Origin of the sequence: Nocardia sp. NPDC004068 (assembly GCF_042874315.1) — a bacterium.
In the GTDB taxonomy this organism is placed as follows: domain Bacteria; phylum Actinomycetota; class Actinomycetes; order Mycobacteriales; family Mycobacteriaceae; genus Nocardia.
The window spans coordinates 170,327-225,276 of the sequence record NZ_JBIAMW010000011.1; the positions used below are offsets into that span (position 1 = coordinate 170,327).

The window sequence follows — 54,950 nt, forward strand, 5'->3', positions numbered from 1 at the left end:
GGTGCCAGCATCCCTCGCACGATCTCCCGAATCCGCCACTCCGCCACCGCGTCCAGATCGAACTCGACCCCCGGCTCCCCGTCCCCCGGCCCGAGCCGTAACGGTGTCATCACCCAGCCACCTCCCGACTCCTGGCAAACCCACGACACCGCCCGTTTACCCACCCGCGTCCGAAAGAAAACCGGTCGGTGGTCCGGGGCACCCGGCGGAACCGGTCCTCAATCCAGCTGTAGCCGCGGCGAATACATCTCCAGCCAGGTGTGCAGATCGATCGCGCGGTCGAGCCCCATCCGCACCTGGGGTTCCATCCGGCTCGGATCCTCCGCGACCGCCTGCTGCAACCAGTTCCGATCGAGAATGCCGAACAGCTCCGAATCGTGGTCCGCCAGGAGCTCCTTCCCGAGTTGCTGGAGGTTCGCCGCATACCCGGGATCCTGCGTCGAAGGGTACGGGCTCTTGACCCGATCCACCACCGATTGCGGCAACACATGTTTCGTGGCGTGCCGCAGCAGACTCTTCTCCCGCCCGTCGAAGGTCTTCAGCGACCACGGCGTGTTGTAGACGTACTCGACCAGCCGGTGATCGCAGAACGGTACCCGCACCTCGAGCCCCACCGCCATGGACATCCGATCCTTGCGGTCGAGCAGCTGCCGCACGAACCGCGTCAGATGCAGATGACACACCGTGCGCATCCGCCGTTCGATCTCCGACGCGCCGTCGAGCTGATCCACCTCCGCACACGCGGTCGCGTACTCGGCGTCGACGTAGTCGGTGAGCTCCAACCGGTCGCGCAGCCCCGGCTCGAGCATCTCCCACCGCGCCTCGTTGCGCAGGGCATTGCCGAAGGCCATCCACGGAAAGGTGTTCGCCCGCACCGCCTCCGGATCGTGGAACCAGCGGTACCCGCCGAACACCTCGTCGGCCGACTCTCCCGACAACGCCACCGTCGACTGCTCGCGAATCGCCTTGAACAGCAGGTACAGCGAGGTGTCCATATCCCCCAGCCCCGCCGGGATGTCCCGCGCCCCGATCACCGCGCGCCGCACCGCGAGACTCGACAGATCGCCGGGATCGAGCACCACGTCGTGATGCGCCGACCGCACCAGCGCGGCCACCTCCCGCACGAACGGCGAATCCGGCGTGTCGCGCATCTCGTCGGGAACGAAGTTCTGCTCCTGATCGGCGAAATCCACCGAGAACGTGCGCAGACGCTCGCCGTGCTCGGCCAGCTGCCGCGCCGCCAGCCCGGTGATCGCGCTGGAATCCAGTCCGCCCGAGAGCAATACGCATCGCGGCACATCGGAGATCAGCTGCCGCCGCACGATGTCGGTCATCAGCTCGCGCACCCGGTCCACGGTCTCCGCGCGGCCGTCGGTGTGCTCCACGGCCTCGAGCCGCCAGTAGGTGCGTTCGCGAATCCCGTTGCGGTCCACCGTGATCACCGTGCCGGGCAGCACCTCGCGCATCCCCTTCCACAGCGCCCATCCGTGCGCCTTGGTGAACGCGAACAGCTCCCGCAGCCCGTCGCGGTCGACGACCCGCTCCGCCAGCGGATTCGCCAGGATCGCCTTGGGTTCCGAGCCGAACAGCACCCCGTCGGGCGTCGGGTGGTAGTAGAACGGCTTGATCCCCATGCGATCCCGCACCATCAGCAGCTTCTCGTCGCGCTGATCCCAGATGGCGAACGCGTACATGCCGTTGAGGTGGTCGACCATCGCCTCACCCCATTGCAGGTAGGCGTGCAGCACCACCTCGGTGTCGCTGTCGGTGGTGAACGAATGTTCCTGGGCCGCAAGCTGTTCGCGCAGCTCGCGGAAGTTGTAGGTCTCACCGGAGTAGATCAGTCCGACATCTCCCGCGGGCGTGCCGAAACTCATCGGCTGGGTGCCGCCGGGCAGATCGATGATGGCCAGCCGACGATGTCCGAGTCCGGCGTGCGGCCGCACGAAGGTGCCGCTCCCGTCCGGCCCCCGGCACGCCATCGTCTCGGTCATCGCGTCCAGAACAGCCTGCTGCTGGGTCAGATCACGCTCGAAGGACACCCAGCCCGCGATACCACACATATCGCAGCCTTCCCTGTGGTGGGCAAAATTGGTTAGGGCAAACAACTATGCGTAATCCCGTTGTAACACAGCGCTTCCGAGTGCGCCACAGTCCCCGTGTTTCCGCTGGTCTACCGGTCCGGGCTACAGGCGGCGGTCCGGTCGAGCTCGGCGCACGGGGTGTCGCCGTGCGCGCGGATGATGTCCTTCCCGGCGTGGTCGGTGAGGAAGCGGAGGAAGGCGGCGGCCAGCGAGTCGTAGGGCAGTTCGCCGTTGCTGTAGGCGTATTCGACGCCCCAGAAGGGATAGGCGTGCGCCAGGACCTCGTCGCGCGCGGGGCGGTGCCCGTCGATGGTGACCGCGACGACGCCGGGCGCGTGGGCGGCCTCGGTGTAGGCGGCGTAGCCGATCGCGCCCGGGGTGGCGGCGACGGTCTCGAGCATGTCGCGGGTGAGCGGCACCTCGCAGGCGGCCGGGCCGGGCGGGTTGGTGACCCGGATGGCGCGACAACTGTTCTGCGGCAAGGTGACCGGCGCGCCGTCGAGCAGCCGTTGCTGGAAGGTCTCCCGGGTGCCCGACCCCAGCGCGCGATTGACCAGCCGCACCGGCTGCGCCGGGCCGCCGAGTTCGCTCCAGTCGGCGATCCGGCCGCGGAACAGGTCGCCGATCCGGGCGGCGGGCAGATCGTGAATCCCCGAGTCGCCGTTGACGATCACCGCGAAGGTGGCCATGGCGAGCGGCCGGGGCAGCAGGTCGGGATAGCCGACGCCCTTGGGCCCGTCGGTGATGGCGAGCAGGCCGGGGTTGCCGCGGCCCTCCTCGTCGACGCGGGCCAGGCCGCGTTCGCTGCCGTCGAAGGCGAACGTGAACCGCGCTCCCGCACAGGTTTTGCGGTAGGCGTCGGCGGCGTCGTGCACGACCGGCTCGAACGCCGAGGACCCGACCACGGTGAGCGAACCGGATACGCAGTCGGCCGCGGGCGGATCGTCGCCCACCAGCGCGACCGCGAACTGGACCACGATGATGACCACCAGGAACACCAGGAAGCCCAGCACATTGCGGGACACCCCGGTGCGGCTGCGGGTTTCGCAGATCCGCCCGCCCTTGAGTTTGCCGCGCAACGTCGGTTCGGGGTAGTCGGCGTCGGCGGTGCTGCGCTCGAGGATCGCCAGGATCTTGTAATGGTCGCCGCGGTTCATCGGCACCTTGGGCAGATCGATGACGCCCAGTTGCCGAGAGGTGTCCTCGCGCACCGCGATTCCCCGCCCCGGCTCGAGGTAGTCGCGCAGGCTGCGGTCGCTGAGTTCGTTCACCGCGGTGCCGAGCACCCGCCGACGCGGGAACTCCAGATGCATACCCACCGGCTCGTCGCCGGGCGTGGCGTAGTCGCCGGGGTCGATGTAGGTGACGCCGTTGTTCTCGATGCGCACCAGCACGATCGACAGATCCCGGAGTCCGGGATCGCCCTCGGCCGCGTGCAATTGGGTGAGGACGCCCGGGTAGACCGAATCGATCTCGCCGGTCACGGGCGTGTCCATCTGCACGCGGTACCCGAGCTGTTTGCGGCGGATCACCACGAATTCCCACACGAACGCGATCAGCGAGACCGCGAGCGCGATGATCGGCAGCCCGATCTGGATCAGATAGTTGTCCACCAGGACCGAATCCCCCGAATCCCTTGCCTGCCCGCCATTCTCGGCCGCCCCTCCCCCTCCGGCCAGGGTTGCCACCCAACGTTGGCCGACAATTCACCTGGCCGCCCCGCATCGGGCGGAGTTCACCGCAACGCCGACTCACCTGTCGCCCCAGGCCGGCGGCGGCCACCGCAACGTCAACTCACCTGTCCGCTCCACGCACGCGGCGGTCACCGCAAGGTCAGGGCGGCGTCGGCGGCCGCGGTGACCAGCGCGACGGCGGTGGCCGCGGCGACGACGGCGTGCGAACGGCGATAGTGGGTGGTGAGGACCGCGACGAATTCGCGCAGGAACGCGGCGGGCAGGAAGTAGGTCGCGGTGCGCGCGCCGAGGACCTGGGCGTCCACGCCGAGCCGCCGGGTCAGCGCGGCGGTGCGCAGGACGTGGAAGTTGCTGGTCACCACCGTCATTCGCAGTTTCCCGGGCGGAAGCGCGCGGGCCTCGAGTTCGCGCAGGCAGTTGCGCAGGTTCTCCTCGGTGTTGCGGGAGCGGCGTTCGCGCACGACCACGCACCCGGGAATTCCGCGCGCGGTGAGGTATCGGCCCATCGCGTCGGCCTCGGAGGTGGTCTCGTCCGGGCCGCGGCCGCCGCAGGTGACCACGATCGGATTGCCCCCGGCCGCGACCGCCGCGCGGTAGACGCGGATGCCCCGATCCAGCCGGGCGGCGAGCAGCGGCGTCACCGCGCCCCGATTCAGCCCGCAGCCCAGCACGACCACGGCATCGACCTCGGTCCGCTCGGGCAGTCGCTCGTAGAGCAGGGCGTAACCGCCGAACGCGATCAGATGCACCACGAGATACGCGCCCAGCGCGCCGGATACCAGCGCGAGCTGCATCGCCCACTCGGGCGCCCGGGTGCCCGCGTCGGCGGCCACGACCGCGGCGACCAGCACCAGCAGTCCCGCCCCGACCACCAGCGGCGTCGAGGTGATCGGGGCCAGGCCCTCCCGCCGGATCACCTGGACGCCGTTGACCACCAGCGCGAGCGCGGTCACCGTCGGCACCAACGCCACGACGACGCGCACGGCCGGGCCCGGCACCGCGAGCGGGATCACCGCGGCGAGCGACAGCACCACGCCCGCGGCCAGCGCGCCGACCGCGCCCAGCAGGACGAACCCGGTCGAGAGCCGCCGCGGCTCCCGCCTTATCCGCGTCACCCCGACGATCGCCAGGACAACCCCGGCGCACAGCAACACCGTCGTTCCCATCCGCCCTCGCCTCCAGCGCCATCCGTAGCCGACGCACCGGCGATTCCCCCTTCCGCCGCCGCGAAACCGCAGACGGGCGAGTCGATTTCAGCCGTTCCGATCCGTCACGAATGCGGCTTTTCCGAGCCGGACGGCGCCGTCGCCGTACACCTCGACGCCGATGACCGAGGTGGCGTGCACGGTCAGATTGCGCACCCGATAGGTGTAGATGTACGGATTCTCCCGCTGCACGATCCGCACCGCCTGCTCGTAGAGCGGCCCGCGCTGCGCGGGGCTGGGGCTGTGCGCGGCCCACCCCAGCACCTCGTCCAGTTCGGGCGAACTGAATCCGCTGTAGTTGCCGGAGGATCGGCTGGTGAGGAAGCGGGCGATATTGCCGTCCGGATCGAGCCGCCCCGACCAGCCCAGCAGCAGCGCCTCGTAGTTGCCGCGCTTCTGCGCGGCGAGCATATCGGCGTATTCGGCGGGCACGATCCGCAGATCGAACCCGCCCTCGGCGAGGGCGGTCCGCAGCTCCTGCGCGTAGGCGAGCTGGTCGGCCACATTCATCACCTGCATGGTGATCGGATACGGTTGCGGCACACCGGCTTCGGCGAGCAGCCGCCGGGCGCGCTCCGGATCGTGCGGCGGGCAGGCGGTGGCGGCCGCCGTGGCGTAGGAGGTGCGCGGCGCGATCGGGGTGCACGCCGGTTCGTACCAGCCCTTGAACACCTTGTCCACCAACGCCTGTCGATCGATGCTCAGCGAGATCGCCAGGCGCACCCGGGGATCGGTGGCCAGCGGGGTGTCGATGCGCCCGGCCGGTTTCCCGGCCCCGTCGACATTGCCGGTGTTGAGGTAGAAGCCCTGGAACCCGAACGAACCCGACACCAGCAGACGCAGCCGGGAATCGGCGCTCAACGCGTCCACGTCCTGCGGGGACATGGTGTCGGCGACCTGGATCTCCCCGGCGCGCAGGGCGGCGGCGCGGGCCTTGGGGTCGGGCATGACCCGGTAGGTGATCCGGTCGAGGTGCACGGCGCGGGCGTCGTAGTAGAGCGGATCGCGCTCCACCACGATGCCGTGCGGTCCCCGCTCGACGAATTTGAACGGACCCACGCACACCGGCCGATCCCCGAAGTCCTTGCCGGTCTCGCGCAAGGTGTACGGGGACATGATCATTCCGGCGCGGTCGGCGAGCGCGGCGGTGATCGGGGCGAACGGCGTGCTGAAGTGGATCACCACCGTCGCGGACCCGTCGGTCCCGATATCGGTGATCGGGCCCAGTTCGCCCGTGCGCTGCGAGCCGTCGAGGGTGAGGTGGCGTTGCAGGCTGGTCCGCACCGCGTAGGCGTCGAAGGTGGTGCCGTCGGCGAAGCGGATCCCGGCCCGCACCGGAACGGTCACGGTCAGGCCGTCGTCGGAGAAGCGCGGCAGATCGGTCGCGAGCTGCGGGACCAGATTGCCGGAGGCGTCGTTGTCGTAGAGCTTCTCGCAGATGGTGTTCATGACGTAGCGCGTGTACAGCGAGCTGGAGGTGGTCGGATCGAGGCGGTCGGGCTCGTTGGACAGGCCCATCACCAGCTCACCGCCCGCGCGGACCGGCCGGTCGCCGACCGGGGTGCCGTAATCGTCCATGTGCGTGGCCGTTTCGACGGTCGGCGTGGTCTGCGAACAGGCCGCGGCCGCGAGGACCACCAGGGCCGCGGCGATCGGTCGGAACCAGCGAATGCGCATCGGCGTCAGCCCTCTGTCTCGGATTACACTCATCGGCCCGCCGCGTACCCCTGCATCCCCCGCGGATTGGCCGCGGCGGACAGCACGCCGGTCTCCGGATCGCGGGCCACCGCGGACAACCGGCCCTCCGACCACGGGCCGTTCACCCGGACGCGGTGCCCGCGGCGTTCGAGGTCAGCGATCACCCCGGCGTCGAACCGCGATTCCACCACGACCCCATTGGGATTCGTCGCGCGCGGATAGAACGAACTCGGGAAACTCTCCTGATGCCAGTTCGGCGCGTCGATCGCGGCCTGGAGGTCATCCCCGTGATACAGCGCGACGGCCAGGAAGAAGTGCAGGCTCCACTGATCCTGCTGATCCCCGCCCGGCGTGCCGAACGCCAGCACCGGCTCCCCGTCGCGCAGCGCCAGCGACGGGCTCAGCGTGGTGCGCGGGCGGCGGCCCGGCGCCAGGGAATTCGGCAGATCCGGCTCCAGCCACGCCATCTGCAACCGGGTGCCGAGCGGGAAACCGAGTTCGGGGATCACCGGATTGGATTGCAGCCAGCCGCCGCTGGGCGTCGCCGCGATCATATTGCCCCAGCGGTCCACGACGTCGAGATGGCAGGTGTCACCGCGCACCCCGCCATCGGGGCCGACGGTCGGTTCGCCGATACCGAAACCCGTTGGCGCGTCCCGTGTTTCGGCGAGGGCGAACGCTGGCAGGCGCGGTGGCGCGCCGTCGGGACGGCCGGGCCGCAGCTCCGCCGACGCGGTCGGCCCGATGAGTCGCGCGCGCTCGGCGTTGTATTCGGGCGAGAGCAGCGTGGCGACCGACACCGTCGCGCCGTCGCCGTACCATGCCTCGCGGTCGGCCATGGCCAGTTTCGACGCCTCGATGAGATGGTGGTGATACTCGGCCGTGCCGTAGTCGGGCAGCTCGGCCAGCAGGGCGAGCTGCTGGGCGAACACCGGTCCCTGACTCCACAGCCCCGGTTTGGCGATGGTCCAGCCGTTCCAGTCGTAGGTGACCGGATCCTCGTACGCCGCGGCGTGATTCGCCAGATCGTCGCCCGAGAGGGTCCCCGCGTGCCGCTCGCCCGAGGTGTCGAGCGTCGGGCGCGCGGCGGCGGCCGTCAACGCCTCCGCGACGAATCCGCTGCGCCACACCCGCCGCGCCGCCTCGATCCGGCTCTCGCGGTCGGATCCCGCCGCCTCCGCCTCGGCGAGAACCCGCCGCCAGGTGCGTGCCAACGCCGGATTCCGCAGCAGCGCACCGGGTTCGGGCGGACGGCCGTCGCGCAGGTAGATCGCCGCGGAGTCCGGCCACTCGGCGCGGAACAGGTCGGCGACGGCCGCGACGGCCGCGCCGATCCCCGGCACCGCGGGCACCCCGCGCTCGGCGTACCCGATGGCGTAGGACAGCACCTCCGCCAGGGATTTGGTGCCGTAATCGCGCAGCAACAGCAGCCACGCGTCGAACGCGCCCGGCACCGCCGCCGCCAACGGCCCGGTGCCCGGGACCAATTCGAGCCCCAGCCCGCGATAGTGCGCGACGGTGGCCCCGGCCGGGGCCGGGCCCTGCCCGCACAGCACCCGCGGCGGCCGCCCGGCGGGCGCGAGCAGGATCGGCGCCTCCCCGGCCGGGCCGTTGAGATGCGGTTCGGCGACGTGCAGCACGAACGCCGCCGCCACCGCCGCGTCGAAGGCGTTGCCGTCGTGCTCGAGCACGGCCATGGCGGTGGCCGAGGCCAGCCAGTGGGTCGACGACGCCATGCCGAAACCGCCCCGCAGGGTGGGCCGCGTGGTGAACACCGCGGTCCGCCTCACACCGCGATGCGATGGAACAGCACCTGCTCGAGCAGCGCCACCAGCACGTCGCGCACCGAATTCCGGTCGCGCGCATCGCATTCCACCAGCGGAATCCAGTCCTCCAGCTCGAGCGCCTCGCGCACCTCCGCGAGCGCGAACCGCCGCTCCTCGTCGAAGCGGTTGACCGCCACCACGAACGGGGTCTTCTTCTCCTCGAAGTAGTCCAGCACCGGGAAGCAGTCGTCGATGCGGCTGGTGTCCACCACGATCACCGCGCCCAGCGCGCCGTCGATCAGGTCGTCCCACAGGAAGACGAACCGATCCTGCCCGGGCGTGCCGAACAGGTAGAGGATCAGCGACCGCTCCAGCGTGATGCGGCCGAAGTCGAGGGCGACGGTGGTCTCCGTCTTCTCGTCGCGGCGGCCGCGATCGTCGACGTCGAGCGACACCTCGGTCATGGCGGCCTCGGTGGCGAGCGGCTCGATCTCCGAGATCGCGCCGATGAATGTCGTCTTCCCGACGCCGAAGCCGCCGCTGACGACGATCTTCACCGACGACGGCGTGGTCTTGGGCTGGTCAGAGTGCCCGGACAAGATCTCTGATCCTCTCGATGGCGGCAACGGTCAATTCGGGGGCCTCCCGCACGGTGACGAAACCGGCGACGGCCAGATCGCTCACGATCACCTTGGCGACGCCCACCGGAACCTTCAGCGCCACAGCGACTTCGGCGATGGAATGCGGTTCCTGGCACAACCGCACGACGGCGAGCTGCTCGAGTTGCAACGGCGCGGGCAGCGCCGACGGGGGCGCCTGCACCAGGGTCTCGATGCGCAAACCGTCGATGACGGGGGTGGTGCGTCCGCCCGTGACGACGAACGGGCGCACGAACTCGTCGTCGTCGGCGAAATCACTGTGGGTCATCTGCGCAGGGTCTCTCGCAATTCGGAGATCAGCGCCGGATTCAGCAGCGACCCGGCGCGCTCGGCCAGCACCGACATCTCGTAGCCGAGCTGCCCGACATCGCAGGTGCTGTCGGCGATCACGCCGAGGCAGCTGCCGTCGCTGATCGTCGAGACGAGCAGGAAACCCCGGTTCATCTCGATCATGATCAGTTCGAGGCCGTCGAAGGAGTAGCTGCGCGAGGCGCTGCGGGCGAGGCTGGTCAGCCCGGACACCATGGCGCCCAGCCGATCCGCGGCGGCACGCTCGAGCCCGTCGGACATGGCGATGAGCAACCCGTCCGAGGAGACCGCGATCGCCTCGCGCACGCCCGGGGTGGTGCGCGCGAATTCGGCCAGCATCCAGTCGAAACTCACCGGTTCTCCTCCGAGATCGTCACCAACGGGGTCGAATTCGCCGCCGCGCCGCGCTCGTGCCCGGCGCGGAAGGACGACAATAGTGTGCGGGTCTGGTCCGGGGTACGCGGCGTCGCGGGCCCGCGGGGCGCGCGCGGCGAGGCGTCCGCTGCGGATTCGGCGCCGCGTGCACGTTTGTTGCGGCGGGTCAGGCCGTTGCGCGTGGTGGGGGCGTCCGGATTCGCCGGGGCGGGCGCGGGCCGGGGGCGCTCGGGCGCGGGGAGCGCGGCGTACACCGGCTCCCGCGCGGGCGGCAGCTCCGAATCGGCGCCCCAGGCCGGTTCCAGCGCGGTTCGCCCGGCCGTGGCCTCGATCGTCGCCGGATGCGGATGTTGGTCCAGCGCAAGCAGATCCGCGGGCAGCGTCAGCCGCGCGGCGACCCCGCTGACCGGGGAGGAGGTCAGTTCGACGGTGATGCCCAGGCGCCGGGCCAACCGGCCCACCACGTAATGGCCCAGATAGCGGCTGGGCGCGACGATGAAGTCCTGCTCGCCGCGCAGCCGCGCATTGGACTGGGCCACCTGCTCCGCGGACATGCCGACGCCGTGGTCGACCACCGCCAGCAGATAGCCGTCGTCCGAGCGGCGCCCGTAGATCTCGACCTCGAGATCCGGTGGGGAGAACGCCAATCCGTTCTCGATGAGTTCGGCGAGCATATGCGACAGTTCGCCAGCGGCCGTGCCGACCACGAGGACGTCGTCCACCCGGCGCAACACCACGCGCCGGTAGTCGTCGACCTCGGACATGCCCGCGCGGATCACGTCGGTGAGCGAGATGGGCCGGGTCAGCCGGCGCGGGCTGTTCTCCCCGACGAGCACCAGCAGGCTCTCGGCGTTGCGGCGCATGCGGGTGGCGAGGTGGTCGAGTTCGAACAGGTTGGCCAGGCCCTGCGGATCGAGTTCCTTGCGCTCGAACTCGCTGATCAGCGCGAGCTGGCGGCGCACCAGATTCTGGTTGCGCCGAGCCAGATTCGACAGCGACTCGGTGGTGTTGCGCCGCATCAGCGTCTGCTGGGAGGCGAGTTCGAAGGCGGTGGTCTGCACCCGATCCAGGGCGTTGGCGACCGCGGCGACCTCGGTGCTCGACCCCCGCGGCACGCGCACCGGCACGGGCGCCTCGGGCGGCGCGTCGGGCGCCTGCCCCCATTCCCGCACGACCCCGGGCAACCGGCGCGAGGCCACGTCGTCGGCCTCGGCGGCCAGCCGGGCCAGCGGCCGCACCAGCGCGCGCACGGAGGCGAGCACGAGCGCGATCATGGCGAGCACCGCGACGGCCGTGCCGACCACGAACAGCACGAGCGTGGTCATCGCCGCGCCGCGCAGCTCGTTCGCGCGCGCCGCGACATCCGCGCCCACGGCCCGCTGCACCGTGCGCTGCGCGTCGATGACGGCGCTCGTGCGCGTCCACCAGTCCGCGGCGTCGACCGGGCGGACCAGCGGGCCGTCACCGGAGGCCAGCGCGACGCTCTCGGCCTGCTCGACCGCGGCGGCGTTGTCGCCGAGCATCGCCTCGTCCAGATCGGCCTGCCGCTCGCGGGTGGCGAACCGCGAGAACGTTTGCAGCGCCGCCTGTTTGGTGGCCCGGATCTCCAGGAACTGGCCGTACTCGCCCCCGGCGAACCGGCCCGCGACGAACACGCCGTTGAGGAAGTTGCGTTCGGTGTCGAACTGCGTCTTGGCCGCACCGAGCGCGTAGAACGCCTGCAACCCACGCTGGATGCGGGGATCGGCGGCCTGGTCGAGTCCGAGGGTCAACCGATCGAGCGCACCGGCGGCGTCGTTGTAGAACTGCATGAGCACCGGACGGCTGATGCGCCGGGCGTCGATCTGGGATCTGGTGCCCGCGAGCAGGTTCAGCCGACCCAGCGCGGCGCGCACCTGATCCGCCCCGGGCACACCGGAATCCGCGGCCGAACGCACCGCGTCGAGGGTGGTGTCGACGACCTGCCGCTGCCGCGCCAGCGGTTGCCGCAGCCGATCGTCACCGCCGAGCAGGCCGTTGCTGAGCCCGAGCTCCTGCTGGATCTGATCGGTGAGATCCTGCACGCGCAGCGCGAGCGACACCGCGTTCCGGGCGTCGTCGGCCTCGCGGTAGTCCCCGTACGCGCCGAAGGCGGCCACCGTCAACAGCGTGAGCACCAGGATCAGCGCGAACACGAGAATGCGGGACAGCTGACCGCCGATCGTGCGCGGCCGCACGACGCTCGAAATCGCGGTACCCGTTTGCTGACCTAGACGTGGGCGCACTACCTGCTACTCCTCGAGCCGACCCCGTGCCGACTCGACAGGCTCTCCGACGAGCGCACGGAAGTGTGTGAGCAAACTCCCATACGCCCACGTCGGCGTCAACCCTCGTGAAGCCCACCAGGCCAATGGATTTGCGCAAACCGGTCAGTACGGATTCGCGCGCGCCGCCCAGGATGCCGCGAGATCGCCCGCGAGCCGCGCCGGGAACGAGATCCGTCCCGGGTCCCCGTCGGAGGTGAAGCGGCCGGCCGGGTCCGCCGCGAGCCGATCGAGCCAGTAGCCCGAATCGAACAGCACCGCACCGAGACCCGAGCGGATGCGTGGGATCGCGGTCCGGTCCAGCGCCCCGAACGGCGAGGGCGCGGGTTCCGCGCCGACCAGCAGCACCGCGTCGAAGGAATAGCCGGTGCCCGCCCACGAACCCGCGGTGGCCAGCGCGGGATCGGCGGGCCGAATGCCCAGCGGCAGGGCCATGGTGTGGACGCGTATCGATGTCGCCGACTCGATGGCCCGGACATTGTCGGCGAATTCGCGTTGCACCGACGCGCTGTCGAGACCGGCGAGGTTCGGGTGGGTCGCGGTGTGCGAGCCGACCTCGTACCCGTGCTCGACGAGCCATTTCAGCGCGCCCGGGGCGTTACCGAAGGAATCGTTGTTGACATAGAAGGAGGCGGTCGCGCGAAAGCCCGGATGGGTCGCGGCGAAATCGGTGAGAATCCCGACCGCGGTGTCGGGCGCGGGCGCACCGCTCGGCGTGAATGCCAGTTGGCTGCTGGTCGAATCGTCGAAGGTGAGCACGACCGGATGCGTCCCGGCCGGAATATCGATGGTCCCCGCCGCGTACTCGGCGACCGTGACGGGACGATAGTCCTCCCGATAGAGGCGATCGAGTTCGGCGCGGAACTCCGCGGGCGTCTGATCGTATTCGCTCACCGGATCCGCGCTCAATTGGTGATACATCAGGATCGGAACGCTGCCCAATTCGTTCGCCCCGACCGCCGCGGGCGTGGGCGCGGCGACCACCGGAGCGACCGGCGGCGCCGCCGCGGGAGCGGGCCCGGAATTGTCCGGCGGCCCCGCACAACTCCCCGCCACCAGCGCCGACAAGGCCCAGACCATCGCTCGCCCGCCCGAATTCGTCGCCACGCGCCCACCGTACGACCGCCGCCCCCACGTCCAGGGCAGCCGCGCCGACGTCACGCGACCCCCTACGACCGCGGCCCCACCGTTCGACCGCGGCCCCACACCAAGACGGCCACACCGACCACCTACGACCGCGGCCCCGCACCGGAGGCGGCCGCGCCGACGGGTCAGGCCGGAGGCAGCGGGATGGGGCTGGGCTCGTGGACATTCACGAGCACGATCACATCGCCGTAGCGGGCCGCCCCGCGGGCCATGTGATGGGCGAAGCGGGCCAGCGAGAGCCGCCAGCCGTATTTCGCGTTCATGGCCGCGTCGACGTGGCCGATGAGGGTTCCGGTGGTGACGAGTTGCGCCCAGCCCTGCCGCTGATGCGTCCCCACGACGGGGCTGCCGTGCCAGTCGCCGGGCTGGACGACCACGCGCCCGTCCTGGGCGAGCTGGCCCGCCTCCGGCGAGAGCGAGGAGATGCGGAAGGCCAGCTGCCGATCGCCGATCGGGACGACCAGCCGCGGCACGGTGACGAGTTTGTCGGGACCCGCGACACGGGTCACCAGCACGGTTTTCGCGTGCCACCACTGCGACCCGGGCCCGGCGTGCACGGGCCGGGTGGCGGGACGCGCGTGCGGGGAACGCCGCGGCCCGGCGGACACGGCCGGAATCCGCTGGGTCGGGGCCTGGGCATTGGCGGCGGTGGCAGCAGTGGCAGCAGTGGCATCGAGGGTGTCAGTCATTTGCTTCGACCTTTCCGGTGACGATCGCACAATCGGATCGGTGAGGGATGCGGGCGACCGAGACGGAACATTGGCCCGGCCAACCACTTTCGATATTCCAGACACCGGGCCGAGCTGACAACAACGCTGGTGGCCGGTCCGCGCCGGAATGACGGGAATCACAGTGCGCGCGCACCGCGAACAAGCATGAGCCGGGGCGCCTTCGGTGCCCCGGTGGGGAAACGTCCGTACCGCATGCCCGACGGAAATCGCTGTGCCGCAACGATTTCGGAACGGGCCGACAGGCCGGGCCCGCGGTCAGTCCGCGGGCCAGGTCCCCGTGATCGACCGGTATCCGGTCGCCCCGGCGCGATCCACCGCGGCCTTCACGACGCCGAACACCGCCCCCTGCAACGCCGCCGCGGTGAGCACCTCACCCCACCCGTACCCGCGCGCGGTCGCGCTCGGCGCCTCGTCCTCCCCCGCGAGCGTGCGCCACAACCTGTTGAAGATCATCGATGCCAGCAGCCCGCCGAGCACGCTCACCAGCATGCCCAGCGGTTTGTAGAGCGTCCTCATGCCGACCTCCGCCGCGCCAGGAACCAGATCACCAGGGCGACCAGCACACCCGCCCCGACGATGGGCACCGGGTACGCGCGCACCACGCCCGCGGCCTGCCTGCTCCCGTCGACCACCACATCAGGGGTCGCGTCCTCGGCCCGGCCACGCAGCTCCTGCGCCTTGGCCCGGGCCCGGCCCGGAACGTCGAACTTCTCGGTCAGCGCCTCGACCGTCTGCCCGAGTTCCTCCCGGGTGCGATCGCGATCGCGGCGCAATTGCTCCGGATCGGAGGGGATGTCGCTCATCGGTGGCTCCTCTCCTTGACGACGGCCACGTCCCGGCGGACGTCGGCGACGGCCTGTTCGGGCACCGGCGGGGTGGCCTGCTGGATGCGCGAGCGGCCGACGAGCGCCGCCACCGCCGCGATCAGCAGCAGCACGCCGCCGACGATCAGCGCCGACGCCCACCCGGGCAGAACCAGGGCCAGCGCGAGCACGGCCGCGGCGACCAGGGTCCCCGCCCCCAGCAGGGCCACGATCGCCGCGACGCCCGCGAGCCCCGCGCCGAGGCCCAGCCGCTGCGCCTTGTTCTGGGTTTCGATGGCCGCCAGCCGGATCTCCTCGCGGACCAGGCGGCTCACCTGCTCGGTGGCGTTGCCGATCAATTCGGCGACGGGCGGGGATTCCGGCGCCCGCGAATCATAGGTGTGGCTCATGGCACAGCTCCTCCTTCGATCGTGGTTCCGGCCGCGGCACGGCGATTCGTCTTCGCGGATACCCGCCCCGGGGGACGTGACACGTCGCCGCGGGAACCTGGTTCGAATACGTTGCGGCACACCGGGTATGATCGGTCGCCGACGCGGCCGAAATGCGGTTTCGCCCATCCGGGGGCACCGGGCGTCCGGCCCGGGGCGGCAGTCCCGGAATAGGGCGGAAAAGGACACGTGAATCACTCCGCGTGCCCCCCGCGCGACCCCTGGTTTTTCCAACGGCGGCGAAACGGACAACGCGCCCCGCTCCCTTCCCCCGACCCGGCCGCCCGGCGATCGATCGCATCCGCGAATTAGTCCAACAAAGACCACACCGTGACCGGGAAAAGGAACCCCGACGGGATGATAGTCTTGCCGAATGGCGCAGAAGACAATTGTCGAGACCTACGACGATCTCACCGGGGAGCGGATCGACACCGACATCGTCCCCAACCCCACGATCACCTTTGCGGTCGACGGTGTGGAATACGAAATCGAGTTGGGCGCGAAGAACCGCGACAAGTTCTATGCCGCGCTCGATCCCTACACCAAGGCCGCGCGTCGCATCGGCGGTCGGCGCGGCGGGCGTAAGGCCACCGCGGGTACGGGTTCTGCGTCGGGCCTGAGCAAGGCGGAATCGAACAAGATTCGGGAATGGGCGCAATCGACCGGCCGCAAGGTATCGGCGCGCGGCCGCCTGCCCAAGGATCTGGTCGAGGCTTACCGCGACGCCAATTCCTGATTCGTCCGGACGAGCGCCTCAGGCTCGGCCGGGCTAGTCGGCGTGCATCGCGGCGAGAATCCGCTCGGCGTGATCGATGACCAGCAGATGCCCGGCATCGGGAACGACAACCGCTCGGCCGCGCGGTAGTTCGGCGGCCAATCGGTGGGCGTCGGCGACGGGGACGTTGCGATCCCCGTCGCCGTGCCAGATCAGCACCGGAATCGTGATGTCGCGCAAGGCGAATCCCCAGTCTCCGGCCAGCACCCGCATATCCGCCGCCACGCCGCGGCTGCCCTGCCGGAACGCCTCGGCCACATTGGCCGACAGCTCCAGGGCCATATGCGGATGTTCCACCACCCGATCCCGGTCGACCACCGGCATCCGCGCGATCAGTTCCGCGACCCCGCCGGGCCGCCGCACCCGGGCCGCCAGCCGCGCCGCGAGGGGCCGGGCCAGGAACGGAAACCGCCGCAGCGCCAGCAGATTCCGCCGCTCGTCGCCGGGGGTGAACGGCGCGGGCGCGCTCACCACCGTCACCGCCCGCACCCGCTCCCCCAGCGCGTGCGCGCACGCCAACGCGTAGGGCCCCCCGCCCGAGACGCCGATCACCGCGAACCGCTCCCAGTCGAACCGATCGGCAAGCGCCGCAACGGTTTCCGCCCAGTCCGCCACCCGCGTCCGAGGGACGAATTCGGACCGGCCCAGCCCCGGCCGATCGACGGCGACGATCCGCAGCCCCGCCGCCGCGGCGGCCGCGGCGAACGCGACCCCCTCCAACCGCGACCCGGGAATCCCGTGGCAGTACAGCACCGGCGCGCCCTCGGGATCGCCGTATTCGGCGTAGCCCACGACGCGATCCCCGGGCAGCGTAATCGTCTGCGGCACGGCTGAAGTCACGCCGGACAGCGTAACGGCCGCGCGATCGGTTCCCGGCCAGCCCGGCGGCCGGGATGTCGCACTGTCCGATACTACTTGTCACAGGTAAGTGTGTGTGACAGTATGTCGCGGTAACATGACGGTGAGCGAACGCGACGCGGCGGGAGGCCGAGCGATGGGCGACAACCATTTCGACGTGCTGATCATCGGGGCCGGGGTGTCCGGCATCGGCGCGGCCTGCCACCTCGCCCGCGAGCTGCCCGACCTCGACTACGCCGTGCTCGAGCGGCGCGATCGCGTCGGCGGCACCTGGGATCTGTTCCGCTACCCCGGCATTCGCTCCGACTCGGACATGTACACCTTCGGCTACCACTTCCGCCCCTGGCGCGGCACCAAGGTGCTCGCCGACGGCGCGAGCATCCGCGAGTACGTGCGCGAGACCGCCGACGAGTACGGGGTCACCCCGCGCATCCGCTTCGGCCACCGGGTCGCACACGCCGGATTCAGCACCGCCACCGGCCTGTGGACCGTGCGCTCGATCGACGAGACCACCGGCGCGACAACCGAATTCACCAGCCGCTTCCTGATCGGCTGCACCGGCTACTACGACTACGACCGCGGCTACCGGCCCGCCTTCCCCGGCGAGGACACCTTCGCCGGACCCATCGTGCACCCGCAGCAGTGGCCCGCGGACCTCGACTACGCGGGCAAGCGCGTGGTGGTCATCGGCAGCGGCGCGACGGCGGTGACCCTCGTTCCCGCCATGGCCGACCGGGCCGCGCACATCACCATGCTGCAACGCTCGCCCACCTACATCCTGCCGATCCCCGCCGAGGATCCGGTGGCCGCGGTGCTGGAGCGCCTGCGCGTTCCGGCCCCGGTGATCTACAAACTCGGCCGGGTCCGCAATATCGCGTTGCAGCGCGGCGTATTCCAGCTGTCGCGGTCCCGGCCGGAGCTGGCTCGGCGGCTGCTGCTCGGCGTCGTGCGCACCCAGCTGCGCGGCAAGGTCGACCTCGCGCACTTCTCCCCCGCCTACGACCCGTGGGACGAACGGCTGTGCGTGGTGCCCAACGGCGATCTGTTCCGGGTGCTCCGGCGCGGGCAGGCGTCGGTGGTCACCGACACCATCGAGACCTTCACGCCCAACGGGATTCGGCTCGCGTCGGGCGCCGAACTCCCGGCCGACGTCGTGGTCAGCGCGACCGGACTGATCGTGCAGATCGCGGGCGGGGCCGAACTCGAGGTCGACGGCCGCCCGGTCGCCACCCGCGACCGCGTCATCTACAAGGGCGTGCTGATGGACGGCGTGCCCAACGCCATGTTCGTGCTCGGGTACACCAACGCCTCCTGGACGCTCAAGGCCGACCTGGCCGCCGAATACTTCTGCCGGCTGCTGGCCCATCTGCGACGGCACGGCTACGACCAGGTCGTCGCGCGGGCCGAGGACGCCGATCGCGACACCGAATCCGCCTTCGGCACCGCCCTGCGCTCGGGCTACGTGCGCCGCGCCGACGGGGTCATCCCCCGGCAGGGCACGCGCGCGCCCTGGACGGTGCTGAACAACTTCTACCTCGACGCGGTTCGGTTGCGCTACGGCCGCGTCGACGACGAGCACCTCGAATTCCGCCGCACCGCAACGGGTTCCGACACCGCGGGCCGCGACTCAGCCGCGGTCGCCTGAACCGCCCAGCGAGCCGAGGAACCGCCGGGCCAGCACGTGCACCCGGATATTGTTGCGCTGGGACTGTTCCACCAGCCGGGCGAACGCCTCGTCCGCCGAGCAGCCGTGCAGGGCCATGAGCGCGCCCTTGGCCTGTTCGATCTCCGCGCGTGAGGCCACCGCCCGCTCGAACTGAGCAGCCGCGTCCCGCGCGAGCCGACGGCGGCGGGCGTCGGCGACCGCGTGCCCGGCGACGAGGGCGTAGAGATTCAGCAGACCCTCGTCGAAGGGATCGAAGGCGTCGTCGGTGTAGCTGTAGCAGGTGAGCGCGCCCGGCAACGGATCGCCGTCGCCGATCTCGAGCCACAGCGGTACCGACAGCGCCGCGCGCACCCCCGCCCGCGCCGCGGCGGCGTCGAATTCGGGCCAGCGCCGCGCCTCGCCCCCGGTGCGCGCCCGCACCGGCCGATGGGCGCGCACCGATTCCAGCGCCGGACCCCGGTCGGCGGAGAACTGTTCGGCGTCCAGCGGCAGGGCCGCCGCGCCCGTATGCGTGGCGGTGTGCCAAACTCGTTGTGCCAGAACGGATATGCTCACCAGATCGGCCTGCGGCGCGGCCTCGGCGGCGGCCCCGGCCACCCGCGCCAGCGCCGCCTCCGCGGACTGTTCCGCCGTGACGATGTCCCGCAGCCCCGCCACCGCGACGGACGTGGCGCCCAACCGTGCCAGCGCGTCCGCGCGCTCCTTCCGCATCGAGAACCCCTCCCGGACGTCCGACGATCTCATCGATCGCTTAGCCCGTTCCGAATGGAGATAACACGATAGCGGAGATCGGGGACGAAACGGTCAGACCCGCTGAAAGATCCAGCGCGCCTGCGCGGTATCGGCGATGGCGCCCTCCAGCACCGCGGGAACCTCACCGGGCGCCTTGTTGGCGTACATCTTTCGGGTGGGATCGGCCACCAGGGTGATGCTGTAGCTGTCGCCGGTCGGGTCGATGTACCAGGTCTGCTCGGTGCCCGTGCCGCACGGCCGTTGCGCCACATCGCTGCTCGCCGCCCGGCGCAGGGTGGGCGCCAGGCACAGCTGCGAGGCGTTGTTGCGGATCTGGTAGATCGGGTGCTCGACCGTGCCGCCCACCGCCCGCAGGAGCCATTGGTCCCGGCCCGCGTCGGCCTCCGCCGGGGCGCGCACCGCGTCCCGGGCGTCGGGCACCATGCGGTAGGCCGGAAACGCCTCCCACAGAATCCGATAGCTCGCATCGCGCTGCACGGGCTCCGCCGACGCGGACGGCACGACCGCCGTCGTGAGCGCGACCCAGCCGACCAGCATCCCGAATAATCGCCGAGCAACCATCGACATCCTTTCGCACCGCGAGGTAACGCTGCCCGGGGCGGGCAGCACTTACTATTCGATGCCGGGGCGTCGATGGTTCGCGCGGGCGGGACTGGATATCCGGTGGATACGAGCGACGAGGAAGGCGGTATCGGTGATGTTCAAGTCCGGCATGGAGAAGGCGGTGCGGTCGCTGCTGGACAACGGGTCCCGGATGCAGGCTCCGGCGGTCCGACGGTACGTGGACAAGATGCGGCGCAAGCATCCCGAGGAGACCCCCGCCCAGATCCTGCAGCGGCTGGAGCGCCGCTACCTGTTCAGCGTGACCAGCGCGGGCGTGCTCGTCGGCACGATCGCGGCCGTGCCCGGCATCGGCACCGTGCTGTCGCTGTTCGCGCTGAGCGCCGAAACCGTGTTCTTCCTCGAGGCCACCGCGGTGTTCACCCTCGCCGTCGCCGCGGTGCACGGCATGGTGCTCGAGGACCGCGAGCGCCGCCGCGCGCTGGTGCTCGGAATCGCCTTGGGCGAGAGCGGGAAATCGGTCGTGCAGCAGGGCGTCGGCCGGTCGGCGAAGAACTGGCCCGATCTGCTCGCCAACCGGATTCCCGGCATCCGGAGCATGAACGACGGGCTGATGAAGCGCTTCCTCGTGCAGATGATCACCAAGCGCGCGGTGCTGATGTTCGGCAAGGTGCTGCCCGCCGGGATCGGCGCGGTGATCGGCGGCGTCGGCGACCGCATGATGGGCCGCACCGTGATCGACAACGCCCGCAAGGCTTTCGGGCCCGCGCCCGCGAGCTTCGATCCGCCGCACCCGGATTCCGCGCCGTCGCGCGCCCTGAGCAGCTGAGGGGCCTCGTCTCCTGACGTCTCCCAGGGGAGCACGGTCACTGGGGACAGGCGCTGACGGGCCGTCGCCCTACGGGAGCACGGTCCCCTGGAACGCCGCGGCGGCGAGATACGCCCGGCACGAGGGGCCGTGCCCGGCGTGCACCCGCAGGAGGAAATGCGCCTTCTCCGGGGACAATCCGATCGGCTCGGCCGAACAGTCGCGATACTGCGCGAGCCACAGATCGGCCATGCCCGGTGGGGGCTGCACCGTCTCGATCACCTGCACCACCCCGATCCTTTCAGCGGATGGCGAACGGATGGAATTTCGAAACCGTGTTTCCCCGGGGTTTCCCCTCGGCGCGGGGACCTACACCAGATCCACTCGATCGAGGGTCCGACCGGCCACGGCCCGCGCGCGCAGCCGGGCGATGGTCTCGTCGTAGGGGGAGAGCGGCTCGTCGGGCCGGGCCGCGGGATCGGGGTCGGGTTCCGCGCCGCCGAGTAGGCGCCGGGCCCGATCGTGCGTGGACGTACAGGAGTTGATCGAGGTCGACATGGCCTTACCTCCTGGAGCCGGGTCCGTGGCCGGACCGCCCTGGATCGAGGAATACCCCCGCCGACACCCCTTCAACCGGACATAGCGCATTCCGTTACCCCCGCGCCGGAGCCGGGCCGCGGCACGGACCGCTCGGTCCGGCGAAAGTGGCTGCGCCCCTGCGGTTCCGGCCGTTTGACCGGCTCGTCGCCGGGTAGTCCCGCCTCGATCTCCAGTAGAACGGGTGCGCGAATGTCCGGGACAACCACACAGCACGAGCCGGTCCCCGCCGGTCCCACCGATCTCCGTTGGCGCGCGTGGTGGGGGGTGCTCCGCCGGACGGTCGCGCGATTCCAGGAGAACAAGATCACCGACTGGGCCGCCGCCCTCACGTATTACAGTGTGCTGTCGGTCTTTCCGGCCCTGCTCGTGCTCACCTCGCTGCTCGGCCTGCTCGGCCCCACCGCCACCCGGTCGCTGATCGACACCGTCCACGAGGTCGGGAACACCAGCGGCACGCGGCTTCTCGAGGACGCCATCACCCAGTTGCAGGGCAGCCGCGCCGCGGCCGGACCGCTGGCGATCCTGGGCCTGGCGACCTCGCTGTGGACGGCCTCGGGGTACATCGGGGCCTTCATCCGCGCCGCGAACACCATCTATCGGACCGAGGAGGGGCGGCCGGTGTGGAAGACGATCCCGCTCCAGCTGGCCCTGACCGCGGTCATGATGACGCTGGTGGCCGCGTGCGCGCTCGGGGTGGTGCTGACCGGTCGGGTGGCCGACCGCATCGGACACTGGGTGGGCCTGGGTTCGGCGGGAATCACGGTGTGGGACATCGCCAAATGGCCCGTGCTGCTGGTGCTGGCCAGTCTCGCCATCGCCCTGCTGTACTGGGCCTCGCCCAATGCCCGCCAGCCCGGTTTCCGCTGGCTGACCCCCGGCAGCACGCTGGCCGTGCTGGTGTGGATCGCGGCCTCGGTCGGATTCACCGTCTACGCAACCCATTTCGGCTCCTACAACAAGGTCTACGGCTCGCTCGCCGGGGCGGTGGTGTTCCTGGTGTGGCTGTGGCTGACCAATGTGGCGGTGCTGCTCGGCGCGCAGTTCGACGCCGAACTGGCCCGAGGTCGGCAGATCGAGCACGGCCAGCCGGAGGATCACGAGCCCGTGCTGCCGCCGCGCGACGATCCCGAGTGAACAGTGATGCCGATCGATAGCTGAGAGGCCGCTGTTGCGGTATTAGATCCGACTCGTCTGGATTTTTCGCCCGATAACTCGAGCTTTTCCGATTGAACATGCGATATTTACAGTTAGCTGAAAGTTTACTGTCGCATGTCACGGGAGGTGTCGGGCCATGGTTGCGGAGTTGGACGTCGAGGTCGCGGTGGTGGGCGCGGGCTTCGGTGGCATCGGAATGGGCGTCGCGTTACGGGAGGCGGGCGTCGCCCGGTTCGTGATCCTCGAGGAGGCCGACGACCTGGGCGGGGTCTGGCGGGACAACACCTATCCCGGCTGCGCCTGCGACGTGCCCTCGCACCTGTACTCGTTCTCGTTCGCGCCCTACCGCAGCACGAGCTGCCGCTACCCGGCGCAACCGGAGATCCTCGACTATCTGCGCGGCGTCGCGCGCGAGCACGGGCTCGAACCGCATCTGCGCTTCCGCTCCCGGGTCGAGACCGCGGTGTATCAGGACGGCGCCGCCCGCTGGGAGATCACCACCCGCGACGGCGCGCGGATCCGGGCCGATGTGGTGGTCTTCGCCGCCGGGCAGCTGCACCGCCCGCACGTGCCCGACATCCCGGGCCGAGAGTCGTTCGCGGGCGCGATGTTCCACTCCGCGGCCTGGGATCACGACTGCGATCCGACCGGACTGGACGTGGCCGTGATCGGCACGGGATCCAGTGCGGCGCAACTGCTTCCGGACACCGCCGCGCGCGCCCGGCGGGTGACGGTGTACCAGCGCACCCCGCACTGGGTGCTGCCGAAACCGGCCGCCGACTTCGGCCCGCTCAGCCGCGCGGCGCTGCGGCTGCCCGGCGCGCACCGGATGTACCGGCGGGCGCTGTACACCGGGGCCGATCTGCTGCTCGCGCCGATCATGCGGCGCGGCTGGTCGGCGCGGCCCGCGCGCGCCCTGGCCCGAATGTATCTGCGCCGCAGCATCTCCGATCCCGAACTGCGCGCGGCGCTGACGCCCGACTACCCGATCGGCGGCAAACGCATCCTCTTCGACAGCGCCTACTACCCCACCCTCACCCGGCCGAACGTGGAACTGGTGACCGATCCCATCGCGCGAATCACGCCGGGCGGCATCACCACCGGCGACGGGCGGCACCGCCCGGCCGATGTCATCGTCTTCGCCACGGGATTCCGCGCGCCGGAGTTCCTGGTGCCGATGGAGGTGCGCGGGCGCGGCGGCCGCTCGCTACGGCAGGAGTGGGCCGCGGGCGCCGAGGCGTACATGGGCCTCGCGGTGCCGGGCTACCCGAACGCCTTCCTCATCGCCGGACCCAATTCGTTCACCCCCGCGGGCAGCAACCCGACGCTGAAGGAACACCAGATCGCCTACATCATCGACTGCCTGCGCTGGCGCGAGCGCACGGGCGCGGCGGCCATCGAGGTCGGCGAGGTCGCCATGCGGCGCTACCGGCGCTGGCTGAAGCGGTCGCTGGCGGCCACCGTCTGGCCCGACGGCGTGCGCAGTTGGTACCGGCACCCGAACGGGCGGGTGACCAACCCGTGGCCCGCCTCCACCCGGGCCTTCGCCCGGATGCTGCGGGCGCCCGTGGACCAGACGTTCGTCCCGGTCGCGGCCGTGACCGACGACCGGCATTTCACTTCGGCAATTATTTAGCTACTATTCGGATTGCGACCCATGTCACCGGGTGTCCGACCGGCGCGTCAGCGCGGGGCCACGGGCACGTTTCAGCGCTGCGCAGCCGGTTATCCGGCTGAACACCGAACACTGTCGCACCACGAAGGGACCTCGCGCGATGACGGAACCCTCGAGCAGCCGGAACGTCGACTCTCGCACGAGCAAGGACTCCTACGACGACATCGAGCCCTGGTTCGACAAGCTCGCCTCCCTCGCCGCCACCGATCCCCATCGCGCGCATCTGCGCGACGAGCTGATCGGTCGCTGTCTACCCCTGGCCGAACACATCGCGCGCCGGTTCGCCGGACGCGGCGAGGCCTTCGAGGATCTGTTGCAAGTGGCCCGGGTGGGCGTCGTGCTGGCGGTGGACCGCTACGACGTCACCCGCGGCGCGAACTTCCTGTCCTTCGCCGTGCCCACGGTGATGGGCGAGGTGCGCCGCTACTTCCGCGACAACACCTGGGCCGTGCGAGTTCCGCGGCGGCTCAAGGAGATTCAGCAACTCATCGGCCCGACCACCGAGAAGCTGGCGCAACGGCTCGGCCGGATGCCCACCGCGCGCGAGCTGGCCGCCGAACTCGAGGTGGAGGTCACCGAGATCACCAACGCCCTGGTGGCGGCCAACGGGTACCGGACCGATTCGATCGAGGCCACCGTGGAGGACGGCGAGGATTCGGCGACGCCCCTGCGCGACAGCATCGGCACGGTGGAGCCCTGCTACGAACTGGTCGAGCAGGCCATGGCGGTGCGGCCGCTGATCGATCAGCTGCCCGAACGCGAACGCAGAGCGCTCATCCTGCGCTTCTTCGAGGGCAGGACCCAGACCCAGATCGCCGAGGAGCTGGGCGTCTCGCAGATGCACGTGTCCCGGATTCTCGCCAAGACGTTGCAATCCCTGAAGGACCAGGCTCTCGAGGTTCAGCGTCCCCGCCAGGCCGCCTGATCCACCACCTACCTTCGGGAGAAGCTCATGCGCACCCTCGCCTCGGCGAGCTGGACCCTGTCGGCGGTGTTCGCCGCCTCCGTGACCGCCGGAGTCGGCACCGCGCACGCCGCGGAACTGCCGGTCCTCGGTGGCGGTTCCGGCATCGTCATCGCCAACACCACCGGCTGCACCCTCACCACCATCGGCCACGACGCCGCGGACCGCCTGGTCGGCCTGACCGCCGGGCACTGCGGCGAACCCGGCCAGAGCGTGGTCTCGGAGACCGAGCCGAACGCCGGGATCGTGGGCCGGGTGGCCGCGACCGATCATGAACTCGATTACGCCGTCATCGAATTCGACCCCGATCGGGTCGCGCCCTCGGACCGCGTGGGCTCGGTGAGCATCACCGCCGTCGGCGCCCCCGCGAGCTTCCCGGCGACGGTCTGCAAGAAGGGCCGCACCACGGGCACCAATTGCGGCGTCGTCTGGGGCGACGTGCTGGCCCGCGGCACCGAGACCTGGACCCAGATCTGCGTCCTCCCCGGCGATTCCGGCGCCCCCGTCGTCGCGGGCACCACCCTCGTCGGCATGGTCAACGCCTATCTCGGCGTCGGCTGCCTCGGGCCCGAGGTCGGCACGAACATCAGCGCGATCCAGGCCCACCTCGACGCGAGCGGCGGCGTCGGCGCGGGCTTCCGCCCCGCCCTCGGCGCCGAGCAGGGCACACCCCGCGCGGGCGGCAGCTGAGCCGCGCGGATCGGCGCCCGCCACGAGCGCGAGATCGGCTGGGCCGCAAGTGTTTTCACACCACCGGGACGAGCTCCACGCGCCACCCGACTCCGGGTGATCTCCCCGGCGGTAGCGTGGCGGCATGGCGCAGGAGTTCGAGGAGCGGGCCGGACGGATCGTGGACGCGCTGCTGGCGGACGATCCGCACGCGGCGGCATGGGCGGGCGATCATCGGGCGGACGAGCGGCTGCCCGACTTCTCGGGCGAGGCGGTGCGCGGGCGGGCGGCGATGTTGCGGGAGGCGTCGCATGTGCTCGCGGAGGTGGACGACGACGCGTTGAACGCCGAGGACCGGGTCGACCTCGAGCTGTTGCGGCGGGAGGTCGACGGGCGGCTGTTCCTGCTGAACGAGGTCCGCGAGCACGAGTGGAATCCCTTGGCGCACAACCCCGGACCGTTGCTGTACGCCCTGCTGGCCCGGCCCTTCGCGCCACCCGAGCGGCGGCTCACGGCCCTGTCGGCGCGGCTCGCGGCCGTACCGGACGCCCTCGCCACCGCCCGCGCGACACTGGGCGACTGCCCGCGACCGCACGTCGAGACCGCGATCGGTCAGTTCGCCGGGGTCGCGGCCCTGATCCGCGACGAGGTCCCCGCGCTGGCGGCCCGCGTGCCGGGCGCCGACGTGCGCGCGGAATCCGCCGCGGCGCTCGCGGCCCTGGCCGACTTCGGCGACTGGCTCACCGCACGCCTGGAGCGTTCCGACCGCGATCCCCGGCTGGGCCGACGGCTGTGGGAGGCCAAGCTCTGGCACACCCTCGACACCGAACTCCCCGCCGCCGAGATCCTCGACCGCGCGCACCGGCATCTCGATCACCTGCACGAGCGGATCCGCGACGCCGCGGGCGAACTGCTGGGCGTCGCGCACCCCGACGACGACACCGTCCGCACCGCCCTGGACCGGGTCGCGGCCGACCACCCCGACGACGACACCATCGTGGCCGCCGCCCGCGCCGCCCTCGCCGACGCCCAGAGCTTCGCCGCCGCACACGAATTCGTCTCCCCCGTCCCCGACACCCTGGTCGTGCAGGAGATGCCCGAATTCGCCCGCGGCGTGGCCGTCGCCTACTGCGATCCCGTCGGCCCCCTCGAAACCGCCGACATCCCAACGTTTTTCGCCATCGCGCCCACCCCGTCGGGGTGGCCCGCGTCCCGGGTGCGCTCGTTCTACCGCGAGTACAACCACCACATGCTGCGCAACCTCGCCGTGCACGAGGCCGTGCCGGGCCACTTCCTGCAACTCGCCCACGCGCGCCGGTTCCGCGGCTCCACCCCCGTTCGGGCGCTCTGCGCGAGCGGCACCTTCATCGAGGGCTGGGCGGTCTACGCGGAGGAACTCATGACCGACCACGGCTTCGGCGGACTTCCGGTCCTGTTGCAGCGCTTGAAGTCCCACCTGCGCACGACCGTGAACGCCATCCTCGACCACGGCGTGCACTGCGCCGAACTCGACGAGGCCGCGGCCATGGACCTCATGCTGCGCCGCGGCTTCCAGGAGGAGGGCGAGGCGGCGGGGAAATGGCGGCGCGCCCGCCTCGGATCCACCCAGCTGTCCACCTATTTCGTCGGTTACTCCGAGATGTCGGCGATCGCCGCCGAACGCCCGCCGGAAATATCCCCGCGCGCGTGGCACGACGCGATGCTCGCGCACGGCTCTCCCTCACCCCGGCTGCTGCGCGAGCTGCTCACCGAGACACGCCGCGAGAATCACCGGTAATTCCAATAACCGGTGGTTTGCTCGAGGAATGGGATCGATCGCGAAGGTGACCGTCACGGTCATGGCGGCGTGCGCGATATCGGTCTGCGTGGGCCCCGCCGTCGCGGCGGCCGACGACGAGATCGCCACGGACTCGGATCTGGTCGAGGCGGGCCTGGGCCTGGGCTCGTCGCTGTACCGGCTGGCCCCGCAGACGATCGCGCGACTCATCGTGCCGCCCGACCAGTTCGACTCCTTCGACAACATCATCACCCGCGAGAGCGGTTGGAACGTCTTCGCGATCAATCCGACCTCGGGCGCCTACGGCCTGCCGCAGGCGCTGCCGCCGTTCAAGATGGCCACCCACGGCTGGGACTGGCCGGTCAATCCGGTCACCCAGATCCGTTGGGCCTACGATTACATGAACCAGCGCTACGGCAGTCCGAACGCGGCCTGGGCATTCTGGCAGGCGCACGGGTGGTATTGACCACCGCTCGTGGGCAACCCGACAGGTAGTGCCCCGCGGTAACGATTGTGAACCCCCTCGTGCAGCTGTCAGAATCGAATCGAGGGTTGCGAGCACTCTGACTGCTGCTACCCGTGGAGTCGAATCCCCCGCGGGTTGTCGGGCTAGCGAAAGGCATCGGCCATGTTCGTGCGTGTGTTCGCCCTGTCGTTCATCGTCGCGGTAGCGGGTCTGGTGGGAGCGCTGCTCTACGGCGGTCCCGAGGCGTTGATCCTGGCGTCGATACTCGGGGTGCTCGAGGTGTCGCTCTCCTTCGACAACGCCGTGGTCAATGCCGCTGTGCTACAGCGGATGAGCCGATTCTGGCAACGAATGTTCCTCACCGTCGGCGTGCTGGTCGCGGTGTTCGGCATGCGGCTGGTCTTCCCCCTGATCGTCGTGGCCATCGGCGCGCACCTCGATCCGCTCAAGGCGCTCGAGCTGGCGCTCAACCCGCCGCCGGACGGGCTGGCGTACTTCGCCGACGGGCGGCCCAGTTACGAGACCCTGCTCAACGACGCCAATCCCAAGATCGCCACCTTCGGCGGGATGTTCCTGCTGCTGTTGTTCCTGAACTTCGTCTGCGCCGAGCGCGAGATCACCTGGCTGTCCTGGCTGGAACGCCCGCTGGGCCGGATCGGCCGGTTCCCCATGTTCACCACCGTGGTCTCGCTGGTGACGCTGGTCTTCGTGGCCGGTTTCCTCGCGCCCAACGACAAGGCCGACGTGGTGATGGTCGCGGGCGTGCTCGGCGTGGTCACCTACATCCTCGTCGACGGGCTGGGCAAGCATTTCGACGACGAGCCGGAGGAGGGCGAATCGTCCTCGGGCCCATCCGGACTCGCGGTGCTCACCGGCCGCGCCGCCTTCTTCAGCTTCCTGTACCTGGAGGTGCTGGACGCGTCGTTCTCCTTCGACGGCGTGATCGGCGCGTTCGCCATCACCTCCGACCCGATCATCATCGCGCTGGGCCTGGGCCTGATCGGCGCGATGTTCGTCCGGTCGATCACGGTGTACCTGGTCCGGCGGGGCACGCTGTCGGAGTACGTGTACCTCGAGCACGGCGCGCACTGGGCCATCGGCGCGCTCGCGCTCGTGCTGCTGTACTCGACCGGCCGCCACGTGGACGAGATGACCACCGGCCTGATCGGCGTCGCCATCATCGCCGCCGCCTATGTGAGCAGCGTCGTGCACAACCGCCGCCACCGCGTGTCGCCCGACAACACGCCAGCCGAGACCGATCTGGAACTCACCGAGCCGCCCCGCGAATACGTCGGTCCCGCCTGAGGTTCCAGCCCCTAGCGCCCGCGCTCGACGACGCCGCGCAGGAACGCCGCCTGCCCCGCGTGTTGCAGGTCGTCGGAGATCACGCTCACCAGCCGCACGCCCAGCGTCACCGGCGGATCCCAGCGACGATCCACGACGCGCGGCAGATCGGCGTCGGTGAGCGTCGCGAGGTACCGCAGCGTCTGTTCGTGCACCGCGTCGTAGTACCCCGTCAGCACCTCCGCCGACGCCCTGACGATCCCCACCCGCTCCGCGTCGTGCCCGTACCCCGTCTCGGCCGGATCGATGGGCAGCCCGAACCGCTCGTACCACCCCTTGGCCGTCCAGATCTGCTCGAGCCCCGCGACCTCCGCGATATGGTCGTCCTGCACCCGAGTCAGATGCCACACGAGCCAAGCGATCGAATTGGCCGCCGGATCCACCCGATACGTCAACGCGGCCTCGTCCAGCCCGTCAACGGCCTCGTGAACCACCTCGCGGACCCGCCCGTACCCATCGGTCAACACCTCGATACCGCTCATGATCAACTCCCGCCCTCGCAGCGATCCGGTCGCCGTCGACGCTAGCCGGTACCACCGACAAGTTCAGGCGGCCGACACGATCGAGGGCCGCAGCAGCCGATCCACCACCCGCAGACACAACAGCGCCACCGCCCCCTCGAGCGTGAGCCCGAGCTCCGCGGCCCGCACCGCCGCCATCTCCAGCGCCACCTCGTCATCGACCAGCGTTGGGTCACTGAGGATTTCATCGAGCACCATCCCGTGTACCGCTAGCGCCCGATCGAGCCGCCGCCCCGGCAACCAACTCAGCACCCACCCCCCGTCCTCGCCCGCCCCGACGAACCGAGCCACCTCCGGCGTCTTGTCGCTGGAGATCGCCCCCGATGTGAATTCCAGAGTCATGTCATCCCCTAGGCCCCCGCGCTGATACCCCCGAGCGTAAACAGCCGCTCCTCACCGGGCCAAGTGGTTATGCCGCCCAACCACACCGCCTCGCTGGGCACCATCGGCGGCGACTACCACGCCGCGATCCTGCGACTGGCCGAGTTCGATGATCTCGACGACGGCGACTGCCGCGAATTGTTTCGCTCGGCGCTGGAGCAACGCTGGAAGGGCGGTCGCCCGCAGTGATCGGCGAGGCGGCGGATCATCGCGACCGTGGCGGCGCTGTAGGCGTGGCTGGCGGCGGCGGGGCGGCGGGCGGGGTAGTTCGAGCGATGCGTGACGGTCACGCCCGCGCGGATCACGGTGGCGTCCAAGACCGTTGCGACGCAGTTGCCGCCCGCCTTGCCGGCGAGATCCACGACGACCGCGCCGGGGCCGAGGGCGGCCAGCGCGGCCGCGTCCACCAGCACCGGGGCGGGCTCGCCCCGACGGGTCGCGGCGCAGATCACCAGATCGGGCTTCGCGGCATCGATGATGTCGACGATGCCCGCGGCGGCGAGCCGGAACTCGCAGGGACCCACGGGGATCAGCGCGTCCCGCTGCTCGGGGCGCAGACCGACGACCACCGGCGGCTCGTCCGCGCCGGCGTGCGCGGCGGCGACCGCCGATCGCCCGGCCTGACCGCAGCCCAGCACGAGCGAGCGAACCGGTCGGCCGCGGACGTGGGCGGGCAGCAACCGGCGGCCCGCCCGGTAGGCGACGCTCCCGGCGATCCGGCTCATGGCGGTCAGGGCGTCGACCTCGGGTGCGTCGCCGGGCGAAACCCATTCGAACGCAATCGATTCCACGCCCGCCGCGCGCAGGGCCGCGATCTGCCCGGCCCGGTGGATCGGATCCTGGAAGCCGACCAGCGTCAGGCCGGGCCGGTGCGGCACGGACTCGAGCGGGAAGGCGGGCGGTTTCACCCAGGCGACCAGATCGGCGGGCGCGAACACCGCCGCCGCGGTCGGGGCCAGCCGTGCGCCCGCCGCACGATAGTGCTCGTCGGCGAATCCGGCCGCGCGCCCCGCCCCGGCCTGCACGACAACCTCGTGCCCCATGGCGACGAGCCGCGCCACTCCCGGCGGGGTGAGCGCGACCCGGCGCTCGCGCGGCGCGGTCTCCCGCGGCACCCCCACGATCACGACGGCATCGAATCGAGTTCGGGCAGACCGTATTCCACCAGCGCGGCGCGATAGGTCAGACCGCCCGTGAGCTCCCCGACCAGCCGCGTCAGCCGGTCGAACATCTCGTCGGCCAGATCCCGCGACTCCCGCCGCGGCGCCTTGCGCGGCGCGAGCACATTGAGCCGCACCCCGAGCCGGGGCGACCCGGTGCGGTCCAGGGCGACACTGTCGATGCCCGCGGCCACCAGCAGTAGATCCTCGAGGCGCGCGGCGGAATCGACCCCGGCCGCCGCGAGCAGCGCCGCGTCGAACTCCACCGACAGGAACATCCCCTCGGCACTGCCCAACGGCCGCAACACCTTCCGGCCCGCCTGCCGATTGAGGTCGGCGATCCGATCGAGCGCCCCGCTCATCTGCTCGCGCATCAGCTTGCGGTTGTGCTCGAAGTAGCGGTCGGGGGTGTGCTCGAGCACCGCGCGGGCCAGATGCGCGGTCTCCCGCTGGAACGCGATGGTGAGCCGGGCCCGGATCCGGGCCAGCCAGTCGGCGTCGCCGGTGCAGGCCGCGCCGATCTTGCAGGGCCCGAAGGCGTTGTAGCCCTTGGAGTTACCGGTGAGGGTGAGCACCCGGTCGTACATCCGCACCGGACCCGCCGCGGTGTCGACCTCGAGCGCCGCCAGCGGCAGGTGCGCGGCCACCAGCCGATCGAAGGCCATATCGCACACCACCGGCACCTCGGCCTCGGCGAGCACCCGCGCGACGGCCAGCAGTTCGGCCTTCGAGTAGCGGGCCACCACCGGATTGCCGGGCAGGGTGAGCACCACACCGCACAGTTCGCCGGTACCTCGGTAGTGCGCGAGGCAGTCCGCCAGCGCCGCGGGGTCGATGGCGAACCGGTCGTCCGGCGTGGCCGGGCAGCACACGACGCGCAGTCCGGCCTTGCGGATGTGGATGCCCGCGCTCTTGTAGAAGCCCTCGGGGCACACGATCACGCCGCCGGGCCGGGCCAGCGTCGCCACCGCCTCCTCGAGCAGCATCGTGCTCGAATACGGGCAGACGAGCACCTCCTCCGGCCGTACCCGCACCCCGGCCACGCCGTCGGCGGGGCGGACGAAACGCTCGAACAGCTTGTCGGCGGCCAACTCCCGCAGCACGCCGGGCTGGCGTTTGTCGTAGCGGCCGCCGTCGGCGTAGTCCGGCGGCGGATCGGTGTGCAGCAGCTCCGCCCAGGCCCGGTCCAGCGCCCGCACGGCGGCGGGGTCCGGCGCCAGGCCGGTCTCGCCGTGGTAGGCGTCGATGATCCCGGTGTACCGGCGTCCCTCGGTCCCGGCGAACCGCGCGGTCGGCGGAATCGCCTTGCGCACCAGGCGTTTGCGCGCCTCGGAGCGCGTCGACAGCTCGGCGACGTCGAGCGCGAATCGGCTCACGACTGCCCGGCTTCCGTCGCCGTCTCCCCCGGCGCGGGCACCCGGGCCCACGCGCGGGCGAGGGCCGCGCGGAACAGCTCCCGGCAGTCGCCCTGGGTGAGCCGATCGAATCGGGCCAGCTCCGGGGCGGCTACGATCTCGTCGACGGCGATGGCCGAACCCATCAGCCGCAATTCGTACAGCTTCTCGAACCGCCGAATCGCGAAGGCCACATCGTGTTTGAGCGCCGAGAACCGGGTCGCCACCCGCGCCTGCCGCGAGTAGTCGTACTCCCCGATGCACACGTAGCGGTCGTCGACGACGAGCATGCTCTGCGCGTTGCGCGCGTGCTCGCGCTTGACCAGCACGCTCTCCACCCCGGACCGCACCTGCCACCACAGTTTCTCGTCGTAGGGCCAGACGTCCTCGATGCTGTCGAGCACGTACATCCGGCGCACCCGGATGCGCGGCTCGTGCACGGTGTCGGCGAGCCGCACGATCGCGGCGTGATAGTCGTCGCCCACGTCGCCGCCGATGGTGCCGAGATCGGCGGTGTGGATGGCCAGCACCGAACGCTCGGCCTGTTCGAGGATCGTGAGCCAGTCGGCGACGGTGTTCCACTCCCACACCGTCGCGCTGCGCGAAGGGATCTGGGCGAGGATCTCCTCGGCGCGGTCGAGCTGGCGCGCGGCGATGAGCCGCAGCGGCTCGATGTCCTTGGCCGAGGTCTGGGTGTCGATCACGCTCTGGGCGATCGACAGCACGCGCTCGACCACCTCGGGATCCTTCCCGAGCAGAATGTTGAACCGCATCCGCAGGTCGTAGTGCGCGCCCGCGGCGTCGGCGGCGGCGTCGGTGACCGTGGCCATCGGAAGTTCCTCGCCCAGCGCCGAACTCAGCCGTTCCCGCAGCGGTAACGGCGGGACCCGGGTGCCGTTCTCGATCTGCTGGATCAGGCTGCGCGAGCAGTCCGCCTTCTTCGCCAGAGCCGCCTGGGTGTAGCCCCGCTCGATACGAAGGCGGCGCACCAGGTTTCCTATCGGCTCCCCACCAGGGTGGCCAGAGAGTGTCACGATGCCAAATTCTAGCCACACATATGCCCGCGTGTGTCAACGGCACCGGCGAGAGATTCTCGTGGCGGCGGACTCGGTGTGAACCCTCGATTGTACTGACACACAAGGCAACTCATCCGGCAGTTTTCCTGCCCGAAACCGTTCGAAGCGGCATTGTTTCACGCAATTCCGGTCGAATATCCGGACACAGCAGGATGATTGGTCACAGATCTGCTTCGATTCGAGCATTCGGGTATCGAAAATATCCAAATGTGGCACAAGGCTTACATTGACACCCCAGGTCGCCGCTTCGTAGCATTTAGAAACAGCCATTGCCGTCGACGACGGCGACGGCTTCGATAACGAGGAGGTGCTCCCCATGGCACTCCGGATCACCGCGTGGCTGATCACCAGCGATGTCACTCCCGAACTGGCACAGTACCTTCCGAGCGCGCGGGGCGGGCACTGGGCCCTGAGCTGGCTGCCCGGCGTCCCCCTCACCCGCGATCAGGCGCTCAGCGGGATGGTGCTGGACGAACTCCTCAGCGATCCGCGGCTCGTAGCCAACGACGTGGCCTTCGAGCTGGCCGCCTTCCGCGCGGCCGAGGTGGGAATCACCCTGGAGCAGGCGCTGATCCGGCTCTACGGCCGCATCCTCGCCCGCGATACCGAGGCGTCCCGGGGGGACGGGCCCGGCCGGCCGCTGCTGGCGGCCGGTCGGGTGTAACCCTCACATCGAGGGCAGCTGCTCGCCCTGCACGACCTCGATGTCGAGATCGATCTTGACCGTGGTGCCGACCGCGGCCACGCCCGCCCGCACGATCGCGTTGTAGTCGATCGCGAAATCGTTGCGGTGTAACAGGGTTTCGGCGTGGAACGCGGCGCGCACCCCGCCCCACGGGTCCGGTCCCCAGCCGCCGAAGGTGACGGCCAGTTCGACCGGCCGCACCTGGCCGTGCAGGGACAGCTCGCCCGGCATGGCGAAGGTGTCCGGTCCGGTGCGCCGGAAACCCTTGCCGGTGAAGGAGATCAGCGGATAGTTCTCGACGTCGAGGAACTCCGCCGAGCGCAGATGGTCGTCGCGCATCCCGATGCCGGTGTCGATGCTGGCGGCCTTGATCTCGGCGAAACCGGTTGTGCCCTCGAAGTTCTCGGTGATCTCGAGCCGACCGCCCACCTCCGGGAACCGCGCCTTGATGCTCGCGATGCCCAGATGCCGCGCGGTGACCTGCACCGTGGAGTGCACCGGATCGATGGTCCACGGCCCGGCGGGGGGCGCGGAGACCGCGCCCGCCTCCTGTTCGAGCACGACGTCGCCGAGATCGCCGGAACCGTCGGCGGCGACGCGCGCCACCCGGGCCACCGGCCGGAAACCGGGCGCGGTGACGACCGCGGTGTGCGCTCCCGCGGGCAGCGGCTCGGTCGCCGCCGCCCCGGTCGCGTCCGCCGCGGCCCGCGCCAGCTGCCGCCCCGTCGAATCGGTCACTGTCAGAACGGCATCCGGCACCGGCCAACCGTCGGCGGTGTGGATGCGGGTGATCAAGCCACTCATGACTACCTGTCGCTCACGCGGATGTGTTGTCGTATCCCAGTCGCACGTCGTGGGTGGTCTCGCCGCCCACCACGCTGACCCGGCCGCTCACCGGCGGGTAGCCGCGGGCCACCACGGTGTACTCGCCCTCGGGCAGATCGGTCAGCACGTACCGGCCGTTGTCGTCGGTGCGCGCGGACGCGATCTCGCTGCCCTGCTCGTCGAGCACCGAGACGTACGCGTCGCGCACGGCCCGTCCGTCGGCCGAGGCCGCGCCGGACAGCACCGTCATCGCCGACAGCTCGACGTCGTGGTGCAGCAGCCCGCTGTCGGGAACGGTGAGAGCCGTTGCCGCGGGCCGCATGTGCTCGGCGACCGCGACGAGGGTGTAGGTGCCCGACACCACGCCCTGGCAGACGTAGGCGCCGTCCGCGCCGGTGACCGCGGCGCCGACCACCTCGCCGCGCATATCGGTCAGGGTGACCGTCGCGCCCGCCACCGGCTCGCCGCGCCCGGCCTTGCGCACCACGCCGGACAGCTCGCCCGAACCCTGCAAGGCGATGTCCAGCGCCTGCGCGCGATCGCCGACGTGCACGTTCACCGCCGCGGGCTGATGTCCGGCCGCCGACACGATCAGCACGTAGTCGCCCGGGTCCGGGGCCGAGATCCGGTAGCCGCCGTCGCCGCCGCCGGTGGTCCGCGAAACCTGGTGTCCGCGTTGGTCGATCAGCGTCAGCACCGCACCGGGCACGGCCCGGCCGTCCTCGCGGCGCACGTGTCCGTCCAGCGACCGGCCCTCGCCGCCGTCGTAGGACACCGGTTCGGCCGCCGTCAGCTGCGCGACCGCGCCGTGCGCGGTGCTGCCGTTGGTCGCGGCGCCCTGATGGGCGAGCACGCGGGCGGGTTCGGGATCGGCCGCGTGCCTGCCGCCGCGCACCGGCGCCGCCGCGAACACCTCGACCCGCTCCCGGTCGGCCTCGGCGGGCACGGTCTCCGCGGCGAATTCCGGTGCGGGCGAGGCGGACTCGGCCGCGGCGTCCACGGGCTCGGGCGCCTGCGGGGCCGCGGCGGCCGCGCCCGGATCCTTGAGCGGGATCTCGCGCATGAACAGCAGCACGAACGAGGCCAGCAGCGCCACCGCGGTGGCCGCGTAGAACACCCCGTGCAGGGAGTTGGTGAACCCGATCAGGATCGGATCCTTCACCTGCGGGGGCAGCGCGCCCAGACCACTGGTGTTGCTCTGCAACTGGTTCAGCTTGCCGGTGTCGAACCCGGGCGGCAGGTTGCCGCCGAAGGCGTCGACGATGCGGTGCGGCAGCAGGTTGAACAGGATGGTCAGGAACACCGCCACGCCCAGCGTGCCGCCCATCTGACGGAAGAAGGTGGCCGACGCGGTGGACACGCCCATATCCGAACGGGGACCGGCGTTCTGGGCCGCGAGGATCAGCGTCTGCATACACCCGCCGAGCCCGAAGCCGATGATGCCGCTGTAGAGCAGCGGCTGCCACAGCGGGCTGTCGAAGTGCACCTGCGCGTACAACGCCGTACCGCACGCCACGATGAACGTGCCCAGCACGGGCAGGAACTTGTAGCGCCCGGTGAACCGGGTGATCTGCCCGGAGATCTGCGAACCCAGCATGATGCCCAGCACCATCGGCAACATCATCAAACCGGCCTTGGTGGGCGAGAATTCGCGCACCACCTGCAAATACAGCGGAACCATCGAGATGCCGCCGAACATCGCCACACCGACGATGAAGCCGCCGAGGATCGTCACGCTGAACGTCGAATTGCGGAACAGCCGCAACGGGATCAGCGCGGCGTCGCGCATCAGGTACTCGACGAACAGGAACAGCAGCAACCCGATCGCGCCGATCGCGTAGCAGATGATCGCCTTGCGCGAGTCCCACCCCCAGCCGCGGCCCTGTTCGGCCACGATCAGCAGCGGCACCACGCAGATCGCGAGGGTGATCGCGCCGAACCAGTCGACGCGGTGGTTCTGCCGCTGATGCGGCGTGTTGAGCACCCGGGCGACCACGGCCAGCGCGACGACGCCGATCGGCACGTTCACCAGGAACACCCAGCGCCAGCCGTCCAGCCCCCACAGGTGGTCGAAGCCCGACAGCCAGCCGCCCAGCACCGGGCCGAGCACGGTCGCGCTGCCGAACACGATCATGAAGTAGCCCTGGTAGCGCACGCGCTCGCGGGCCGGGACGATATCGCCGATGATGGTGAACGCCAACGACATCAGGCCGCCCGCGCCCAGGCCCTGGAACGCGCGGAACCCGGCCAGCTCGTACATCGAGGTGGCGAAGGTGCACGCAGCCGAGCCGATGACGAACAGGCCGATCGCGGTGAGGTAGAACGGCTTTCGCCCGTAGATGTCGGCGAGCTTGCCGTAGAGCGGGGTGCTGATCGTCGCCGTGATCAGGTAGGCGGTCGTCGCCCACGCCTGCTGGTCGAAGCCGTGCAGACTGTTGGCGATGCGCACGATCGCCACGCTCACGATGTTCTGGTCGAGTGCGGCGAGGAACATGCCCAGCAGCAGGCCCGACAACACGGTCAGGATCTGCCGGTGCGACAGTGTCGTGCCCGCACCCGACGCCGGGGCCGGCTGCGCGGCCGGCGCCTCGGCGGTCGAATTCGTCATAGTGGTGGCCTTATTTCGGTTCGGCTGTCGATGGGGGGATTGCTTCGATACTGCTGTTGAGGCGGTCGAGCAGGGTGATCAGGGTGGTCCGGTCGGCGGGCGGCCAGTCACCCAGCAGATCGGCCATCCACAGATTGCGCAACCTGCGATTCTCCTCGAAGACGCGCTGCCCCTCGGCGGTGGCCGCCAGGACGCAGGCGCGCCCGTCGATCGGATCGGCCCGGCGCTCGACCAGACCGTGGGCCACCAGCGTTCGGGTCTGTCTGCTGATGGTCGACATCTCGGCATGCAGCTGCTCGGCGAGTTTGCCCGTTCGCTGCGGACCGTCGTGCACCAGGCAGAACAGGACGGAGTAGGCGAGCTTCTCCAGCCCGTCCGGGCCGTGCTTGGCCAGCTGCCCCTTGGCCCGATTGATCGCGCGCACGAACCGGAGCAGCTGCGCGCCGAGCAGATCCGCGTCGTCGAACGCGGCGGCGTTGCTGTCCAGACCCACGGCGGTCATCGGCGATCACCTCGATACAACGGAGTTAATTAGCACGCACAACTAGTTGCCTGTGCCAACTATACGCATGCCGCCCGGTGCCCCCGCAAATCGTTTTCCTCAGAACAACGTCATCGGCTTCCTGAGAGCGATCAGGGACTTCCTCAGAACAACGTCATCGGCGCGCTGTCGGTGGGTTCGGGCAGCGGGGACAGATCCGGCAGCCGGGCGCCCACGTCGTCGTGGAAGCGCCGGGCCAGGGTGAGGGCGTCGGCGTTGTCGGGGGTGTGCACGAACACCGTCGGCGAGCGGCCCTCGCCGAGCCAGTCGACGCAGGCGTCCACCCAGCGCGTCCAGCCCGCGGCCGTGACCTCCGGATCGTCTCGGCCGATGTAGCGCACGATCGGATGGTCGGTCAGCGCCGCCGTGCGCAGCGCGACCCGCGGCTTGCGCGTCCAGGCGTCGCGCTCGGCCTCGGTGCCGGGCCGGGTCGCGAACAGCGTGGTGGTGTCGAACGGGATCCATTCGGTGCCGGTGCGACCCAGCACGTATTCCAGTTGCCGAGCGGTCCGCTCGTCGTCGAAGAAGGCCGGATGCCGAACCTCCACGGCGTAGCGATGATTCGCGGGCAGCCGCCCCAGGAACCGGGCGAGGGCCCCGAGGTCGGTGGGCGCGAAGGAGGCGGGCAGCTGGACCCAGATCGCGTGCGCGCGGGGACCGAGCGGTTCGACGGCCTCGAGGAACGCCCGCACCTCGGCGTCGGCGTCGCTCATCCGGCGTTCGTGGGTGATGGTCCGCGGCAGCTTGACCACGAAGCGGAAGTCGGGGGCCGTCTGCTCGGCCCAGCCCGCGACGGTCTGCCGGGTGGGAGTCCCGTAGAAGGTGGTGTTGCCCTCGACGGCGTTGCACCAGCCCGCGTAATCCCGCAGCCGCGACTTGGCGTGCGGCTGACGGTCCTGCCATGCGGTGTGCGTCCACTGCGCACATCCGACGTGAAGCTGCATAGCACCTTTATGCACCCATCCGGGCCGGGCGTCCAAGGGGCTCAGGCACCCAGCTGGCGGATCTCCGTATCGAGCGCCCGCCCACCCAGCAAGCGGATCTCGGTATCGAGCGCCGCTCACTACGCGCCCAGCAAGCGGATCTCCGTATTCAGCGCCTCGGCCTGGGTACTCAACGCCGCCTCGTCGGGCTGGTCGCCGATGCGGGCGGCGAGGTCGCCGCGGGTGATGACGACCAGCGTGTCCAGGTCGTCCTCGGATCCGGGCTCGATGCGCAGGCTGCCCTCGCTCAGAACCAGGCGGGTGTGCGGGCTCCCGGCGTCGAGCAGCTGGCGTAGGTCCTCCGGCGTGATCTTCGACTTGTCGGCAGTCATGCTGTGCGTATGCCCGGGCGCGCGGAGAGAAAACCGTGGCGCGCGCGACCCCCTAGTCGGCGTTCCCGCGACGGCGCAGGAACAGCACCTGCTCCCCGTAATCGGCCAGCGGCCGGGCCTGACCGGCCTGCCGGATGCCGCTGGCGGGCAGGTTGGTGAGCTTGGCGAACATGGCCGTATTGCCGAACGCGGCACGCACCTGGGTCTCCGAGGCGTAGTCGGCGCCGTACTCGGCGAGCAGCGCGAAATCCAAGGGCGCCAACGGTTTGTCCAGCGCGGGCTGCCCGGCGGGGCGGCCCAGCGCGGCGTACTGGGTCGCCGAACCCTCGGCGTACCAGCACAATTCGTAGGCCAGATTCTCGGTGGTGCTCACCGCGATCACCGGCCAGTCCTGCGCGAGCCGCAGCGCCAGTGGGTGTTTCCCGACCGGGGCCAGTTCCCAGTTCAGGCTCTTGACCGAGATCCAGTGTCCCCCCGCGCGTTCGATGAGCACCACGTCGTCGCCGAGCCGCTCGGTCAGGTTCAGCTCCGGCTCCGGCAGCGTCCACTGCGGCTGATGCACGCCGTGGAAGAAGCCGCTGCCGACCGGGCGGGCGTCGTCGACCGCGTACGCGGCGATCACGGCCGCCCGCACCTGGGCCAGCGCGTCCGGGGCGGTGCAGCGCACGCTCAGCGCGCCGAACGAATGCGCGATCTCGACCGGTTTGGACGGCAGGTCCGGAAGTGCCCCGGCCGCCAGGGGTTTCAGCCCCACCAGGCCGAGCTTCCAGTTGATCTCCTCGATGGTGCTCAGATCACCGGAGGTCTGGTAGAGGATCTGCTGCTGGGTGAGCCGGGCCGCGCGATCGAGGGTGGGGCACTCCAGCTTCTGCAACGCCGCGAAGGTCTTGCTGGTGAATTCCAGTTCCTCGAGCGGGGTTTCGCGCAGCCGCGTGGTCATCGCCGCCGAGGTCCACGCCGAGTAGCGCTCCCGGTACATCGCCAGCGCCTGCTTGCGCGAGCGCCCGATCATCAACGTGCGCAACAACATATTGAGACTCGCCAGATACCGGCTCGCGGTCTCGGGATCGGCCGCGAACAGCCCGGCCCGGATGCGCACGGCCTCCGAACTCGCCGCCACCGCCGACCCGGGATCCAGGCGGCACAGCCACACGCCGCATTTGGACAGACCGTCGGCGCACACCCCCGCCGCCATCGGATACCGCTGGGCCACATGGTGATACGCGTCGCACGCCTGCCGGATGGTGGCGGTCGCCAGTTCCCGATGCCCGATGGTGCGCGCGGCCTGTTCGAACAGCCGCAACGCCTCCTGCACCTGCCCGGCGAAATGGGCGCTGACGTGCCCGGCGGTCAGCCAGCGCAGCCGGATCAGCACGGCCTCCTGGGCGGGTTCGAGCGCGGCGGGGGCCCGATCCCGTTCGGAGCCGTCCTGTTTGGTGGCCATGAACGCCCGGGCCAGCTCGCACAGTGAGGTGGCCAGCCGCAGTTCGGCCTCGTCCGTCCGCTCCTGGGCGGCGATCCGTCTGTCCTCGGCCACCTGCTGCTCGATGGCGCTCAACTCCATCGCGATCCCAACTCCCGCATCCCTTCCACACACGGTCGTCGAGCGGCCGCATCGTGCGTGCCGAGTCTGCCACAGATCGGCTCCCGGCACGCGGTCGATGACGTGGACGAGTTGGTCTATGGTGCAAGTCATGAGCCGCGCGGTGACCCCGGTGTCACGACGACCGGTCGGTCCCGAACAGCAGGTGTCCACCGGCGGCGACTCCTATCAGGAACGGCTCGTCAAGTACTTCCCGATCGAGACCAGCGGCCCCTATCTCGCCGCCTCCGCGGCCATCACCGGCCTCACCGACGCGCACACCACCGCGCGGACCGTCTGGCTGCTGCTCGTCTTCGCGATCCTGTTGCTCGGGACGGTCCCGCTGCTGATGCGGCAGTATCCCGCGGCGAAGTACGCGAATCGGTGGCTGCCGATCGGATTCGGCCTCGCGGCGTTCGTCATCTGGGCCTATTCGCTGGGCGCGCTGCCGCAGGAACTGGGTGTCTACAATCCCGTCGCCGCCGCGGTCCTGCCGATCCTCTATGGATTCGGGGCTAACTTCAACCCGACGAAAGCCGAAGAACCCCGCTGATCCGGACGCGAATCCGTGTTAACTTGAGGACATCAGCGTTACCGATCCGATCGGAGTCACCATGAACTCGGCCGTCATCGTCGACGTCGTCCGCACACCGTCCGGAAAGGGCAAGCCCGGCGGCGGGCTCTCCGGTGTGCACCCGGCCACCCTGCTGGCCGGTGTCCTCGCGGACCTGGTGTCCCGCAACGACCTCGACCCCGCCCTCGTCGACGACGTGATCGCCGGCTGCGTGACCCAGAGCGGCGAACAGTCGTCCAACATCGCCCGCACCGCGCTGCTCGCCGCGGGCTTCCCCGAGTCGGTCCCGGCCACCACGGTCGACCGGCAGTGCGGATCCAGCCAGCAGGCCGCCCACTTCGCCGCGCAGGGCGTGCTGGCGGGGGCCTACGACATCGCCATCGCCTGCGGCGTGGAGTCGATGTCGCGGGTGCCGATGTTCTCCAATGCCCAAGGCGCGGACGCCAATCGGGGCCCGCTCGCGCACCGCTACCCCGAGGGCCTAGTGCAGCAGGGCATCGCCGCCGAGGTGATCACCGCGCGCTGGAAGCTCGATCGCCCCACCCTCGACGAGTTCGCCGCGCGCTCACACCGATTGGCCGCCGAGACCGCCGCCGCGGGCGGTTTCGCCAACGAGCTGGTGGCCGCGGGCGAGCTGACCGCCGACGAGACCATCCGCCCCACCACCACGGTCGAGGGCCTGGGCAATCTGAAGCCCGCGTTCACCAACGAGGAGTTCGCCCGTCGCTTCCCCGAGATCGACTGGTCGATCACCCCGGGCAACTCCTCCCCGCTCACCGACGGCGCGTCCGCGGCGCTGATCATGAGCGAGGAGCGGGCGAATCGGCTCGGCCTGCGGCCGCGGGCGCGGTTCCACTCCTTCGCGGTGGTCGGCGACGACCCGCTGCTGATGCTGACCGCGGTCGTCCCGGCCACGCGAAAGGTGTTGGCGCGCGCGGGATTGTCGATCGGCGACATCGACGCCTACGAGGTCAACGAGGCGTTCGCGCCCGTGCCGCTGGCGTGGCAGCACGAACTCGGCGCGGATCCGGCGCGGCTGAACCCGCGCGGCGGCGCGATCGCCCTGGGCCACCCGCTCGGCGCGTCCGGCACCCGCATCCTCGCCACGCTGGTCAACCATCTCGAGCAGACCGGCGGCCGGTACGGGTTGCAGACCATGTGCGAGGCGGGCGGGCTGGCCAACGCCACCGTCATCGAGCGGCTGTGAGCGCCGCGCGCAGTGCGCTGGTCACCGGCGGCTCGCGCGGCATCGGTGCCGAGATCGCCCGCCGCCTGGCGGGCGACGGCTACGCCGTGACCATCGCCGCCCGCACCGCCGACACCCTCGAGCGGACCGCGCAACGACTCCGGGACGAGACCGGCGGCGAGGTGTTCCCCTTCGCCGCCAACATGACCGACGCCGAACAGCTCGGCGCGCTCGTCGACGCGCACGCGTGGCGCTTCGGCGGGCTGGATCTGCTCGTGCTCAGCGCGGGCACCGGCACCGCGGGACCGGTCGCGGAGATGACCGCCAAGGCGCGCGAGCGCATGCTCGAGGTGAACTTCCGCGCCCCGCTCACGCTGATCCAGCACGCGTTGCCGTTGCTGCGCAAGAGCGCCGCCGCGGCGCCGGAACGGGGCGCGAAAATCGTTGCGATCGCGTCGATCACGGGCGTGGCGGGCGAGCCGGGGCTGGCCGCCTACGGCGCGACCAAGGCGGCGTTGATCTCGCTGTGCGAGACGCTGTCGCTGGAGGAGTCGCGCCGCGGGGTGAGCGCCACCGCCCTCTCCCCCGGCTACGTCGACACCGATATGAGCGCCTGGAAACAGGGCGAATTGGGCGCGGACGCCATGCTGCCGACCTCCGACATCGCCGAACTGGTCCTCGCCATCGCGCGGCTGTCCGCCCGCGCGGTGGTGCCCAATATCGTGATATCCCGTGCGGGCGAACAACTCTGGCGGGCCTGAGCCTCAGCTCGGGCGGCGGCAGCTGTCGGGTACCAGGTGACCCGCCCGGACGAGCGCGTCGTAGGCGGCGCGCTTGTTCGGGCAGTTGTCGGTCGAGCAATCGGTGTGCATCTGCATCACCCGGTGCGCCCGCTCCACCGGCAACCGGCCCGGCGGAGCCGAATGTGTGCTCAGGGCAAGGAAATCCGTGATCGAATACTCCATGGCACGCTCCCTGGTGACGGGTCTGCACCGACCATGTCCGTAACCACAGAGTAGCTCGATAACGGCTCGCCGAAGCAGGACAAGCGCCGGACACCTGGGTGCCCGGCGCTCGCGGAGGCCGCGCTACGGCGTGTCGGGAAACGCTTGCTGCCGTTGGCCGCCGCGCAGGGTGCCGTTGAGATACGCGGCCTTGCAAGCGCGCCGGGCGATCTTGCCGCTGGAGGTTCGCGGGATCGAGCCCGCGGGCACCAGCAGCAGCTCCCGCACGGTCACCCCGTGCCGCCGGGCGATCGCCCCGCGTACGGTCTCGGCGACCGGTTCGGGATCCAATTTGGCCGCGCCCGTATTCCTTTCGGCGACGATCACCAGCTGTTCGGTCCCCGCCGCCGCGTCGGGCAGATCGTCGGGCGCGACGGAGAACGCCGCCACGAAGCCGGGCCGCAGCGCGTCCGAGGACTCCTGCGCCGACATCTCCAGATCCTGCGGGTAGTGGTTGCGCCCGTCGACGATGACGAGATCCTTGACGCGGCCGGTGATGTAGAGCTCGCCGTTGTGGTAGGCGCCGTAGTCGCCGGTGGCCATCCAGTGCGCGTCGGGGTCGGTGCCCTCGGCGTGGCTGCCCGACGCCTGCCGCGCGGTGAGCCGGTTGCGGAAGGTCGCCTCGCTCTCCTGCGGCCGTCCCCAGTACCCGATGCCCATGTTCCGGCCGTGCAGCCAGATCTCGCCCACCGAACCGTCGTCGCGCTCGGCGCCGGTCTCCGGATCCACGATCACCGCCCACTGCGACCGCGCGACGTAGCCGCAGGACACCTGTGCCACAGCGCTTTCCGCGTCGGCGTCCACCTCGACCATGCGGCCCGCGTTGAGCTGACCGCGGTCGACGTAGACCACCCGGGCCTCGTCGTCGCGCCGGGTCGCCGAGACGAACAGCGTGGCCTCGGCCATGCCGTAGCACGGTTTGATGGCCGTCTTGGGCAGCCCGTAGGGGACGAACGCCTCGTTGAACTTCTTCATCGAGCTCACCGACACCGGCTCGCTGCCGTTGATCAACCCGATCACGTTCGACAGGTCCAGATTCTCGCCCGGTTTGGGCAGTCCGCGCATCGCGGCGTGCTCGAACGCGAAATTCGGTGCGGCGGCATAGGTTCCGGCCCCGTCGGAGGCGGCGGCGAGTTCCTTGATCCAGCGGTACGGGCGGCGCACGAACGCGCTCGGCGACATGATCGTGATGAACTTGCCGACGATCGTCGGCAGGATCACGCACAGCAACCCCATGTCGTGGAACATCGGCAGCCAGGTGACCCCGCGCGCGTTCTCGACCAGGCCGAGCGCGTCGATCATCTGCAACAGATTGGTGCCCACCGAACGATGCGTGATCTCGACCCCGGCGGGCGTGCGGGTGGACCCCGAGGTGTACTGGAGATACGCGACGCTGTCGATGTTGATGTCCGGCCGCACCCAGCTCGCGCCCACGCTGTCGGGGATCGCGTCCACGGCGATGATGCGCGGCCGCTGGGAGGCGGGCAGGTGCCGGAAGAACTCCCGCACCCCCGCCGCGGACGCGCTGGCCGTCAGGATCGCCGAGGGCTGGCAGTCGCCGAGCACCGCGTGCAGGCGATCGGTGTGGCCGGGCTCCTCCGGATCGAACAGCGGCACCGCGATATTGCCCGCGTACACCGCCGCGAAGATGGAGACCACGTAGTCCAGCCCCTGCGGCGCCAGGATCGCGACCCGGTCGCGCGGGCTGGTCACCTGTTGCAGCCGGGCCGCCACCGCGCGCAGCCGGACACCGAACTCGCGCCAGGTGAGTTCGTGATACTCACCGTCCCGTTCGCGGGAGTAGTCGATGTAGCGGTAGGCCAGCTCATCCCCGTTCGTCGCACTGTGCATGTCGACGAAGTCGATCAGAGTCGAATCACCACGGATGTCGAGATTGCCGTGTTCGTCCAAATAGTCATCGAAAGTCTCGCCGATCATTCCCTATCCTTTTTCACGCACGGCGCTTTCGGCCGTGCCATGACACCGATACGGATCGACACCGAAGCCCGAACAGTAGCAGCGCTTCGGCGGGGTTTGCTCAATATCGCCCGAATGTCAGCGAGACATTGTGGCCCCCGAATCCGAACGAGTTGTTGACGGCGTAGTCGATCCGGCCGGGGCGCGCTTGGCCTTTGACGATGTCCAGTTCGACGGTCGGATCCTGATTGTCCAAATTCAAAGTCGGCGGCACGATCGCATCGCGAATGCTGAGTACCGTCAACACCGATTCGAGCGCGCCGACCGCGCCGATGGAATGGCCGAGCGCGGATTTCGGCGCGTACACCGACGCGTGCGAACCGATCGCGCCGGCGATGGCCAGCGCCTCGGAGGTGTCGCCGATCGGGGTGGCCGTGGCGTGCGCGTTCACATGTGCCACATCGGTTTTGGCGATACCCGCGGTCTCGATCGCGCGGGTGATCGCCCGCGCCGCGCCCTTGCCCTCGGGATCCGGGGCGACCAGATGGAAGCCGTCGGAGGTCACGCCCGCGCCCAGCAGCCGGGCGTGGATGGTGGCGCCGCGGGCCCGCGCGTGCTCCTCGGTCTCGATCACCATCATCGCCCCGGCCTCGCCGAACACGAAGCCGTCGCGGTCGAGATCGAACGGGCGCGAGGCGCGCTTGGGATCGTCGTTGCGGGTGCTCATCGCGCGCATCATGGAGAACGCGGCGATCGGCAGCGCCTGGATGGAACCCTCCACCCCGCCGGTCACGACCATGTCGGCGTCGCCCATCACGATCATCTTCCACGCGTTGGCGATCGCCTCCGAACCCGACGAGCAGGCCGAAACCGGCGTCGCGATACCGGCTTTCGCGCCCAGTTCCAGACCGACCACGGCGGCCGAGCCGTTGGGCATGATCATCGGCACGGCCAGCGGCGGCACATGCTTGTAGCCGCCGTTCTGCATCTTGTTGGTGGCGTCGATGTAGATCTCCGCGCCGCCCAGGCCCGTGCCGATCGAGACGCCGAGGCGTTCGGTGTCGACCTCCGGATTCCCGGCGTTGCGCCACACCTCGCGGCCGAGCACCAACGCCATCTGCTCGACGTAGGACAGCCGGCGCGTCTCCTCGCGGGTGAGGTTGGTGTCGGGCTTGACCTTCAGATGCCCGCCGATGCGCACGGGCAGTTCGAACTGCTCGACGAAGGCGTCCTCGAGGACGTCGATACCGCTCTCGCCGTTGAGCAGTCCCTTCCAGGTGGAGTCGACGTCCCCGGCGATCGAGGTGGTCGCCGCCAGGCTGGTCACGACGACGTCGGGGTAGCGCCTACGGCTGGAAATCGTCATTCTCGGCTCTCTTTCGGTGGCAACACTGCGGGGTAGGGCAATACTGCGGCGAATCCAAGCGAAAGCGACATCCACGGCGACGGGAACACCTTGTCCGGCAGGCGTTTACCGCCTGCCTCGAGTGCCCGGCCGAGGCGGGACTACATTATCGAGGCGTACCTGACCGGCCAAACCACGTGTTACACAGCAATCCGGTCGCTAATGCACTGTACCGGTTTCTTCCCGCAACGTCTCACCCGCGATCCGTATCGAGGAAAGGCATCATCGTGGCCAGGAACCTCACGCAGCTCGAACTGCTGCTCGAGCTGGAACCCGTCGCCGCCCGCAATGTCGATCGGCACCTGTCGATGGCCAAGGAGTGGCACCCGCACGACTACGTCCCCTGGTCCCAGGGGCGCGACTTCGCCGCCCTGGGCGGGATCGACTGGGACCCCGCGCAATCCCGATTGAGCGAACTCGCCCGCGCGGCCATGATCACCAATCTGCTGACCGAGGACAACCTGCCCTCCTACCACCGGGAGATCGCCGAGAACTTCTCCCAGGACGGCGCGTGGGGCACCTGGGTGGGCCGCTGGACCGCCGAGGAGAACCGGCACGGCATCGTCATGCGGGACTATCTCGTCGTCACCCGCGGCGTCGACCCGGTCGCCCTCGAACGGGCCCGCATGATCCACATGACCAACGGCTACGACCCCATGCGGCTGGTGCGCGAGGCCGGCGGCGGCGAACATCTGGCCGACACCGGATTCCTGCACTCGGTCGCGTACGTGACCTTCCAGGAACTCGCGACCCGGGTCAGTCACCGCAACACCGGCCGCGTCTGCGACGATCCCGTGGCCGACCGCATGTTGCAACGCATCGCCGCCGACGAGAACCTGCACATGATCTTCTACCGCGACATGTGCGCCGCGGCCCTGGATCTCGTGCCGGATCAGGCCGTCACGGCGATCACCGACATCGTGTGCCACTTCCAGATGCCCGGCGCCGGAATGCCCGACTGGCGGCGCAACGGCGTGTTGATGGCCAAACACGGCATCTACGATCTGCGCCAGCACCTCGACGAGGTCGTCCTGCCGGTCCTGCGCAAGTGGAACGTCTTCGAGCGCAACGACTTCGGGCCGCGCGGCGAACAGGCCCGCGAGCGCCTCGCCGCATTCCTCGAACGCCTGCGCGAGGACTGCGCCCGGTTCGAGGAACAACGCGACCGGGCGCTGGCCCGTGAGGCCGCCCGCCGCGGCCTGGTGAGCGCCGAGCGCTGACCGGCGTACCGGTGCGCCGGGGCCGACTCCGCCTGCCCCAGCGCACTTCTCGATGGACGGACGGCCGGTCGTAGGGGCTTTCGCGGCGCACCGGTCGTCCGTCCAGTGGCCCGCCGACCCCGGGAACGCGACATGCCGCGGGCGACGGGCGTTTTCGACGCCGACGGGCCGCCCGCCCCGCGGCGGCGGCCCGCTCGCCAAGGCATTTCGGCACGTCGCGGACGCATTTGCCTGTGCTCGAGGGGGTTTCCCGGACCGGCGCGGACGGGGGCGGATCACATCGGTGTTAGCTGGTCGTCGCGGGGGTACTCCCCGGTGCGGCGAGCGCTCGATCGGAAGTTCGTGCACCTCCGAGCATTTCGATATGGTCTCGACCCGACATGGAGTGGCAGAACACATTGCCAGAAGATTGCCGTAAGGGCACACTGGGAGGCATGACTGCAGTACCCCACGCGGCTCGCGCGACCACCCGGAAATCCGGGCCGGTCACCGTGGACGCACCCACCTCCAACGTGCACATCCGGCTCCGCATCGACGACCCCGAACGTCAGGCCAAGCTGCGCACCGCCCTCGAGCGAATCCGGCTCGGGAACCACTGATTTCGACCCCGGGCTCGTCGCCGACGACCCGGGGCCGGTGTTCGTCTCAGATCGTGATTCCGACCAGATGCCCGACCGCGTAGGTCGTGGCCATCGCCAGCGCCCCGCCGAGCAGGACCCGAATCGTCGCGCGCCCCACCGGCGCCCCACCCAGGCGGGCGCCGAGCGCGCCGGTCAGTCCCAGGGCCAGCAGCACCGCGCCGACCGTCGCCGGCACCCGGATCGCCGCGGGGCTCAGGATCGCCAGCAGCGGCAGCAGCGCCCCGAGGGTGAACGACAGCGCCGACGACAGCGCGGCGTGCCACGGATTGGTCAGGGCCGTGGGATCGATCCCCAATTCGGCCTCGGCGTGCGCGGTGAACGCGTCGTTCTCGGTGAGTTCCTCGGCCACCCGCCACGCCGTCGCGGGTGAGAGGCCCTTGCCCTGATAGATCGCCGCCAGCTCGGCCAGTTCCTGTTCCGGCATCTCGGCCAGCTCGCGCCGCTCGACCGCCAGCACGGCCCGCTCGCTGTCGCGCTGCGTGCTCACCGACACGTACTCCCCCAACGCCATCGACACCGCCCCGGCCGCCAGTCCCGCCACGCCCGCGGCCACGATCGCCGCCGAATTCGTCGTCGCCGCGGCCATCCCGACTACGATGCCCGCCACCGACACGATGCCGTCGTCGGCCCCCAGCACCCCGGCCCGCAGCCAATTCAGCCGCGCCCCGAGCCCACCGCCGTGCGGCTCGCCGTGCGCCGCGGCGACCACCGTCTCCTGCTCTGTCCGCATGCGCCCAAACTATCGATTCCGCGGCCGGTCCGCCAGCAATGCCAGCCTGCCCATATTTAGGTAATGCATTGCACGCCAAGGGTTTCCAAACCTAACCGGTACGTCGGTCCGGGCGCTCCCGCGGACCCGCCACGCCTTGCGCAAGAACGGTCAAGCGGGCCGGGGCGGTCGGGGACCAGACTCGTAGCGTGACCAACGGACGAGATCGGCTGCGCGAACTGCTCGACGCGGTCCTGGACGAGCGGAACACGACACTCACCGACATGGCCTCGGGCGTGTACGCCTCGCCCTTCCATTTCGCCCGCCAGGTGTCCAAGGGGACCGGGGAGGCGCCCGTGGCCATGCGGCGGCGGGTGTTGTTGGAACGGGCCGCGTGGCAGTTGAGTACGGGAGCGGCCGTCACCGAGGTGGCGTGGGCGGCGGGCTACGACTCGGTCGAGGGCTTCAGCCGGGCGTACAGCAGGGCGTTCGGGCACGCGCCCAGCGCCACCCCGCGCCGACCGGCGACGCGCTGGCTGCCCGCGGTCAACGGAATCCACTTCCATCCGCCGATGTCGCTGTGGGTGGAGAGCGAGCCGAAGGGACGGTCCGATATGGATCCGACGACACTGCTGGTGCATCACGACCTGGACGACACCCGCGCGCTGCTGGACCTGGCGAAGGGTCTGGACGACACGGCCTATCGGCGCAAGCGCGGAAACGGCACGGCGCTGGCCTGGGACGGGCCCGACGATTCCCTCGCGACCGTACTGGACCATCTGATCTGGGCCAAGGAGGTGTGGCTGGCCTCCATCGAGGGCGCCGACCAACCCCCGCACGGCCCCGACGATACGGCCACCCTCGCACGGCGACTCGACGAGGTGGCGCCGCGCTGGCTGGACGCGGTGCGCGCGATCGACCGCCGCGGCGGCTGGAACGACACCCTGATCGACGCCCTGTGCGAACCGCCCGAGAGCTTCGTCCTGGGCAGCGTGCTGGCGCACGTCCTCACCTACTCGGCGCATCGCCGCCAACTCGCGTGGCAATGGCTGCGCGCCGAAAACCCCGCCGCCGCGGACGAATACGGCGATCCCATCATGTGGCTACGACGGAGAGGCAACGCATGACCCGCACCATCTACTACACGGCGACCACCCTCGACGGGTTCATCGCCACCCCGGACCACTCGCTGGACTGGCTGCTGACCCGCGACAACGACCCGGCCGGGCCGATGGGCTACGAGAAGTTCATCACCGGGGTCGGCGCGATCGTCATGGGCGCCAACACCTATCAGTGGGTGCTCGACCACCAGTCCGCCGAACCCTGGCCGTACACCGTACCCGCTTGGGTGGTCACCCACCGCGAATTCGCCGCGCACACCGACGGCGAGGTCCACTTCACCAGCGAGGCGATCCCCGCCCTGCACCGGCGACTCGCCGAAGCCGCGGGCGGACGCGACATCTGGGTGGTCGGCGGCGGCGATCTGGCCGGGCAGTTCCTCGAACACGACCTGCTCGACGAGGTCATGGTGAGCATCGCCCCCGTGACGCTGGGCGCGGGTGCGCCGCTGCTGCCCCGACATGCCGAATTGAAGCTCACCGCCCTGGAACGGAACGGTGAGTTCGCCTGCGCGAGTTTCGAAGTCGTGCGCGCGGGAGGATGAGAATCCCGACTCGCGAACAGTCGCGTTCGTGGACTATGCTGTAGCACATGATCGACGCGGGGCGGCCCGCGTCGATCGGTGCGCGGACAACGGCGTTCGCGTTCGCGCCGTGCCCGGGCCGAGGCGGGGACGATCCGGTGAGCGCGTCACACCGCGCGCCGCCGATGCTCTGCGACATGTACGCGGGTCGAGCACCGCGTGGAGCAGAAGCGTCGGCGGCCGTTGCGCGAGGTATCGATGAACACCATCCGGCAGCCCGCGCGCGAACAGCGGCCGATCCGCCCCGGCGCCTCGCAGAACAGGGTCGCCAACCCCGCCGCGGTGTAGGCCTTCACCCGCTCGTCCATCGGGTCACCCTCCCACGCGTAGTGCAGGTGCGGCGCGCGGCCGTCGTGCGTGGAAATGTATGGGCGCGTGGTGGTTTCGGCCAGCAGGCCGTTGAGCCGCGCGACCGTCGGCTCGGCGAAGACCTCGTCCAGACGGCGGATCCACTCCCGCAGGCGGGCGTCCTGCGCGGCGTCGAGCCCCGTGATGGGCGCGTACCCGAACTCGTCGAGCACCCGGATCAGATCCGCACCCGGCTCGGCGTTCACCAGCAGCGCGGCCAGTTCCGCCGCCGACCCACCGTAAGGGTTGAAATGCATTGACCTATTACAGCAGGGTGGAGGCATGTCCGCCACCTGCCCTTCCTGCTCCTGGCCCGCCCCCACCGCGATCTCGACCCACGGTTCGGTGCGCTATCTGCGCTGCGTCTGCGGCCGCTGGCTGATCGTCGAGCACGGCGAGCTGGTCGCCGCCGCGGCGTGAGCGCCTTCGCCGCCCGGCGTGTCGACGGCGTGTCCACCTGATATCGGCCCTGCGCCAACGCTTTCGAGGGGATGCCGCCACATCCGCCGAACCATGCCCCCTAGACTCTGCGGCACCCGACGGGAAAGGGCTCCGCAGCATGGACGCGGTCATCACGGCAGTCGCGACCGAGGCCAAACGTCTCATCGATGCCGCCTGGCTCGGCCGAATCACCCGCGACGAGGCGATCCACCGCTTCGTCCAGGTGAGCGACGGCCTGGTGGAGTACGACATCGCCGAGGACATCATCGACGACGGCCTCACCTGGCTGAACGCCCATTCCACCCGCCTCCGCATCCTCGGCTGGTGCGCCCTCCTCGAACCCCCGATCTTCGGCGCCCTGGCCATCTTCGGCGCCGCCACCGCCGACTACGCCGCCGCCGCAGTAGCCCTCCTCCTCCTGGCCGCCCTCCGCTACACCCACCGCCGCTTCGCACCCCACCCGACACCGCTCGGCCGCCGCCCGCGAGCGAGGTCCCGGTTCGATTGAATCGGGTTGTGCGCGTGGGTTTTCGGCACTGCGGTAGGGCCGGCCGTTTGCGCCCAGCAATGTGTACATCACGCCTCGTGAAAGACGAGGCCGAGGGTGTGCCGCCGCCCGGAACGCACGACGCTCACCCCGTGGCGCATCGGCGCGGCCGACCAGCCGCGTGAACTCCGCACGGGCCGTTCGCGAGTGGTGAAGATCAACCCGTGTCCCCGCGGCAGCGTCACCGCGGCTCCCCGCGACTGCGCCCGCGGCCGCTGCTCGACCATGAGGAACTCCCCGCCGGTGTAATCCACTCCCGGGGTGTCCAGCCCGATGACCACCTGCAACGGAAACACCATCTCCCCGAACAGATCCCGATGCAGCGCGTTCCAGTCCCCCGGCCCGTACCGCAACAGTATCTGAGCCGATTTCGTCTGCCCCGCCGCATGACACCGGGCCACCCACTCCGCCAACCCCTCCGGCCACGACCCCGCCCGCCCCAACCGCCCCGCCCAATCCCGCGCCACCCCAAGCAATTCCGGATAGAACGCCCCCCGCAACTCCCGTACCACCTCCGGCAACTCGTGCGTGAAGTACCGATACTCCCCCGCCCCGAACCGATGCCGAGCCATATCGACGGTACTCCGAAACCGCCGATCGTCCCCATACATCTCCGCCACCTCCCGACACCGCTCCCCCGACAACAACGGCCCGGTCAACGCATACCCGAACTCATCCAACTCCCGCCCCAACCGCCCCCAATCCTGCTCCGCGACAACATCCGCCACCGACCGCTTCCCCGCCTCCCCACTCACCGCACCCCTCCCTCAACCACTCCCAACCGCCCCACGCCCATCTCCTTCCTCGACCGCATTCCACTCACCCCACACCCTCGAGCTCCAACAACCGCCGCTTCCGCTCGATCCCGCCCGCGTATCCCGTCAGCGACCCATTGGCCCCGATCACCCGATGGCAAGGCCGCACGATCAACAACGGATTGGCCCCGATGGCCGCCCCCACGGCCCGCACCGCCGCCCGCGGCGCCCCCACCCGAGCCGCGATCTCCCCATAACTCACCGTGCTCCCATACGGAATCTCATCCAACGCCCCCCACACACGCCGCTGAAACTCACTCCCCACCCCCCGAACCTCGACATCGAACCGCCGAACCTCCCCCGCGAAATACCCCCGCAACTGCTCCACGATCTCCGCGAACCCCTCCCCCCACTCAACCCCGCCCCCGCTCCCCCCACCCATCGAAACCCGAGTCAAAACCACCGACCCCCCAACCTTCTCCCCCACCAACACCAACTCCCCCACCGGGCTCTCCACCGTGGTGAACACACCCATGACAACTCCTTTCCGATTCCCGTACCCCACCAATCTCCCCCACCCCACCTCCCCACACTGGCGGCAATCGGCCATCACATTCCCCAGGTAAACCACCCCAGCCGCACCCTTTATTCGAATCCGCACCCCTTACAGGGCTATACAACGTGTGCGGATCCGAATAAAGGGTGCGGCTGGGTTCGTGGGCCTGGGTCAGGAGCGGGAGTCGCGGCCTACCTGGAAGCGGTCGTGGTAGAGCTTCTGGGCCTCGTCGATGACGGTGTCGGAGATGCGGGCGACGGGGGTGATGGCGGTGACGACGGGTTCGTGGTCGGGGCCGCGGCCCACCTCGTGGCCGGTGAGGAGCCAGGCGAATCGGCCTCGCTCGGCGCCGAGTTCGGAGTATTTGCAGAGGCGGCGGGCCACCCATTCGCGAGCGGGGCGGGGCCACCAGGGTTCGGGGACGAGGGTGGTGACCGAGAGGCCGGGGAGGGTGACCTCGGCCTCGTAGTCGCGGCTGGGGCCGGCCTCGGCGTCGGCCTCGGGGCCGTGGGAGTAGCGGAGGTAGAGGGGATTGTGGGTGATCAGGTCGGTGAGTTCGTCCAG

The 54,950-nt window shown here is 70.2% G+C and carries 59 protein-coding genes (2 of these 59 running past the window's edge); 20 read left to right on the forward strand and 39 right to left on the reverse strand.

From position 1 onward, the window contains the following. The 15 genes from ACFYTQ_RS26815 to ACFYTQ_RS26885 form a co-directional block, all read right to left on the reverse strand. A protein-coding gene (locus ACFYTQ_RS26815) for an ATP-binding protein (protein ID WP_387366884.1) crosses the window boundary here: on the reverse strand, positions 1–110 show its start. It extends 322 nt beyond the left edge of the window; 110 of the gene's 432 nt are visible here — the first part of the coding sequence; the start codon lies at positions 108–110; its stop codon lies off the left edge, out of view. A gap of 108 nt (positions 111–218) precedes the next feature. Further along, positions 219–2,063 (reverse strand): asparagine synthase (glutamine-hydrolyzing), encoded by a 1,845-nt coding sequence (asnB, locus tag ACFYTQ_RS26820; protein ID WP_387366615.1) that lies wholly within the window; start codon positions 2,061–2,063, stop codon positions 219–221. 110 nt (positions 2,064–2,173) lie between these two features. Further along, complete coding sequence (locus tag ACFYTQ_RS26825) at positions 2,174–3,697, reverse strand: substrate-binding domain-containing protein (protein WP_387366618.1); 1,524 nt, start codon at positions 3,695–3,697, stop codon at positions 2,174–2,176. 209 nt (positions 3,698–3,906) lie between these two features. After that, a complete protein-coding gene (locus tag ACFYTQ_RS26830; RefSeq protein ID WP_387366621.1) occupies positions 3,907–4,944 on the reverse strand; it encodes a YdcF family protein in 1,038 nt (345 codons plus the stop codon). 87 nt (positions 4,945–5,031) lie between these two features. Next, positions 5,032–6,660: an ABC transporter substrate-binding protein gene (locus ACFYTQ_RS26835; protein WP_387366624.1), complete on the reverse strand. Its 1,629-nt coding sequence runs from the start codon at positions 6,658–6,660 to the stop codon at positions 5,032–5,034. A gap of 29 nt (positions 6,661–6,689) precedes the next feature. Further along, positions 6,690–8,456: a gamma-glutamyltransferase family protein gene (locus ACFYTQ_RS26840; protein ID WP_387366887.1), complete on the reverse strand. Its 1,767-nt coding sequence runs from the start codon at positions 8,454–8,456 to the stop codon at positions 6,690–6,692. A gap of 11 nt (positions 8,457–8,467) precedes the next feature. Beyond that, on the reverse strand, positions 8,468–9,049 hold the full coding sequence (locus tag ACFYTQ_RS26845) for an ATP/GTP-binding protein (protein ID WP_387366889.1): 582 nt from the start codon (positions 9,047–9,049) through the stop codon (positions 8,468–8,470). Next, positions 9,030–9,374 (reverse strand): DUF742 domain-containing protein, encoded by a 345-nt coding sequence (locus ACFYTQ_RS26850; protein WP_387366627.1) that lies wholly within the window; start codon positions 9,372–9,374, stop codon positions 9,030–9,032. Before ACFYTQ_RS26850 ends, ACFYTQ_RS26845 begins: the two co-directional genes overlap by 20 nt. Further along, entirely contained in the window at positions 9,371–9,769 is a 399-nt protein-coding gene (locus ACFYTQ_RS26855) for a roadblock/LC7 domain-containing protein (RefSeq protein WP_387366630.1), read from the reverse strand. The genes ACFYTQ_RS26850 and ACFYTQ_RS26855 overlap by 4 nt, the downstream gene beginning before the upstream one ends. After that, the gene (locus ACFYTQ_RS26860; RefSeq protein ID WP_387366633.1) at positions 9,766–12,054 is read right to left on the reverse strand and encodes a nitrate- and nitrite sensing domain-containing protein; all 2,289 of its coding nucleotides are present in this window, start codon (positions 12,052–12,054) and stop codon (positions 9,766–9,768) included. Before ACFYTQ_RS26860 ends, ACFYTQ_RS26855 begins: the two co-directional genes overlap by 4 nt. Positions 12,055–12,198: 144 nt before the next feature. Beyond that, positions 12,199–13,200, reverse strand: coding sequence for a polysaccharide deacetylase family protein (locus tag ACFYTQ_RS26865; protein WP_387366635.1), 1,002 nt, complete (start codon positions 13,198–13,200; stop codon positions 12,199–12,201). A gap of 164 nt (positions 13,201–13,364) precedes the next feature. After that, positions 13,365–13,928 carry a hypothetical protein gene (locus ACFYTQ_RS26870; RefSeq protein ID WP_387366638.1) on the reverse strand — a complete coding sequence of 188 codons (564 nt, stop codon included), beginning with the start codon at positions 13,926–13,928 and terminating at the stop codon, positions 13,365–13,367. A 297-nt stretch (positions 13,929–14,225) separates the two neighbouring features. Continuing rightward, the gene (locus ACFYTQ_RS26875) at positions 14,226–14,486 is read right to left on the reverse strand and encodes a DUF4235 domain-containing protein (RefSeq protein ID WP_387366641.1); all 261 of its coding nucleotides are present in this window, start codon (positions 14,484–14,486) and stop codon (positions 14,226–14,228) included. Next, positions 14,483–14,773: a DUF3618 domain-containing protein gene (locus ACFYTQ_RS26880; RefSeq protein ID WP_387366644.1), complete on the reverse strand. Its 291-nt coding sequence runs from the start codon at positions 14,771–14,773 to the stop codon at positions 14,483–14,485. Before ACFYTQ_RS26880 ends, ACFYTQ_RS26875 begins: the two co-directional genes overlap by 4 nt. Beyond that, complete coding sequence (locus ACFYTQ_RS26885) at positions 14,770–15,183, reverse strand: phage holin family protein (protein WP_387366647.1); 414 nt, start codon at positions 15,181–15,183, stop codon at positions 14,770–14,772. Before ACFYTQ_RS26885 ends, ACFYTQ_RS26880 begins: the two co-directional genes overlap by 4 nt. A 412-nt stretch (positions 15,184–15,595) precedes the next feature. Between ACFYTQ_RS26885 and ACFYTQ_RS26890 the strand changes: the two genes are divergently transcribed. Next, positions 15,596–15,958 (forward strand): Lsr2 family protein, encoded by a 363-nt coding sequence (locus ACFYTQ_RS26890; RefSeq protein WP_387366650.1) that lies wholly within the window; start codon positions 15,596–15,598, stop codon positions 15,956–15,958. Positions 15,959–15,991: 33 nt separating this feature from the next. Here ACFYTQ_RS26890 and ACFYTQ_RS26895 read toward each other — a convergent pair whose 3' ends face one another. Then, entirely contained in the window at positions 15,992–16,837 is an 846-nt protein-coding gene (locus tag ACFYTQ_RS26895; RefSeq protein WP_387366653.1) for an alpha/beta fold hydrolase, read from the reverse strand. A gap of 115 nt (positions 16,838–16,952) precedes the next feature. On the opposite strand from ACFYTQ_RS26895, the gene ACFYTQ_RS26900 reads away from it, so the two are divergent. Then, positions 16,953–18,500, forward strand: coding sequence for a flavin-containing monooxygenase (locus ACFYTQ_RS26900; protein ID WP_387366656.1), 1,548 nt, complete (start codon positions 16,953–16,955; stop codon positions 18,498–18,500). Here the strand turns inward: ACFYTQ_RS26900 and ACFYTQ_RS26905 are convergent. Together ACFYTQ_RS26905 and ACFYTQ_RS26910 are read right to left on the reverse strand one after the other, a co-directional pair. Continuing rightward, entirely contained in the window at positions 18,483–19,232 is a 750-nt protein-coding gene (locus ACFYTQ_RS26905) for an ANTAR domain-containing protein (protein WP_387366659.1), read from the reverse strand. The two genes, ACFYTQ_RS26900 and ACFYTQ_RS26905, sit on opposite strands and share 18 nt — an antisense overlap. Before the next feature lie 93 nt (positions 19,233–19,325). Continuing rightward, positions 19,326–19,835, reverse strand: a complete 510-nt coding sequence (locus ACFYTQ_RS26910; RefSeq protein ID WP_387366662.1) for an RICIN domain-containing protein — start codon at positions 19,833–19,835, stop codon at positions 19,326–19,328. Positions 19,836–19,971: 136 nt separating this feature from the next. Between ACFYTQ_RS26910 and ACFYTQ_RS26915 the strand changes: the two genes are divergently transcribed. Next, the gene (locus ACFYTQ_RS26915) at positions 19,972–20,664 is read left to right on the forward strand and encodes a hypothetical protein (protein ID WP_387366892.1); all 693 of its coding nucleotides are present in this window, start codon (positions 19,972–19,974) and stop codon (positions 20,662–20,664) included. Between the two features lie 69 nt (positions 20,665–20,733). Here ACFYTQ_RS26915 and ACFYTQ_RS26920 read toward each other — a convergent pair whose 3' ends face one another. Next, positions 20,734–20,934, reverse strand: coding sequence for a hypothetical protein (locus ACFYTQ_RS26920; protein WP_387366665.1), 201 nt, complete (start codon positions 20,932–20,934; stop codon positions 20,734–20,736). Positions 20,935–21,012: 78 nt separating this feature from the next. Further along, on the reverse strand, positions 21,013–21,201 hold the full coding sequence (locus ACFYTQ_RS26925) for a hypothetical protein (protein ID WP_387366668.1): 189 nt from the start codon (positions 21,199–21,201) through the stop codon (positions 21,013–21,015). A gap of 231 nt (positions 21,202–21,432) precedes the next feature. Here ACFYTQ_RS26925 and ACFYTQ_RS26930 point away from each other — a divergent pair, with 231 nt between their 5' ends. The 7 genes from ACFYTQ_RS26930 to ACFYTQ_RS26960 all read left to right on the forward strand — a co-directional run bounded on the left by ACFYTQ_RS26930 (position 21,433) and on the right by ACFYTQ_RS26960 (position 29,254). Continuing rightward, positions 21,433–22,377 (forward strand): YihY/virulence factor BrkB family protein, encoded by a 945-nt coding sequence (locus ACFYTQ_RS26930; protein ID WP_387366671.1) that lies wholly within the window; start codon positions 21,433–21,435, stop codon positions 22,375–22,377. Positions 22,378–22,534: 157 nt separating this feature from the next. Then, on the forward strand, positions 22,535–24,034 hold the full coding sequence (locus ACFYTQ_RS26935; protein ID WP_387366674.1) for a flavin-containing monooxygenase: 1,500 nt from the start codon (positions 22,535–22,537) through the stop codon (positions 24,032–24,034). Positions 24,035–24,173: 139 nt separating this feature from the next. Next, positions 24,174–24,998 carry an RNA polymerase sigma factor SigF gene (locus ACFYTQ_RS26940; RefSeq protein ID WP_387366677.1) on the forward strand — a complete coding sequence of 275 codons (825 nt, stop codon included), beginning with the start codon at positions 24,174–24,176 and terminating at the stop codon, positions 24,996–24,998. A gap of 27 nt (positions 24,999–25,025) precedes the next feature. After that, positions 25,026–25,727, forward strand: coding sequence for a S1 family peptidase (locus ACFYTQ_RS26945; protein WP_387366680.1), 702 nt, complete (start codon positions 25,026–25,028; stop codon positions 25,725–25,727). A 124-nt stretch (positions 25,728–25,851) separates the two neighbouring features. Further along, a complete protein-coding gene (locus ACFYTQ_RS26950) occupies positions 25,852–27,483 on the forward strand; it encodes a DUF885 domain-containing protein (protein WP_387366683.1) in 1,632 nt (543 codons plus the stop codon). Positions 27,484–27,511: 28 nt separating this feature from the next. Further along, positions 27,512–27,949, forward strand: a complete 438-nt coding sequence (locus ACFYTQ_RS26955) for a lytic transglycosylase domain-containing protein (protein WP_387366686.1) — start codon at positions 27,512–27,514, stop codon at positions 27,947–27,949. 162 nt (positions 27,950–28,111) lie between these two features. Next, the gene (locus ACFYTQ_RS26960; protein WP_387366689.1) at positions 28,112–29,254 is read left to right on the forward strand and encodes a DUF475 domain-containing protein; all 1,143 of its coding nucleotides are present in this window, start codon (positions 28,112–28,114) and stop codon (positions 29,252–29,254) included. An 11-nt stretch (positions 29,255–29,265) separates the two neighbouring features. On the opposite strand, the gene ACFYTQ_RS26965 is transcribed toward ACFYTQ_RS26960, so the two are convergent. The 5 genes from ACFYTQ_RS26965 to ACFYTQ_RS26985 form a co-directional block, all read right to left on the reverse strand. Continuing rightward, positions 29,266–29,775, reverse strand: a complete 510-nt coding sequence (locus ACFYTQ_RS26965) for a DUF664 domain-containing protein (protein WP_387366692.1) — start codon at positions 29,773–29,775, stop codon at positions 29,266–29,268. A gap of 63 nt (positions 29,776–29,838) precedes the next feature. After that, the gene (locus ACFYTQ_RS26970) at positions 29,839–30,156 is read right to left on the reverse strand and encodes a hypothetical protein (RefSeq protein ID WP_387366695.1); all 318 of its coding nucleotides are present in this window, start codon (positions 30,154–30,156) and stop codon (positions 29,839–29,841) included. A gap of 113 nt (positions 30,157–30,269) precedes the next feature. Then, entirely contained in the window at positions 30,270–31,322 is a 1,053-nt protein-coding gene (locus ACFYTQ_RS26975) for a hypothetical protein (RefSeq protein WP_387366698.1), read from the reverse strand. After that, positions 31,319–32,731: a pyridoxal phosphate-dependent aminotransferase gene (locus ACFYTQ_RS26980; protein WP_387366701.1), complete on the reverse strand. Its 1,413-nt coding sequence runs from the start codon at positions 32,729–32,731 to the stop codon at positions 31,319–31,321. Before ACFYTQ_RS26980 ends, ACFYTQ_RS26975 begins: the two co-directional genes overlap by 4 nt. After that, a complete protein-coding gene (locus ACFYTQ_RS26985) occupies positions 32,728–33,738 on the reverse strand; it encodes a helix-turn-helix transcriptional regulator (RefSeq protein WP_387366704.1) in 1,011 nt (336 codons plus the stop codon). The genes ACFYTQ_RS26980 and ACFYTQ_RS26985 overlap by 4 nt, the downstream gene beginning before the upstream one ends. A 403-nt stretch (positions 33,739–34,141) precedes the next feature. On the opposite strand from ACFYTQ_RS26985, the gene ACFYTQ_RS26990 reads away from it, so the two are divergent. Next, positions 34,142–34,489, forward strand: a complete 348-nt coding sequence (locus ACFYTQ_RS26990; RefSeq protein WP_387366707.1) for a hypothetical protein — start codon at positions 34,142–34,144, stop codon at positions 34,487–34,489. Between the two features lie 3 nt (positions 34,490–34,492). Here the strand turns inward: ACFYTQ_RS26990 and ACFYTQ_RS26995 are convergent, their stop codons facing one another. The 6 genes from ACFYTQ_RS26995 to ACFYTQ_RS27020 all read right to left on the reverse strand — a co-directional run bounded on the left by ACFYTQ_RS26995 (position 34,493) and on the right by ACFYTQ_RS27020 (position 41,363). Continuing rightward, the gene (locus ACFYTQ_RS26995) at positions 34,493–35,314 is read right to left on the reverse strand and encodes a YceI family protein (protein ID WP_387366710.1); all 822 of its coding nucleotides are present in this window, start codon (positions 35,312–35,314) and stop codon (positions 34,493–34,495) included. A 13-nt stretch (positions 35,315–35,327) separates the two neighbouring features. Next, positions 35,328–37,943 carry an MFS transporter gene (locus tag ACFYTQ_RS27000; RefSeq protein WP_387366713.1) on the reverse strand — a complete coding sequence of 872 codons (2,616 nt, stop codon included), beginning with the start codon at positions 37,941–37,943 and terminating at the stop codon, positions 35,328–35,330. Positions 37,944–37,953: 10 nt separating this feature from the next. Further along, a complete protein-coding gene (locus ACFYTQ_RS27005; RefSeq protein WP_387366715.1) occupies positions 37,954–38,445 on the reverse strand; it encodes a MarR family winged helix-turn-helix transcriptional regulator in 492 nt (163 codons plus the stop codon). 143 nt (positions 38,446–38,588) lie between these two features. Next, positions 38,589–39,428 (reverse strand): DUF72 domain-containing protein, encoded by an 840-nt coding sequence (locus ACFYTQ_RS27010; RefSeq protein ID WP_387366718.1) that lies wholly within the window; start codon positions 39,426–39,428, stop codon positions 38,589–38,591. Positions 39,429–39,547: 119 nt separating this feature from the next. Next, complete coding sequence (locus tag ACFYTQ_RS27015; protein ID WP_387366721.1) at positions 39,548–39,799, reverse strand: hypothetical protein; 252 nt, start codon at positions 39,797–39,799, stop codon at positions 39,548–39,550. A 52-nt stretch (positions 39,800–39,851) separates the two neighbouring features. Continuing rightward, entirely contained in the window at positions 39,852–41,363 is a 1,512-nt protein-coding gene (locus ACFYTQ_RS27020) for a hypothetical protein (protein ID WP_387366724.1), read from the reverse strand. Between the two features lie 130 nt (positions 41,364–41,493). Here ACFYTQ_RS27020 and ACFYTQ_RS27025 point away from each other — a divergent pair, with 130 nt between their 5' ends. From ACFYTQ_RS27025 to ACFYTQ_RS27035, 3 genes are all read left to right on the forward strand, one after another. Beyond that, positions 41,494–41,934: a hypothetical protein gene (locus tag ACFYTQ_RS27025; RefSeq protein ID WP_387366727.1), complete on the forward strand. Its 441-nt coding sequence runs from the start codon at positions 41,494–41,496 to the stop codon at positions 41,932–41,934. 61 nt (positions 41,935–41,995) lie between these two features. Next, positions 41,996–43,162 (forward strand): thiolase family protein, encoded by a 1,167-nt coding sequence (locus tag ACFYTQ_RS27030; protein ID WP_387366730.1) that lies wholly within the window; start codon positions 41,996–41,998, stop codon positions 43,160–43,162. After that, a complete protein-coding gene (locus tag ACFYTQ_RS27035) occupies positions 43,159–43,902 on the forward strand; it encodes an SDR family NAD(P)-dependent oxidoreductase (RefSeq protein ID WP_387366733.1) in 744 nt (247 codons plus the stop codon). The genes ACFYTQ_RS27030 and ACFYTQ_RS27035 overlap by 4 nt, the downstream gene beginning before the upstream one ends. 3 nt (positions 43,903–43,905) lie before the next feature. On the opposite strand, the gene ACFYTQ_RS27040 is transcribed toward ACFYTQ_RS27035, so the two are convergent. The 3 genes from ACFYTQ_RS27040 to ACFYTQ_RS27050 all read right to left on the reverse strand — a co-directional run bounded on the left by ACFYTQ_RS27040 (position 43,906) and on the right by ACFYTQ_RS27050 (position 47,428). Continuing rightward, entirely contained in the window at positions 43,906–44,106 is a 201-nt protein-coding gene (locus tag ACFYTQ_RS27040; protein WP_387366736.1) for a hypothetical protein, read from the reverse strand. A 123-nt stretch (positions 44,107–44,229) separates the two neighbouring features. Then, positions 44,230–46,083 (reverse strand): long-chain-fatty-acid--AMP ligase FadD32, encoded by a 1,854-nt coding sequence (gene fadD32, locus ACFYTQ_RS27045; protein WP_387366739.1) that lies wholly within the window; start codon positions 46,081–46,083, stop codon positions 44,230–44,232. Between the two features lie 100 nt (positions 46,084–46,183). Then, a complete protein-coding gene (locus tag ACFYTQ_RS27050) occupies positions 46,184–47,428 on the reverse strand; it encodes a KasA/KasB family beta-ketoacyl-ACP synthase (RefSeq protein ID WP_387366742.1) in 1,245 nt (414 codons plus the stop codon). A 266-nt stretch (positions 47,429–47,694) separates the two neighbouring features. On the opposite strand from ACFYTQ_RS27050, the gene ACFYTQ_RS27055 reads away from it, so the two are divergent. Both ACFYTQ_RS27055 and ACFYTQ_RS27060 read left to right on the forward strand, forming a co-directional pair. Beyond that, positions 47,695–48,687: an acyl-ACP desaturase gene (locus ACFYTQ_RS27055; protein WP_387366745.1), complete on the forward strand. Its 993-nt coding sequence runs from the start codon at positions 47,695–47,697 to the stop codon at positions 48,685–48,687. Positions 48,688–49,121: 434 nt separating this feature from the next. Then, entirely contained in the window at positions 49,122–49,286 is a 165-nt protein-coding gene (locus tag ACFYTQ_RS27060; RefSeq protein ID WP_387366748.1) for a hypothetical protein, read from the forward strand. Positions 49,287–49,332: 46 nt separating this feature from the next. Here the strand turns inward: ACFYTQ_RS27060 and ACFYTQ_RS27065 are convergent, their stop codons facing one another. Further along, complete coding sequence (locus ACFYTQ_RS27065; RefSeq protein ID WP_387366751.1) at positions 49,333–50,058, reverse strand: VIT family protein; 726 nt, start codon at positions 50,056–50,058, stop codon at positions 49,333–49,335. Between the two features lie 188 nt (positions 50,059–50,246). On the opposite strand from ACFYTQ_RS27065, the gene ACFYTQ_RS27070 reads away from it, so the two are divergent. Together ACFYTQ_RS27070 and ACFYTQ_RS27075 are read left to right on the forward strand one after the other, a co-directional pair. After that, positions 50,247–51,164, forward strand: a complete 918-nt coding sequence (locus ACFYTQ_RS27070; protein ID WP_387366754.1) for a helix-turn-helix domain-containing protein — start codon at positions 50,247–50,249, stop codon at positions 51,162–51,164. After that, positions 51,161–51,700, forward strand: a complete 540-nt coding sequence (locus ACFYTQ_RS27075; RefSeq protein WP_387366757.1) for a dihydrofolate reductase family protein — start codon at positions 51,161–51,163, stop codon at positions 51,698–51,700. The genes ACFYTQ_RS27070 and ACFYTQ_RS27075 overlap by 4 nt, the downstream gene beginning before the upstream one ends. A gap of 146 nt (positions 51,701–51,846) precedes the next feature. Here ACFYTQ_RS27075 and ACFYTQ_RS27080 read toward each other — a convergent pair whose 3' ends face one another. Continuing rightward, positions 51,847–52,344, reverse strand: coding sequence for a CGNR zinc finger domain-containing protein (locus tag ACFYTQ_RS27080; protein WP_387366760.1), 498 nt, complete (start codon positions 52,342–52,344; stop codon positions 51,847–51,849). Positions 52,345–52,369: 25 nt separating this feature from the next. On the opposite strand from ACFYTQ_RS27080, the gene ACFYTQ_RS27085 reads away from it, so the two are divergent. Both ACFYTQ_RS27085 and ACFYTQ_RS27090 read left to right on the forward strand, forming a co-directional pair. Continuing rightward, the gene (locus ACFYTQ_RS27085; RefSeq protein WP_387366763.1) at positions 52,370–52,507 is read left to right on the forward strand and encodes a hypothetical protein; all 138 of its coding nucleotides are present in this window, start codon (positions 52,370–52,372) and stop codon (positions 52,505–52,507) included. A 139-nt stretch (positions 52,508–52,646) separates the two neighbouring features. Beyond that, a complete protein-coding gene (locus tag ACFYTQ_RS27090; protein ID WP_387366766.1) occupies positions 52,647–53,036 on the forward strand; it encodes a hypothetical protein in 390 nt (129 codons plus the stop codon). Positions 53,037–53,104: 68 nt separating this feature from the next. On the opposite strand, the gene ACFYTQ_RS27095 is transcribed toward ACFYTQ_RS27090, so the two are convergent. From ACFYTQ_RS27095 to ACFYTQ_RS27105, 3 genes are all read right to left on the reverse strand, one after another. After that, entirely contained in the window at positions 53,105–53,830 is a 726-nt protein-coding gene (locus ACFYTQ_RS27095) for a 2OG-Fe(II) oxygenase (RefSeq protein WP_387366769.1), read from the reverse strand. A 64-nt stretch (positions 53,831–53,894) separates the two neighbouring features. Continuing rightward, positions 53,895–54,365, reverse strand: a complete 471-nt coding sequence (locus tag ACFYTQ_RS27100) for a methylated-DNA--[protein]-cysteine S-methyltransferase (protein WP_387366772.1) — start codon at positions 54,363–54,365, stop codon at positions 53,895–53,897. Positions 54,366–54,557: 192 nt separating this feature from the next. Beyond that, positions 54,558–54,950: the 3' portion of a DUF6098 family protein gene (locus tag ACFYTQ_RS27105; RefSeq protein ID WP_387366775.1), read on the reverse strand. Its footprint extends 27 nt past the window's final position; the window shows 393 of its 420 coding nt (coding positions 28–420); its start codon lies off the right edge, out of view — the gene reads right to left on this strand; the stop codon is at positions 54,558–54,560.

Excerpts from the sequence above, each read along its gene's own strand:
- ACFYTQ_RS27100 (WP_387366772.1), bottom strand. The coding sequence starts at position 54,365 with ATGGGTGTGTTCACCACGGTGGAGAGCCCGGTGGGGGAGTTGGTGTTG.
- ACFYTQ_RS27065 (WP_387366751.1), bottom strand. The coding sequence starts at position 50,058 with ATGCGGACAGAGCAGGAGACGGTGGTCGCCGCGGCGCACGGCGAGCCG.
- ACFYTQ_RS27030 (WP_387366730.1), top strand. The coding sequence starts at position 41,996 with ATGAACTCGGCCGTCATCGTCGACGTCGTCCGCACACCGTCCGGAAAG.
- asnB (WP_387366615.1), bottom strand. The coding sequence starts at position 2,063 with ATGTGTGGTATCGCGGGCTGGGTGTCCTTCGAGCGTGATCTGACCCAG.
- ACFYTQ_RS26875 (WP_387366641.1), bottom strand. The coding sequence starts at position 14,486 with ATGAGGACGCTCTACAAACCGCTGGGCATGCTGGTGAGCGTGCTCGGC.
- ACFYTQ_RS26880 (WP_387366644.1), bottom strand. The coding sequence starts at position 14,773 with ATGAGCGACATCCCCTCCGATCCGGAGCAATTGCGCCGCGATCGCGAT.
- ACFYTQ_RS27025 (WP_387366727.1), top strand. The coding sequence starts at position 41,494 with ATGAGCCGCGCGGTGACCCCGGTGTCACGACGACCGGTCGGTCCCGAA.
- ACFYTQ_RS27090 (WP_387366766.1), top strand. The coding sequence starts at position 52,647 with ATGGACGCGGTCATCACGGCAGTCGCGACCGAGGCCAAACGTCTCATC.
- ACFYTQ_RS27060 (WP_387366748.1), top strand. The coding sequence starts at position 49,122 with ATGACTGCAGTACCCCACGCGGCTCGCGCGACCACCCGGAAATCCGGG.
- ACFYTQ_RS27050 (WP_387366742.1), bottom strand. The coding sequence starts at position 47,428 with ATGACGATTTCCAGCCGTAGGCGCTACCCCGACGTCGTCGTGACCAGC.
- fadD32 (WP_387366739.1), bottom strand. The coding sequence starts at position 46,083 with ATGATCGGCGAGACTTTCGATGACTATTTGGACGAACACGGCAATCTC.
- ACFYTQ_RS27005 (WP_387366715.1), bottom strand. The coding sequence starts at position 38,445 with ATGACCGCCGTGGGTCTGGACAGCAACGCCGCCGCGTTCGACGACGCG.
- ACFYTQ_RS26950 (WP_387366683.1), top strand. The coding sequence starts at position 25,852 with ATGGCGCAGGAGTTCGAGGAGCGGGCCGGACGGATCGTGGACGCGCTG.
- ACFYTQ_RS26990 (WP_387366707.1), top strand. The coding sequence starts at position 34,142 with ATGGCACTCCGGATCACCGCGTGGCTGATCACCAGCGATGTCACTCCC.
- ACFYTQ_RS26830 (WP_387366621.1), bottom strand. The coding sequence starts at position 4,944 with ATGGGAACGACGGTGTTGCTGTGCGCCGGGGTTGTCCTGGCGATCGTC.
- ACFYTQ_RS26995 (WP_387366710.1), bottom strand. The coding sequence starts at position 35,314 with ATGAGTGGCTTGATCACCCGCATCCACACCGCCGACGGTTGGCCGGTG.
- ACFYTQ_RS27000 (WP_387366713.1), bottom strand. The coding sequence starts at position 37,943 with ATGACGAATTCGACCGCCGAGGCGCCGGCCGCGCAGCCGGCCCCGGCG.
- ACFYTQ_RS27020 (WP_387366724.1), bottom strand. The coding sequence starts at position 41,363 with ATGGAGTTGAGCGCCATCGAGCAGCAGGTGGCCGAGGACAGACGGATC.
- ACFYTQ_RS27080 (WP_387366760.1), bottom strand. The coding sequence starts at position 52,344 with ATGCATTTCAACCCTTACGGTGGGTCGGCGGCGGAACTGGCCGCGCTG.
- ACFYTQ_RS26915 (WP_387366892.1), top strand. The coding sequence starts at position 19,972 with ATGTTCAAGTCCGGCATGGAGAAGGCGGTGCGGTCGCTGCTGGACAAC.
- ACFYTQ_RS26885 (WP_387366647.1), bottom strand. The coding sequence starts at position 15,183 with ATGAGCCACACCTATGATTCGCGGGCGCCGGAATCCCCGCCCGTCGCC.
- ACFYTQ_RS27010 (WP_387366718.1), bottom strand. The coding sequence starts at position 39,428 with ATGCAGCTTCACGTCGGATGTGCGCAGTGGACGCACACCGCATGGCAG.
- ACFYTQ_RS26965 (WP_387366692.1), bottom strand. The coding sequence starts at position 29,775 with ATGAGCGGTATCGAGGTGTTGACCGATGGGTACGGGCGGGTCCGCGAG.
- ACFYTQ_RS26960 (WP_387366689.1), top strand. The coding sequence starts at position 28,112 with ATGTTCGTGCGTGTGTTCGCCCTGTCGTTCATCGTCGCGGTAGCGGGT.
- ACFYTQ_RS26935 (WP_387366674.1), top strand. The coding sequence starts at position 22,535 with ATGGTTGCGGAGTTGGACGTCGAGGTCGCGGTGGTGGGCGCGGGCTTC.
- ACFYTQ_RS27085 (WP_387366763.1), top strand. The coding sequence starts at position 52,370 with ATGTCCGCCACCTGCCCTTCCTGCTCCTGGCCCGCCCCCACCGCGATC.
- ACFYTQ_RS26850 (WP_387366627.1), bottom strand. The coding sequence starts at position 9,374 with ATGACCCACAGTGATTTCGCCGACGACGACGAGTTCGTGCGCCCGTTC.
- ACFYTQ_RS26870 (WP_387366638.1), bottom strand. The coding sequence starts at position 13,928 with ATGACTGACACCCTCGATGCCACTGCTGCCACTGCTGCCACCGCCGCC.
- ACFYTQ_RS26940 (WP_387366677.1), top strand. The coding sequence starts at position 24,174 with ATGACGGAACCCTCGAGCAGCCGGAACGTCGACTCTCGCACGAGCAAG.
- ACFYTQ_RS26890 (WP_387366650.1), top strand. The coding sequence starts at position 15,596 with ATGGCGCAGAAGACAATTGTCGAGACCTACGACGATCTCACCGGGGAG.
- ACFYTQ_RS26930 (WP_387366671.1), top strand. The coding sequence starts at position 21,433 with ATGTCCGGGACAACCACACAGCACGAGCCGGTCCCCGCCGGTCCCACC.
- ACFYTQ_RS26910 (WP_387366662.1), bottom strand. The coding sequence starts at position 19,835 with ATGGTTGCTCGGCGATTATTCGGGATGCTGGTCGGCTGGGTCGCGCTC.
- ACFYTQ_RS26905 (WP_387366659.1), bottom strand. The coding sequence starts at position 19,232 with ATGCGGAAGGAGCGCGCGGACGCGCTGGCACGGTTGGGCGCCACGTCC.
- ACFYTQ_RS26925 (WP_387366668.1), bottom strand. The coding sequence starts at position 21,201 with ATGTCGACCTCGATCAACTCCTGTACGTCCACGCACGATCGGGCCCGG.
- ACFYTQ_RS26970 (WP_387366695.1), bottom strand. The coding sequence starts at position 30,156 with ATGACTCTGGAATTCACATCGGGGGCGATCTCCAGCGACAAGACGCCG.
- ACFYTQ_RS26900 (WP_387366656.1), top strand. The coding sequence starts at position 16,953 with ATGACGGTGAGCGAACGCGACGCGGCGGGAGGCCGAGCGATGGGCGAC.
- ACFYTQ_RS26835 (WP_387366624.1), bottom strand. The coding sequence starts at position 6,660 with ATGCGCATTCGCTGGTTCCGACCGATCGCCGCGGCCCTGGTGGTCCTC.
- ACFYTQ_RS27075 (WP_387366757.1), top strand. The coding sequence starts at position 51,161 with ATGACCCGCACCATCTACTACACGGCGACCACCCTCGACGGGTTCATC.
- ACFYTQ_RS26955 (WP_387366686.1), top strand. The coding sequence starts at position 27,512 with ATGGGATCGATCGCGAAGGTGACCGTCACGGTCATGGCGGCGTGCGCG.
- ACFYTQ_RS26945 (WP_387366680.1), top strand. The coding sequence starts at position 25,026 with ATGCGCACCCTCGCCTCGGCGAGCTGGACCCTGTCGGCGGTGTTCGCC.
- ACFYTQ_RS27015 (WP_387366721.1), bottom strand. The coding sequence starts at position 39,799 with ATGACTGCCGACAAGTCGAAGATCACGCCGGAGGACCTACGCCAGCTG.
- ACFYTQ_RS27040 (WP_387366736.1), bottom strand. The coding sequence starts at position 44,106 with ATGGAGTATTCGATCACGGATTTCCTTGCCCTGAGCACACATTCGGCT.